The sequence below is a fragment of the Kitasatospora sp. NPDC058218 genome, assembly GCF_042882445.1.
GTDB lineage: Bacteria > Actinomycetota > Actinomycetes > Streptomycetales > Streptomycetaceae > Kitasatospora.
This window is the reverse complement of record NZ_JBHVWC010000065.1, coordinates 1-55,357: the sequence shown is the minus strand read 5'-3', so window position 1 is coordinate 55,357 and position 55,357 is coordinate 1. Positions and strand designations below refer to the sequence as shown.

Here is a 55,357-nt window from a genome sequence, read left to right as displayed (position 1 = left end):
GCGGCTCTCAGCCGGTGCGGTGGGCGGCGAGCAGCCCGAGGGCGCCCCGGACGGCCTGGTCGAAGGGCTCGGCCCGCCCGGCCGCGCGGGCGAGCACGTAGCCGCCCTGGACGACGGCGACCACGGCGGCGGCGGTGTCGGCCGGGTCGGCGGCGGGGGCGAGTTCACCCGCGGCCTGCCCCTCGGCGATCACCTCGGCGAGCCGGCCGCGCAGCCACTCGAAGGTGTCCTCGACCGGGGCGCGCAGCTGCGGGTCGGCGACGACGTCCGGATCCTGCGCCATCCGGCCGATCCGGCAGCCGCGCAGCACGTCGCGCTCGCGGCCGAGGTAGCCGGCGATCCGCTCGTAGGCGGTGCCGGGGGCGGTCAGATCCGCCTCGGCGACGGCGCGCAGCTGCTCGGCGCTGCGGCGCAGGGCGGCGGCGGCGAGGTCGGGCTTGCCGGCGAAGTGGTGGTACATGCTGCCCTGGCCGACGCCGGCGCGCTGCTGGATGGCCTTGGGGCTGGTGCCGACGTAGCCGCGTTCCCAGAGGAGGTCCTGGGTGCTCTCGATGAGGCGGTCCTGGGTTGCCATGCCGCCACTGTACCTACTGGTATGTACAGCTGTACATACCAGTAGGTACAGAATGTCGGCGGGGCCCGCGGACGCGAGTGGGCCGTGGGCCGCCCCCCGGCGGTCCGCGGCCCCGCGTGATCACCGTCCCCCGACGGGCCGCGCCGCACCCACCGGGCGGCGGTGGTGCGCGTCACGCGCGGTGCAGGGTGGTGCAGTGCGGTGCGGTGCTGAGCGGTGCGGCGTCGACGGTCAGGGCAGCTCGCGCCGGATCACCGGGGCGACCTCGGCGGCGAACAGCTCCAGCTGCTCGTGCTGGACGGACTCGGTGAGCGCGTCCACGCCGATGCCGACCACCTCGTTGCCGAACGCCTCGTGGTACCGGTGGATCTTCTCGATCACCTGCTGCGGGCTGCCGACCAGCGCCGAGCCGCGCTCCAGCGCGTCCTCCAGCGACTCGAACGGCGAGTTGTTGTGCTTGCCGGCCGCCGAGGCGAACAGCGCGTCCCAGTACGGACGGAAGCCCTCGACGGCGTCCTGCGAGCGCCGGGCGAGGAACAGGCCGCCGAAGCTCGTGCCGACCCGGGCGTCCTTCGGGTCGCGGCCGTAGTGCTCCCAGCGCTCGCGGTAGTGGTCGACCAGCGCCTTGTACTTGGCCAGCGGATGGAAGGAGTTGGCGGAGAACAGCGGGTCGCCGAAGCGGGCGGCGAGGTCGGTGGACTGTTCGCTGGTCGCACTGCCGTGCCAGACCGGGATCGGATCCTGGAACGGGCGCGGCGAGGTGGTGACCTCCCTGAGCGGCGGTCGGGTACTCCCCTCCCAGCTGACCTTCTCCTCCCGCCAGAGCCGGTGCAGCAACGCGTAGTTCTCGGCCAGCGCGTCCCACTGGCGCTCCTCCGGCAGCCCGAACAGGTCGAAGTGGCGCGGGTCGTTGCCCTTGCCGATGATCAGTTCGAGGCGTCCGCCGGAGAGCTGGTCGAGCACCGCGTAGTCCTCGGCGACCCGGACCGGGTCCAGGATGCTGAGCACCGTGACGGTGGTGAACAGCCGGATCGTGGCGGTGCGGGCGGCGATGGCGCCGAGCAGCACCGGCGGCGCCGGGGAGAGGAACGGTTCGCCGTGCCGCTCCCCCACCCCGTAGCCGTCGTAGCCGAGCCGTTCGGCGGTGACGGCCTGGTCGATGACGTTGTGCAGCTTCTCGTACGGGGTGCGCCGCACACCGGTGACGGGGTCGGGTGCGTTGGAGACGAGGGACGAGACGGTGAACCGCATGGCGGTCTCCTTGTGGGGCGTTCGGTGCTCGCTCGGCGAGGTGCGCCGGCGGCGGGAATCAACGGGAATCAACGAGGATCGACAGAAAGCCGCGGGGATCGGCAGGCAGCCGCGGGACGGCGCGGGACCACCCGGGGAGTCCGGACGCGGCCGGCGGATTCCGGCGCGCGCCGCCGCGGCCGGGCGCTCTCACACGCGCGGACGGGTACCGCGCGTCCCGACCGGCCCGGCCGCGCTCGCACGGGAGCGGCGGTGGGGCGGGAACGCCCGCGGCCGGCGCGAAGGCGGTGTCAGCGCGAGGTGCCGGCGGGGCGACAACAGCGCAGGAGGGCGGCGCGGATGGTCATGTCGGCTCCCCTTCGCCTCGCACACACACGATCCACCGCGAGCTTATGCAGCGGTCAGGGGCGGGGCAAGAGCTTGATCGGGGCCGCGGTCCTGGCAGGATGTCCGGCATGACGTACCTCGCCGCGGATGACCGCTACGCCTCGATGACCTTCCGCCGGGCCGGCCGCAGTGGCGTCCAGCTGCCCGCCGTCTCGCTCGGCCTGTGGCACAACTTCGGTGACGCCCAACCGCTGGAGGTGCAGCGGGCGGTGCTGCGCCGCGCCTTCGACCGGGGCATCACCCACTTCGACCTGGCGAACAACTACGGCCCGCCGTACGGCAGCGCCGAGCGCAACTTCGGCTACCTCTTCGCGCAGGACTTCCGCCCGTACCGGGACGAGCTGTTCATCGCGAGCAAGGCGGGCTGGGACATGTGGCCCGGCCCGTACGGCAACGGCGGCAGCCGCAAGTACCTGCTGGCCAGCCTGGACCAGTCGCTGGGCCGGATGGGCCTGGACTACGTGGACGTCTTCTACTCGCACCGCTACGACCCGGACACTCCGCTGGAGGAGACGATGGGCGCGCTGGACGCGGCGGTGCGCTCGGGGAAGGCCCTGTACGCGGGGATCTCCAACTACCCGGCGGAGCAGCACCGGGAGGCCGTGGCGATCCTGCGCGAGCTGGGCACCCCGGTGCTGCTGAACCAGTCCGCCTACTCGATCCTCAACCGCTCCGTGGAGGAGGGGGTGCTGGACGCGGTGGGCGACACCCGGACCAGCCTGATCGCCTACTCCCCGCTCGCCCAGGGGCTGCTGACGGACCGCTACCTGTCCGGTGACGTGCCGGCCGGGTCGCGGATGTCGGTCGGGCGGTTCCTGAAGGAGGAGGCGCTGACCGGTCCGAAGCTGGAGCAGCTGCGCTCGCTCGCCAAGGTGGCGGAGCGGCGCGGGCAGACCCTCGCCCAGCTGGCCCTGTCCTGGGTGCTGCGCGACGACCGGGTGGTTTCGGTGATCATCGGCGCGAGCAGCGTTGCCCAGCTCGACCAGAACATCGACGCGCTGAACGGCGGCCCGCTGACCGCCGAGGAGCTGGCGGAGATCGACGCGCTCAGCCGCTGAACCGCCCCGCCCCGGCAGCTCGCACGGTGCGTCCCGAGCCTTCTCGGGCCGTACCGCGTGACCTGCCGGGGCTTCGGGCGTTGTACCGTCCGCACACGTCCTTCGAGACCCGGGAGTCCCCGTGCGGACGATCCTCCTGCGCGCCCTGGCGCGCTTCGCCCGGCAGCTGGCGCTGACCTCGCCCGTGCCGTTCCCCTTCCTGCCGGGGACCTTCCCCCACCCGCTAGCGGCGGCCGACGCCGAGCGCGGGTAGCACCGTCTCGGCGACCCGGTGGGCCTCTTCGAGCAGCGGGTTGCCGGAGAGGATGAAGGTGTCCACACCGAGCGACTCGAACTCCTGGAGGCGCTCGACGACCTGGGCGGTCGAGCCGACCACCGCCGTGCCGGGGCCGGGGCGGAACAGGCTCATCCCGGGCCAGAGGTTCGGATAGCTCTCCAACTCCCGCGCGCGCGCCGGCACTTTGCCGCCGTGCTGGCGGAACTGGCGCTGCCAGCCGACGCCGTCCTCGCCGGCGGCCCCGCCGAGCTGGCGGGCGTAGGTGGCCTCACCGGTGACGTCGAGCAGCCGGTCCGCGGCGGCCCAGGCCTCGTCCTCGGTGTCGCGGACGATCAGGTGCAGCCGCAGGCCGATCCGTAGGGTGCGCCCGTGGGCGGCGGCGCGCTCGCGGACCAGGTCCAGCTTCTCCTTGAGCTGGTTCGGCGGTTCACCCCAGGTGAGGTAGACGTCCACGTGCTCGGCGGCCATCTCGATGCCGGCCGCCGAACTGCCGCCGAACCAGAGCGGGATGCCGCCCGGCTGGACGGGGGTGAGTTCGCGCAGACTCGCGCCGGCGTTCTTCAGGTCGTAGAACTCGCCCTTGTGGTCGAAGACTTCACCCGAGGTGAGCCGCCTGACGATCGACCAGTACTCGGCGCTGAGCCGGTACCGGTCGTCGTGCTCGACGTCCAGGCCGTACTCGCGCAGCTGCGCCGTGGAGCCGTTCACCACGTTGAACCGCAGCCGGCCGCCGTGCAGGTGGTCGAAGCTGAGGGCCATCTTCGCCAGCAGGGTGGGCGAGATGAGACCGGGGTGGACGGCCAGCAGGGGCTTGAACGCCGGGGTGGTGGCGGCGGCCAGCGCGTTGCCGAGGTCCCACACGTCGTAGAGGTCGGTCGCCAGCAGGGCGCCGGTGTAGCCCAACCGCTCCACGCTGCCCGCGAGTTGCTGGAGGTAGCGGAGGTCGACCGGGCGTCGGCCGGCGGGCTCCCAGGGGTAGTGGCCCTCGCGCGGGATGATGTACCAGAGGACTTCGGAGGCCATCGGGTCAGACCGCCTTGGCGAGTGCGGCGGCCACCGGGGCCTCCAGCGCGGGCAGATGGGCGTCGGCCACGGTCAGCGCGCGGTCGATGAAACCGACGCCGTGGAAGATGTCCGCGGCCTCCTGCTGCTCGGCGACGAACTCCGCGGTGGCGGGCTCCAGTCGCCACGGCAGGGCGGCCAGCGCCTGCTGCCAGTCCTCGACGGCGCCGCCCAGGTCGGCGGCGGCGATCGCGGCCGCCTCGGCCGGGTTGGCGGCCACCCAGGCGTCCGCCCGGCGCAGCGCGGCGCTGATCGCGGCGACCGCCTCGGGCCGCTCGGTGGCGAAGTCCCGGCGGGTGAAGAACACCGAGCGGTCGGTGATGACGTCACCGGTGCGGATCAGCTCGCGGAACCGCCCGCTCCGGCGGGCGGCCGCCAGTTCGGCGCCCTGGGCGATCCAGCCGAGGATCTCGCCGTCGCGCAGCCGCTGCGCCTGGTCCTCGTCGACGGCCGGGCGGACCGGGGTGACGTCGCTCGCGTAGGAGAGGCCCTCGGCGTGCAGCGCCTTGGCCAGCAGGTGGGTCTGCCAGGACCCGACGCCCAGCACGACGGTGCCGCCCTTGAGATCGGCGACGGAGGCCACCGGCCCGTCGGCGAGCACCAGCAGCGCGCCGTGGTCGGGGCGGGGCGCGGAGACCGCCGCGTACACCAGGTCGTGCCCGGCGGCCTGGGCGGTGACCGGCGGGGTGGAGCCGGTGCCGCCGAAGTCGATCGTGCCGTCGGCGAGCAGGGCGCCCGTCCGGGTGCCGTCGGCGTAGTGGTGGAAGGCGCCGGTCTCACCGAGCGGGGCCAGCTCCTCGTCCAGGTAGGTCAGGCGGGAGAGGTAGTAGAGCGAGGGGTTGCTGGCGTGGACGCCGAGGGTGATGGCCATGGGGATCTCCGTTGGGCTTGCGGGGGCTGGGCGGGCGGTGGGGGCAGACGGGGGCGGCGGGCAGCGGGGTCAGTGGACACCGAGGTCGGCGAGCAGGCGGCGGCGCAGCTCGGCGAAGGCCGGGTCGGCCGGGTCCCGGGGGCGGTCGACGGCGACCCGTTCGTCGCGGACGAGCCTGCCGTCGCGCAGGACGGCGACGCGGTCGGCGAGCCGGACGGCCTCCTCCACGTCGTGGGTGACCAGCAGGACGGCCGGGCGGTGGCGGCGCACGAGGTCGCCGACCAGGTCCTGCATGCGCAGTCGGGTGAGTGCGTCCAGCGCGGCGAACGGCTCGTCCAGGAGGAGGAGCTGGGGCTCCCGGACGAGAGCCCGGGCGAGTGCCGCCCGCTGCGCCTCGCCGCCGGAGAGGGTGGCCGGCCAGGCGTCGGCGTGCTTCTCCAGCCCGACCTCGGCGAGCGCCCGCAGTGCGGTCTCCCGGGTCGCGGCGCCACGCGGCAGGCCGACGGTGACGTTGGCGAGCACCCGCTTGGACGGGACCAGCCGCGGCTCCTGGAAGACCACGGTGCGGACCGGCGGGACGAGCACCGTGCCCGCGTCGGCCTTGTCCAGGGCGCCGAGGATCCGCAGCAGGGTGGTCTTGCCGGTGCCGCTGGCGCCCAGCAGGGCGACGAACTCGCCGCGGGCGATGGAGAGATCGACGCCGTCGAGGACGGCCCGGGTGCCGAAGACCCGGCGCAGGCCGCGCAGGTGGACGGCGGGGGTGGCGGGGTCGGCCCCGGCGGGGGCCTCAGGGGCGATGGTGGTCGGGGTGCTCATCGGCCCGCTCCTTGGGTGGCCTTGCGCCAGGGCATCAGGAAGCGCTCCAGGAGGCGGACGACGCCGTCCGCGGTGAGGCCGAGCAACCCGTAGATCAGGATGCAGACGGCGAGGATGTCGGTGCGCGAGAAGTTCTGTGCCTGGGCCATCAGATAGCCGATGCCCTCGGTGGAGTTGATCTCCTCGGCGGCGATCAGCGCGATCACGCTGAGCGTCATGGACAGCCGCAGCCCGGAGAGCAGCGAGGGCAGCGCGCCGGGCAGCACGACGGTCCGGACGATCGCCCAGCGGCCGAGGCCGAAGCTGCGCATCGCCTCGATCAGCTTGCGGTCGGTGTTGCGCACGCCCCCGGAGGTGGAGACGTACATCGGGAAGCTGGTCGCGACGCCGATCAGGGCGATCTTCGCCGTCTCGGTGATGCCGAACCAGACCATGAAGAGCGGCACCAGGGCGAGGAACGGCACCGTGCGCAGGACCTGCACCGCGGAGTCCAGCAACTCCTCGCCCAGCCGGAAGAACCCGGTGACGACACCGAGCACCAGCCCGACGCCGGCCCCGAAGAGGAGGCCGAGGCCGGCCCGGGTGAGCGAGACGGTGAGCGCGTCGGCCAGCTGGCCGTTGCCCCAGAGCTCGCCGACCGCGTCGGCCACCTGGGCGGGCGAGGCGAGCACGTCCTGGGTGAGCGCGCCGGTGGCGGAGGCCAGCGCCCAGCCGCCGAGCAGGGCGAGCGGGCCGATCGTGCGCAGGATCACCGCGACCGCGCGCGGGCGGGGTGCGGGCAGCCGGGTCCGCGGGGCGACCAGGCCGGCTTCGAGCGCGGCCGCGGTACCGTCGTCGGCCGTGGTGGCGGGCGTGTCGGGCGCCGCGGAGCGCCTGCCCGTCGCGGCGGCGGGAGCGTTGGTCACGGTGCTCACTTGGCACTGTCCGCGAGGGTGGTGATGTCGATCAGGTACGGCTTGACGTCGACCAGCTGCTTGGTGACCTTCTGGTCGGCGAAGAACCGGGCCACCGTGCCGAAGCGGGCGGTGTCGGCCTCGGAGATGACGTCGGCGGTGGCGCCCTGCCGGGTGACGGCGATCGCGATCTCCTTCTCCGCCGGCGTGACGGCGGTCGGACCGGAGTCGGTGAACACGTTGAGGTAGGCGGCCGGGTCGGCCTTCTCCTTCAGGCCGCCCTCGTGCAGGTAGCCGTAGAAGGCCTTGACCACCTCGGGGTGCTTCTCGGCGAAGCCGTTGCGCACCGCCCAGACCGCGTAGTTGTCGGAGCCGACCTCCTTGCCGTTGACCAGGAAGTGCGCGCCCGAGTTGGCGATCGACGGGGTGGAGAAGGTGTTCCACGTCGCCCAGGCGTCCACCTGACCGGAGTTGAAGACGCCCGAGGTCTGGTCGGCGCGCAGGTAGACGCGTTCGACCTTGTCGGCCGGGACACCGTTCTTCTCCAGTGCCTTGAGCAGCAGGTACTCGCTGGTGCCGCCCTGGCTCACCGCGACCTTCCGGCCGACCAGGTCCTGGACGGTCTTCACGGGCGAGTCGTTCTTCACCAGGATGCCCTCGCCCACGGCGTCCGGCGCCGTCTGCGCGAACAGCTTGAAGCCGGGCTTCTGGGCCAGCGCGGCGACGGCCGAGGTGATCGACCCCAGGGCGACGTCGAGCTGGTCGGCGGAGAGCGCCTGGGCGGCGGGCGCGAACGGGCCTGCGCTGCCCGTCCAGGCGACCTTGGCGTGCACGGTGGCGAGGGCCCTGTCCAGCGAACCGTCCTTCTTGCCCAGGGCGAGGAAGCCGGTGTTGCCCGGGTCGGGCAGACGCAGCACCACCTCGGCCTTGCCTCCCCCGTCGGCGGAGGCCCCGGCCCCGCCGGCGGACGAGCCGCAGGCGGCCAGGACGGTGGTGGCGAGCAACGCGGTGGCGGCGAGGGCGGGACGAGGGGTCTTCACGGTCGAACTCCTGGGGGGATCGGCAGGTGGTCGGGGCGGCGGAGGAACAACGGGTCGGGGCGGCGGCGTCAGGCCGGCCCGGCCGCGCGGCGGCGGTCGGCGAGCAGGGCGCGGGCGGCGCGCAGCGGCTCGGGATCCGCCCAGGCCCGGACGTCGACGGGGGCGGCGAGGAAGCCGTGGCGGTGCAGGAACCGCTCCTGCTGCTCCAGCAGGCCGAGCCGCTCCTCGGAGAGGTCGAGGTGCAGGGTGCGGTGGCTGCCCGCCGCGTACGCCCCGGCAACGCCCTCGGCACCGGCGCCGGTCTCGGCCCGCAGGATCCGGGCCACCTCGGCGGGATTCCCGGCGGCCCAGTCGGCGGCCTCCAGCAGCACGGCCAGGAAGCGGACGACCAGGTCGGGGTGGTCGTCCAGCAGCCGCTGGTGGACGGTGACCGGGCGCGGCGTGCCGTTGTTGACCCGGGTGCGGCGGTCCGGCGCGGTGTCCAGCTCGATCGCGACCTCGGCGCCGAACCGGCGGGCCGCCTCGACGGCCAGCGCTCCCTTGACGTAGACCGCGTCCACCGCGCCCTCGCGCAGCGCGGCCAGTTCGGCGGCCCACTGCCCACCCCCCGGGGCGGCCGGGACGTCGGCCAACTCGGCGTCGTCCAGGGTGAGTCCGGCCGGGGCGAGGGCTCCGTGCAGACCGGCCAGGGCCATCGCCCGCCAGAAGTCGATGCCGATCCCATGGCGTGGGACGGCCAGTCGCAGGCCGCGCAGCTGCGCCGCCGAGGTGATGCCGCTGCCGGCCCGGACCAGGACGACCTGACGCTCCTCGATCCAGGTGAGGCCGATCAGCCGGGTCCGCTCGCCGCGCGAACGGGCCCAGAGCGCCGGCACGTTGCCGCCCTCGCGGAACAGGCCGGTGAGGGCGTGGGTGTAGTGGTGGTCGGCGGCCACCTCCGACGGGGCGTCCTGGAGCGAGCGGACGGTGATGCCGTCGGCGGCGAACTCCCGGGCGAAACGGCCCTGGTCGGCGGCGATGCCGGTGGCGGTGGGGACGGGGCAGCGGGTGAACCAGAGGGTGTCCGGGGCGTCGGGTGCCGCGTCGACGGCGGCGGAGCGGGTGTGGCTGGGCACGGTGGCTGGTCCTCTGCGGCTGGGTGTGCGCGGGCGCGGCGGAGCGCGGCACCGGGCGTGGGTTCGTCAGGGGGCGTGGGCTGCGGCGCAGCCGTCCGGTCGGCCCGCGACGGTGCGGGGCGATGCCGGGAACTGCGGGGACGTGTGGAGAGGTGCGGCGTTCCGGCGGGCGCGGGGGCCTCGACGGGTCAGCGACAACAGGCGCAGGGGGCGGGGCACCGGTGGGTCGTCACGGCGCTGCTCCTTCCTGCCGGTCGGGTGGTGCGGTGGTCAACTCGGGCGCCGGACGGGGCCGTCCGGTGCGATGTGCCGAGCGTTCCACGGCAGGGGAGCGCGAAGCAAGCTTTTGCCACATGGTGGGATCACTTGTTCATCAATGCCATCCCATTGCAATGCCACCGACACAATCCGGCAGCACCCGCTGCCATAGTCTGGAACCGACTCCGGTGGACCCGCCGGGGCGCCGGACCGAACGCGAGGTGTCATGGCCGAGGCCGCCACCGCCGTCCAGAGCCCGCCGGCCGGTGCGCAGGCCGTCCAGCGGGCCCTCGGGCTCCTGCACTGCTTCCACGACAACGGCCCCGACCTGAGCGCCTCGGACCTGGCCCGCCGGATGGACCTCTCGGTCTCCACCGCGCACCGCCTGGCCCGCACCCTGGTCAGCGCCGGCTTCCTGGAGCAGGACGAGCAGACCGCCCGGTACCGGCTCGGCCCCGCCGTCGCCGAACTCGGCCAACTCAGCTTCCACCAGCGGGGGCTGCACCTGGCCGCGCCCGAACTCGACCTGCTCGCCAAACGCACCGGCGCCACCGCGGACCTCGCGATCCGCAGCGGCCCGCACGCGGTCATCCTGGTCGGCGCCTCCGTCCGCCCGGACAGCGGGCTCGGGCTGCGCCGGCCGCTGCACTCGACGGCCCTGGGCAAGGTCCTGCTGGGCTGGCCGCGCACCGGCGAGTCGCAGCCGGTGTCGATCGGCCCGATGCTGCCGTTCACCGACCGGACCATCACCGAACCTGAGCGGCTGGCCGCGGAGTTGGCGAAGGTACGGGCCGCCGGCTACGCGCTCAACGACGGCGAGTCGGCCGCCGGGGTCCGCACGGTGGCCGTCCCGGTCCTGGACGGTGCCGAACAGGCCCGGTTCGCCCTGGCCGTCCGCTCGACGCCGGCGCATCTGACCGACGACCGTCTGGACTGGTTCCTCGGGCACGCGCGGACCTGCGCGGCCGCACTCGCCGTCCTGCTGCTGCCGCCCGACCAGCGGGCCTGACGAAGCGTCAATACGCGTGTGCGGGCCGGGCGTTCGAAAGAACGCCCGGCCCGCACCGCGGGACTCACCGGCGGATCACGCCACCGGGGTGTACTTGTAGCCCACCCGGCGGACCGTCACGATGCTGTCCCGGTAGGCCGCGCCGAGCTTGCGGCGCAGGCGCGCCACGTGCACGTCCACCGTGCGGCCGTCACCGACGTGGCCGTAGCCCCAGACGGCGGAGACCAGGTGGTCACGGGTGTGCACGCGCTGCGGGTGCTCGGTCAGGTGCGCCAGCAGCTCGAACTCCAGGTAGGTGAGGTCGAGCAGTCGCCCGTCGACGTAGGCGTTGCGGCGCTCGACGTCGACGGCGATGCCGTGACCGGCGGGCCGGACCGGACGGACGACGGCCGGCGCCGCCACCTGCGCCTCGGAACGGCCCTGGAACCGGTCCTGGGCCCGGCCCTGACTCTGGGCGGCGTGCACCTGCGCGGCCGCGGCCGGGCCGTTCTGGACGGGAGCCGCGGGAACGGCCCCACCGAACGGCGCGCCGCCCTCGGCGGGCACGAGCACCAGGTAGCCGACCATCGGGTGGCCGGCCGCACCGCCGAACTGCGCGCCGTACTGGGCGAGCAGGGCCTGCGGCAGCGAGCCCTGCGGGAGCGCGGCCACGACGGTGGCCCCCTCCGGCAGTGCCGCGAGCAGCGCCTGCGGCGGCTGTACGACCTGGCCGGTCTGCGGCGCCGGGGCCGGCGTCGGGGCGTGCGTCAGGAAGTGCGACGGGGCCTGGCCGGCGCCCGGGTGCTGCGGGGCGGCGGAGTGCTGAGGGATCGTCGCGCCGTGCCATCGTTCGGCGTTCGAGGGGACGGAGCGGACCGCGCGCAGGTGCGGGGTCGCGGCGGGCAGGGGAAGGGTGGCCGTGGAGGAAGAAGACATGGTGCCGCTCATTTCGCGCGTGACGGACGGGGTGGAGTCGTCTGCGCGTCGACCGGGCGTACTGCCGGAGGCTGAACCGAGGTCAGCGGGCGGAGAGCCGGGACGCGCTGGGCGAACCCGGACACGTCTGGTCGAACAGGTGCGGCTGCCGGGACGGCCAGAACGGCTCGAGGTCGAGGTGACCTCGGCTGCTGTCCACGACGTTGCTCATGCGCCTATTGAACCATGTGAACGGACCGTTGCACCGCGCTCGGTGCGGCGCTCCCGGCACGCCGACGGACTCGGCGGCAGCGGGGGTGGAGGTGGGGCAGGCGAGGTTCACTGGTGCTCTCCGCGAAGCGGGTCCGGGCAACGGGAACACGCCGGACAGGGCGTCCGGTGCGACCGGGTCGACGAGGTGGCGGATCGTCAGGACTTGGCGCCGACAGCCATGGGAGGCCGGTCGGGCCGGGAGATCCGTCGGACTACTGGGGGACGGGCCGATCCGTCACCGACAGCAGGCGCTGCAGATCAGCGCCTGGTCGATGTACCGGCGGACCGTCAGGGCCGGCGTGACCGGGGCGGGCGCGGCGGCGGCGCGGCGATGGTCGACGGTCACGGTACTGCCCTCCCCCTGGTCCCTGAACACGGCTGCGCGCAGCCGCGCCCGGTGGTGCGCCGCGGCGGTTCCTGCGGCGTTCCGGTGTGCTCCGAGGCATCCCGACGGCAGGGCCGGGCGGCCTTCGTCGACAGAGCCTTCCACGCCGGACCGGCTCAAGGCAACCTTCCGTCCGCCGGTCGTCCGGCATGCGGACGCCCGAATGAGACGTCGGTTGCCGAAGCCGCGCCGGTCAGGCCCGTGCCGGGGTGCCCCGGCGCCGCGCGCCGGCGTGCTCGACCAGGGCGACCAGGACGTCCTTGCCGTCCTCGCGCCGGCGGGCGTCACAGAGCAGCACCGGAATCCCCGGGTCCAGGTCGAGTGCGTCCCGGACCTCCTCCGTGGCGAACAGCTCGGTGCCGTCGAAGCAGTTCACGGCCACCACGAAGGGGATGCCGCGCTGCTCGAAGAAGTCCACCGAGGGGAAGCAGTCCGCCAGTCGGCGGGTGTCGGCGAGCACCACCGCACCGAGCGCGCCACGCGCCAGCTCGTCCCAGACGAACCAGAACCGGTCCTGACCCGGGGTGCCGAACAGGTAGAGCGCGAGCCCGGCACGCAGGTCGATCCGGCCGAAGTCCATCGCCACGGTGGTGGTCCGTTTGGCCTCCACCCCCGCCGTGTCGTCCACCGGGCGGCCGAGTTCGCTCAGCTCCTCCTCGGTGCGCAGCGGGCGGATCTCGCTGACCGCGCCGACCAGCGTGGTCTTGCCCGCGCCGAAGCCGCCCGCGACCAGGATCTTCACCGCGGCCGCCGGACCACCGCGCCAGCGCGGGTCGTTGGCCGTGGCACCGGCGGCGGCGTTCTCGTGGTGGTCAGAGCGCACGGAGTCCATTGATCACGTCTCGCAGCAGGCGCTCGTCCGGCAGCTCGGCGAGCGGAACGGGTCGGGTGACGCTGATCAGCTCGGCGTCGTACAGATCGCCGAGCAGCACGCGGACCACACTGACCGGCAGGTCGGTGTAGGAGCCGAGCTCGGCGACGGACAGCGGCTCACGGCGGCACCAGGCCAGGATGGTCTGGTGCTCCGGGTCGAGCACGAGCGCGGGCACGGCCCCGGCCTGCGGCGCGGGTTCGGCGGCGGTGATCAGTGAGATCAGGTCGAACAGGCCGTCCTCGACCGGACGGGTGCGACCCCGGGTCATCGAGTACAGCCGCACCACCGGGCCGGCGTCGTCGTCGAACCACCGGTCGTCGACCGGGGTGCGCGGCTGGAACAGGTCGACCTCGGACTCGTCCCCGACCGGGTCCTCCTGTTCCAGCTCCGACTCCTCCTCCGCCATCGAGCCGCTCATCTCCCCGGCGGGGCGACTTCGGTGCGCGGCTCGGCGGCCATGTGCTCGCCGACCCGCTTGACCAGCAGGGCCATCTCGTACGCGATCTGGCCGATGTCGGCCTCGGCCTCGCTCAGCACCGCCAGGCAGCTGCCGTCGCCGGCCGCGGTGATGAAGAGGAAGGCCTCGTCCAGCTCGACCATGGTCTGGCGGACGCCGCCGACCTTGAAGTGCCCGCCGGCGCCCTTGGCCAGGCTGTGGAAGCCGGCCGCGACGGCGGCCAGGTGCTCGGCGTCCTCGCGGTCGAGGTCGCGGGAGGCCCCGGTGGCCAGTCCGTCGCTGGACAGGATCACCGCGTGCCGCAGGGCCGCGACGCGCCCCACGAGATCGTCGAGAAGCCAGTTGAGGTCCCCGGACGACTGCGTCGAAGTGGTCATGAATCTCTTCCTTCCGCTGGAGCGGGTGGTGCGGGTGGTGCCTGTACTGCGGGTGTTGAGGGTGGTGTCTGTGCGGCGCGCGGGGCGAGCGGCCCGCCCGGCACCCGGCGCGCTAGCGGGGCCCGGTCGCCGGGCGGCGGGGCGGGCAGGGCCGCGGGAGCCGGTGCCGGGGTGATCGCGCGACGGGTCGGGTCCGACGGCTGCCAGCCGGGCACGGCGGCGGGCCGGGCGGGCGGGACCGGCGCCGCGGCGGCGGATCCGCGCCCCCGGGTGAAGCCGCGCTGGAAGGAGGCGAACGTCGCCCGCGCCTCCTCGGGCGAGCGTTCCCGGAGGGTCTCGGCGGCGGTCCGCGCGGGCTCCTGGACGGCGCGCTCCCGGAGCTGGGGGGCGAGGCTGGCCTGCCGGACGCGGCGCGGCAGCGGGCCGGGCCCGGCCGACACCTGCGCGGCCGGCTGCGGCTCGGCAGTCCGCGGCGCGGCGGTCCGCGCGGCCGACTGCGGCTGCTCGACCGGCGTACGGCCCGCGGTGCCGGCGGCAGCGCCGTCCGGACGGCGGGCGCCGACGTCCTGCGGACCGGCCTCGGCGCCCTCCGGCGCGGCCAGGCCCTCCCGGCGGTGGCGGCCGGAGCCCCGGCCGGCCTCGTCGGGCGACGCCGTCACCAGCGTGGGCCCGCTCCTGTTCCGGGCCCGGCGCGGCAGACCGCCCGGGGTACGGGCCGTTTCGGGTGCCGACGGACGCGGGCCGCCGCTCCCCCGGTGCCGTCCGCCCTGGTCGGGCGCGGTCCCACCGGCCCGGCGGCCCTCCACTCCGGCCCCGCCGTCGGCCGCGCCGCTCGCAGCGGCCCCGCCCCCGCCGCCCGCGCCGCCCGGCGCGGGCACCACGACCAGGTCGCGCTCGCCGTGCCGGGCCGGCACCGCACGCCGACCGGGCGCCGTCCCGGCGGCCGCCGCCGGCCCGTCCGACGCGTCCGCCAGCAGCTCGCGCGGGATCAGCACCACCGCGGTCGTCCCCCCGTACGGCGACGGCCGCAGGTGGACCCGGATGCCGTGCCGCCGGGCCAGCCGGCTGACCACGAACAGGCCCAGACGGTCGGTGTCCGCGAGGTCGAACTCCTGCTCCACCGCGAGGCGTTCGTTGATCTCGGCGAGCGCCTGCTCGCTCAGCCCGAGCCCCCGGTCGTCGATCTCCAACGCGAAGCCGTGCGCCACCACCTCGCCCTGGACGGTCACCTGGGTGCTCGGCGGGGAGTACACGGCGGCGTTCTCGACCAGCTCGGCGACCAGGTGGGTGACGTCCGCGACCGCGCTGCCGAGCAGCCCGGTGCCGGGGAACGGCCGGACGATCACCCGGGCGTAGTCCTCCACCTCGCCGACGGCGGCGCGGACCACGTCCACCATCCGCACCGGCTTGCGCCAGGCCCGCCCCGGGGAACCCCCCGCCAGAATGATCAGGCCCTCGGCGTGACGGCGCATGCGGGTGGTGAGGTGGTCGACCTTGAAGAGGTCCTCCAGCTCCGCCGGGTCCTCGGTGCGGCGCTCCATCGTGTCCAGCAGGGTCAGCTGGCGGTGCAGCAGCACCTGGCTGCGGCGGGCCAGGTTGACGAAGACGGCCGAGACCCCGCGCCGCAGGTCGGCCTGTTCGACGGCCGCCTCGACGGCGGCCCGCTGGACGGCGTTGATCGCCCGCCCGACCTGACCGATCTCGGCCGGGCCGAACTGCAGCTCCGGCGCCTCGGTCGCGACGTCCACCGCCTCGCCCCGGCGCAGCCTCAGCATCACCGAGGGCAGCCGGGTGCCGGCCAGCTCGTTGGCGGCGTTGCGCAGGCCGATCAGCTCGCGGGCCAGGCCCCGGCCTATTCGGTAGGAGATCATCACCGACAGCACCACGGCGACCAGGCCGATCGCACCGGCGATGCCGCCGCGCCAGAGCAGCCCGATCGCGTACGAGCGCTCGCGGTCGCCGATCGCGCCCGCCAGCCGGGTGTTGATCGCGGCGAGGTCGCCCAGCGCCCGGTCGGCGGTCTCCCGCCAGGAGTCGCCGTTGATCGCCTGGACCACCCGCTCCGGCCCGCCCGCGCCCACGAAGTCGGCCTCGGCCCGGGCCAGCGCCGCCCAGGCCTCACCGCCGCGCAGCGCGATGTAGTCGCTCTGGTCGACCGGGTCGAGCTCGGCGATGTAGACGGTGAACAGCGCCTGCTGGTTGTGCAGGGCGTCCAGGGCGATCTGGTACTGCTCGGCGGTGGGCCGGCCGAGGGCGGTGCGCAGGCCCTCCATCGCCGCGTCCTCCTGGGAGAGGTACTCGCGGGCCCGGGCCAGCTCGATCAGGATCGTCCCCTGACGGGGCAGCTGGCCGCTCTGGCGGGCGACGAAGGCGGACCGGAAGCCGAAGGTGGGCTTGACCAGGTCGCCGTACTGGCCGAGCGCGAACTCCCAGTTGAGCGCGGAGCGGCTGATCTGGCTGCGGAGCGGGGCCAGCTGGTCGGCGGCCGCGAGGATCTGCAGGTACCGGCCGCGCTGCGCCGCGTCGAGCTTGCCGCCGTCCCCGGTCTTCTTCTCCCGCAGCACCGTGAGGTCCCGGTCGGTGACGGCCTGGGCCCGCTCGAAGGCGTCCCGGGCGGCCTGCGAGGACGGATCGGCCAGCCGCTGGACGGCGGCACGGCGCTCGTTCTGCAGGTCGTAGGCGTACTGGTCGACCGGCTTGCCGAACTCCTTGTACGTACTGCTGACCGCCAACTGGCTCCAGACGTCTCCGGTGGTGGCGAGGGTCGCGTACACCCACAGGGCGGTGAGCGCGACGATGGGCACCAGGAGCAGCGCGATGATCTTCGCGCGGATCGAGCTGCTGCGCAGACGCATGGAGTCCTCGGTCGGGAAGTGCCAGGCGCGGACGGGGAGCGGTTCGAAGGGACGGTCGGCAGGGGCGGGCGGTGGCGGTTCGGCGGCGGTGCGGGGGTCCTGCGGGATGGTGCGAGGGTCTTCGTGGTGCTCTTGCGGGGCGTTCCCCCGGGGTGTTCCCGCGGGGTTTCGTTCGGGGTTTTCGGCGGTCGGAGCAGGCCCGGCCGGAAGGCCCCGGTCGCGGGTCTGCGAGAGCCTACTACGCCCTGACCACTCGTTCGAGGGTCGAACCCGCCCTCTCCGCACCCCCACCCCGATCATGTCCGAATCATCCCGGACCTCCCGGATTCACCCCTCGGACACCCGTCCCAGCCATCCCCCACTACGGCACTTTCCACACGGGCCGGTGCCGATCTCGTCGCGTCACGGTCACAACCCTGGGCAGTGACAGAGCAATCCGATAGTTTCGCTCCACCTGCCCGACCGTTCAGCGCGCCGCCGATCCGGACGCCCGTACGGGCCCGGCAGGCAGGGGCCGCAACGGGATCGGGGGCAATGTGCGCGAGTTCACCTCCCCCGCACCGGCCGGGCCCCCGGCCACCGGCGGGCTGGCCGACTCGCTCTACGACACCGCCGAACGCACCTCCGGCCTGATCCAGTTGGCCCGCCGCGCGGAGGGCGACCCGCAGTGGCACGAGGTCACCGCGACCGCCTTCCGGGACGAGGTGCTGGCGCTGGCCAAGGGCCTGCTGACCCGGGGCATCCGGTACGGCGACCGGGTCGCACTGATGTCCCGCACCCGCTACGAGTGGACGCTGTTCGACTACGCACTCTGGTCGATCGGCGCGATCACCGTCCCGATCTACCCCACCGCGGCGCCCGAGCAGGTCCGCTGGATCCTTGCCGAGACCCAGGCGGTGGCCTGCCTGGTCGAGGACGAGGACCACGCCATGACGGTCGGCGCGGTCTGCGACGCGCTGCCCGACCTCACCGGCATCTGGCAGCTGGACCGGGGCTGCGTCGCCTCGATCACGGAGGACGGGCGGGGGGTGCCCGACTCGCTCGTGCACCGTCAGCGGCTCGGTGTCTCGGCCGAGAACGTCGCCACCGTCGTCTACACCTCCGGCACCACCGGCCGGCCCAAGGGCTGCCTGCTCACCCACGCCAATCTGGCCTCGGCGGCCGACGCCCTGCTCGACGGCTGGGCCGAGGTCTTCGCGGACACCGGCGGCGGCCAGCCGTCCACGCTGCTCTTCCTCCCGCTGGCGCACGTCTACGGCCGGACGGTGCAGATCGCGGCGATCCGCGGCGGCTTCCGGATCGGGCACATCCCCGAGGTCTCCACCGAGGCCCTGCTGCCCGCGCTCGCCTCCTACCGGCCGACCTTCCTGCACCTCGTCCCCTACGTCTTCGACAAGGTCTTCCAGCAGGCCCGGCGGGCCGCCGAGGAGGCCGGGCGCGGCGAACTCTTCGAGCAGGCCCGGCAGGTGGCCGTCGAGTGGGCCACCGCCCGCGAGCAGCGGGCACTGGGCGACGGCCCCGGCCCGGGCCCCCGGCTGCGACTGCGGCACCTGGCGTACGAGCGGACCGTCTACCAGCGGCTGCGGGCCGTGCTCGGCGGCCGGGTGCGCGGCGTGATGTGCGGCGGCTCGACCCTCAACCGGGACCTCGCGCTGTTCTTCAGCGGCATCGGCCTCAGCCTGTACGAGGGCTACGGCCTGACCGAGACCTCCGCCGCGATCACCGCCAACCCGGCCGGCCGGCAGAAGCTGGGCACGGTCGGCCGGCCGGTGCCGGGCGCCTCGGTGGCGGTCGCCGACGACGGCGAGGTGTGGGTCCGCGGCGCCGGCGTCTTCGGCGGCTACCTCAACCACCCGGAGTGCACCGAGGAGTCGCTGTACGACGGCTGGTTCGGCACCGGGGACCTCGGCCGGCTGGACGAGGACGGTTACCTCACCCTCACCGGGCGCAAGAAGGACCTGATCGTCACCAGCAGCGGCAAGAACCTCGCCCCGGCCACGCTGGAGGAACGGGTGCAGTCGCACCCGCTGGTCTCGCAGTGCCTGGTGGTCGGCGACGACCGCCCGTACGTGGCCGCGCTGATCACGCTCGACCCGCCGGCGCTGGCGCACTGGCTGAAGTCGCACGGACGGGAGCAGCTGGACCCGTGGGCGGTGCTCTCCGACGAACAGCTGCACGCGGAGATCCAGCGGGCGGTGGCCGCGGCGAACACCGCCGTCTCGCGAGCCGAGTCGATCCGCGCGTTCCGCCTGCTGCCCCGGGAGTTCGGCATCGACCAGGGCCTGATGACACCCTCGCTGAAACTGCGGCGATCGGCGATCACCGAGTACTACCGGCCGGACATCGAGGAGCTCTACACCCCCTGACGGTGCGTCTTGTCCCTTTTGTGGCACGGTGTACGACCCGTCCGCGGCTCGCCGCTCCCTTGACGATCCGAGTGGTCCAGTCCATTGTTTTGCCTCGGTCCGAGTGCGGCACGCCGACGGCTCCCACCCCTCGGGGAGCGCTCCACCCCGTTCCACACGCCCTCCCCACGGGTGTGTTCCCACTGCCCCCACGCAGGAGTCCTCACGTGTCCATGTCCTCGCGCCTGTCGGCGCTGGCCGCCTGCACGCTGCTCGCCGTCTGCGGCCTCGCGGCCCCCGCGTCCGCCTCCGCCGAGTCCGAGTCCGCGCCCTCGGCTCCCACCGTCAACCTGGCCACCAACCCGGGCTTCGAGATCCCCGCCTCCTCGCTCGCCGACTGGGGCAGCGTCCCCGGCTGGCGCTGCGCCGGCGGCCCCGCCGAAGCGGGCGTCACCACCACCGCCCCGCACTCCGGCGGCTCCGCCCTCGCCGTCACCCCGGCGGGCGACGACTCCAACGGCGAGTGCGCGCAGACCGTCTCGGTCCAGCCCAACACCACGTACACCGCCTCGGCCTGGGTGCGCGGCGCGTTCGTCTACCTCGGCGCCACCGGCACCGGCCGCGACGTCGCCCCCGCCTGGACGGAGAACACCAACGGCGGCTGGCAGAAGCTCACCACCCGGTTCACCACCGGGCCCACCGCGCGCACCGCGCGGCTGTACGTCCACGGCTGGTACCAGCAGGGCCCGTTCGCCGTCGATGACGTCCGCGTGGACGGCCCGGCCGCCGCCCCCGCGACCGCCGCCGGCTCGGTGCCGACCAGCGACCGGGTCGTCTTCTTCACCGTGGACGACGGCTGGCAGCGCACCCCCGAGGCGGAGCGGTTCATCGCCGACCACAAGCTGCCGATCACCGCCTTCCCGCTGCCGATGCCGGCCGCCACCGACCCGGACTTCTTCCGGCGCGTCACCGCCGTTCCCGGCTCCTCCGTCCAGGACCACAGCGTCTCCCACCCTGACCTGACCACGCTCTCCCCCGCCGAGCAGCAGGTCGAGATCTGCGACGCCCGCGACGCCCTGACCCGGACCTTCGGCACCGCCCCCACCGTCTTCCGCCCGCCGTACTTCACCTGGAACGCCGACACCCTGCAGGCCGCCGCCAACTGCGGCATCCGCACCGTGCTGACCGCCGACGCCGACTTCAGCTGGGGCGCCTCCAACATCTGGCACGAAGGCACCCTGTCGCCCGGCGACGTCGTGCTGATGCACTGGACCGACACCCTCGCCGGGGACCTCCAGCGGGCCCTCGCCGCCGCCGAAGCGGCCGGCCTGACCCCGGCCGGCCTGACCTCCTACCTGCGGTAGCCAGCACGCCGCGCCGCCGCTCCGGGGGAGCGGCGGCGCGACTCACACCATCGGCCGGTCCCCGGCCAACCGGTGCGCGCGCCACCGCCGGGCGGCCGGCCCCAGCACCGGGTCGTCCTCCCAACGCCGGACGCCCGCCAGCGCGAAGGCGTCCAGAACCTCGGAGTCGGCCTCCTCCCAGGCGGGAATCCCACACGCCCAGCCCTCCGCGTACGCCGCTGGCTGACCGCCCTCGGCGATCAGCCGGAGCACCCAGAGCGCGGGGTCGATCCACACCGCCCCCCCGCATGGCCGAGGCCCAGCCCACCAGCCGCGTGCGCCCGCCCCGGATCAGCACGTTCTCGCGCGCGAGGTCCGTGTGCAGCAGCGCGTCCTCCGCGAACCGGGCGAGCACGGAAGGGTCGTCAACACAGGCGGCCCACCGCTCCTCCGCGCGCGGCAACAGCACTTCCGGAGGGACCGGCCGGGCCAGCCTCCGTAGCAGCCCGGCCATCTGCCGCAGATCCCGCGACCCGCGCCCGTACGCGGGAGGGCGTCCCTCGACGCACTCGAATCCGAGCAGCCGCCAACCGTCCACCTCCACCCGCCAGAGCAGCCTCGGCGCCACCCGGGTGACGTAGGGATTCACCTCCGCCTCGCGCCACAGGCCCTCCGCACGCGGATGCTCGATATGTCTCGCCTTGAGGAACACGCTCCCCGTGGGTGCCACGAGCTTCGCCGCGATCTCGGAGCCGAACTCGCCGGAGAGCAACCTCATCAGGCGGACCGGGCCGCGAAGCTCGGCTTCTACCGCCTCGCGGACGAACGCGGGAAGGTCAGCCCGCTGGACACGGCGAGTCATATCGGCAGCTCCCAAGCAGTCGTCCTGACTCGGCACCCACCCTCACATACCGCTAAGGGAGGGTTACCATCCAGGCGGTCAAACCCCCTTTGGTAAGGGGGGATTAACACCAGGCAAGCAGGCCGTTGGCCAGAGTGTCAAGTCCCCCTTACCATGTGCCCATGGGATCAGCAGCTCAGGTCGGCCGGAAGGCACCGCGCCGTGATCGATGAAGTGCAGCGCCTCGCAGCAATCAAGGATCACCGCCTGCGCGTCAAAGCGTCGGTCGAGCTGATGGAGCAACTCCAGGCGGCAGTGATCGAGACCTCCCGCATGCGGAAGGAGAGCATCGCATGGCTGCGCAGCAACGGACTGTCCATGGCCGAGGTCGCGAAGCTCATGGGCATCAGTCGCGCGAGGGTTGCCCAGCTCAAGGACGCCGGCCCGCCCGCCGAGCGCTCATTCCTCGGCATGCACCGGCTGCTGGTCGCCGTTCCCCGACGCGCGGGCGACCGGGACTACGTGGCCATGGAGGACAGTGCCGCCGGGCAGCAACTGATCAATGTCGGACACCGGCTCCAGCTCGACGGCGACCTGGAGTACATCCCGGCATCCGGCGCGGTTGACCTCAACCGCGCCGGCCTGGTGGTCATCTGCGGTCCGAAGAGCTCCCCCGTCATCGCACAAGCCCTCGATGCCGACCCGCGCCTGTCGTTCAAGACTCTGGACGACGGACGCTGGGCACTGATCGATCGAGAACGCGACCAGGCACACATCTCCCCTACCGATGATCCGGACGAACCCCGGCCCGCCGACGTGGCCTATCTCGGACGCCTCCCCCGCCCCGATGGTCAGGGCACCTTCCTGCTGATCGCCGGTGTGCACGCGGCCGGCTCCATGGGAGCCGCGCACTATCTGTCCGAGCACATCGCCGACCTCTACGAGGAGGCGGGAGCCGACCCCTTCTCCATGGTCATCGGGTGCGAGTACGAGGCGGGAACAAACCGCATCCTGGCAAGCCACTCCGTGACGGGCGTGTTGCTGCACGGGGGAGCCTGACATGCTCGTCTCGCTCGCAACGGCGGCACGTCCCGGCGGAGTCAACGAGGACTTCGCTCTGGCCGGCCCGGACGCCGTCGTCGTGCTCGATGGCGCCGGCCTCCCCGATGTCCTGGACACCGGCTGCGTCCACGGCGTGCCCTGGTTCGTCCGAACGCTCGGAGCCTTGCTTCACAGTCGGGCCGCCGACCCGCGAGCGAGCCTGACGGAATGCCTGGCCGACTCGATACTCGGAACCTCACAGGCACACTCCACCATGTGCGATCTGGGGAACCCGTTCACCCCCTCCGCCACCGTCGCTGTCGCAAGGGTTCACGGGGAATTCCTGGAGTGGCTTGTTCTCGCTGACACCACAGTGGCGGTCAGGCTTCCCACCACCGTCGAGATCATCGCCGACCATCGCGTCTCACAGATCACCGGGGCACAGCATGCGGCCTTGGCGGCCGACTTGAGGTCGCTTCGTCCGAGCGGGCGCACAATAGCCCTGGCCAGGGCCCAACGTGAGGTGATGAACACGGTCGACGGCTACTGGGTCGCTGCGGCGGATCCCAAAGCGGCCGAAGAGTCGCTGACCGGCGCGGCCCGTCTCTCGGACGTCCGGTCTGCGGCGATCCTCACCGACGGTGCCGCCAGAGCGGTCGACGACTTCGGCACCCTGACCTGGCCGGACCTCCTCGAAGACCTCGAAGAGTACGGGCCCCGTCGGATCATCAACCGCACGCGGGAGCTTGAGCGGTCCGATCCGACCTGCCTGCGGTGGCCACGCAGCAAGTGCCATGACGACGCGACGGCTGTGCTTCTCCAGTGGGAGCATGCGCGTCCGCAGACATGATCTTGCCCGTTGACACGGGGTGGACCCGATGGTTTCAATGAGGGCGTGCAGCGTGGTGTCGGCCAAAGAGAACTGGGCCGGCCGGCAACCGAGCGAGCACCTTTCACCGAGGGACGATGCGCGATGAGTTCTCACTCCGCTCCCCTGATCTGACCCGAGCGGCCGCGGCGGTGCCCGCGCGCGCTCGCTTCGCCCTGTTGCCTGCCGCGCCGCAACCGTGCGCCGCCGTGGCCTTCACTCCCCATGTTTCGGAGAATCCACAGGCGTATGCCCATGTCTTTCAATCAAACGATCATCGAGGAATTCCGTGCCAACGCCGGTCGGGTCGGCGGACCTTTCGAGGGCGGTGACCTGCTGCTGCTGACCACCACCGGCGCGCGGACCGGGCAGCAGCACACGGTGCCGCTCGGCTACGTCCGCGCGGACGGCCTGCTGCTGGTGGTCGCGTCGGCCGCCGGGGCACCGGATCACCCGCAGTGGTACCGCAATCTGCTGGCCCACCCCGTGGTACGGGTGGAACTCGGCGCCGAGACCTTCGAGGCGATCGCGGTGCCGGCCGAGGGCGACCGGCGTGACGAGCTGTTCGAGGCGGTGGTCCGCGCCGCACCGGGGTACGGCGACTACCAGGCGCACACCGGGCGGGTGCTGCCGGTGGTCGTGCTGGAGCGGGACGCGACCGAGCCGCGCGAGGTGACCAGCCTCGCGGACAAGCTGCTGGAGGTCCACACCTGGCTGCGCGGCCAGCTGCGGCACGTGCGGACGGAGGTGGACGCGTACTTCGCCGACGGGCCGCCGGGGGGCGGCCGTCCGCCCGGTCTCGGGCTGCAGATCCGGCAGCACTGCCTCGCGTTCTGCGAGGGGCTGACCCACCATCACACCGGCGAGGACGCCGCGATCTTCCCCGCCCTGGCCCGGAGCCACCCGCACCTGCGCCCGACGCTGGACCGGCTGGGCGAGGAGCACCGGGTGGTCGGCCGGATCAAGGACGAGCTGGTGGCCCTGCTGTCCGGGATCGGGGTGGCCGATCCCGAGGGGTTCCGGGCGGAGCTGACGCGGATGTCGGCCGAGCTGGAGGCGCATCTGGCCCACGAGGAGGACACGTTGCTGCCGGTGCTCGCCGACATCCCGTTCCCGCCTGGGCGGTGAGCCGGGACGGCGAGCCGAAGCGGTGAGCTGTAGCGCTGGGACCACTGCGCCGGCCGGCCCCGCCACGGAGGTGGACGGGACCGGCCGGCACCCGGGTACCGCGCCGGCTACACCTGCGCGGAGAACACCGGGAGGTAGCCGCCCGAGTGGCCGGAGGCCTTCGGGTGGTAGCTCTCATCCACGGGCAGGGTGGTGCTGTTCAGCCAGGTGGTGCTGGAACCACAGATCTCGTGCTCGGTGAAGGCGCTCCGGACGTCGCCGAACGCGAAGCCGGCGTTGGCGGCCCGCTTGGCGATGACACCGTCGAGCGTGTCGGCCGCGCCGTTGATCGCGGCACGCTTGGTGTCACCGATGCCGAAGATGCAGCTGCCGCCGATCTTGTAGAGGTGGGGGTAGCCCAGCACCACCACGCGGGCGTTGGGAGCCTTGGCGTGGATGGCCGCGTAGACCTGGTCGAGCTGGCCGGGCAGGGTGTTGGTGGCGTAGGCCTTCGCCGTGGCGACGGCGTTGAGGCAGGCGCTCTCCGAGTCCAGCACACAGGTCTGCATGGTGCTGGCGAAGCCCGCGTCGTTGCCGCCGACGCTGATGCTGACGAGCGTGGTGCCGGAGTTCAGCGCCGAGAGCTGGCCGTTGAGCACATCACCGGTTCTGGCGCCGGAGCAGGCGACGAAGGAGAAGGAGGACGGCGCGTGCGCGTTCTTCCAGAGGTACGGGTAGGCGTTGGTGCTGCGCTTGCAGCTGCCGCTGTCGGCCGTGTAGCTGCCGGCGCCGACACCGGAGGCGTAGGAGTCCCCCAGGGCGACGTAGTTGGTGCCGGCGGCACTGGCGGACGTGGCGGTGAAGAGGGTGGTCAGCGTGAGGAGGGCCGCGAGGGCGGCCAGGGACATGGCACGGGTGGGGCGTAGCATGACACCTCCAGGAAGTGACGTGAGTCACACCTGTGATACCAGGCGGTAGCTAACCCGGGAAGTGGTCATGCCAAGGCAATTGACGGTCAGTCTGACAACGATGGAGTGAACTTCCCGGCGAGATACGGGAAGTGCGCTGGTCAGGCCCCGGCGGCGCCGCCGACGGGGCCGGTCGCCGATACCCGTTCGGGGGACGGTCGCGCGGCCCGACGGGCCGTCACTCGCGCGCGCCGGAGCCGGGATCCGGGGTCGGATCCGGGGTGGGAGCGACGGCCGGAGCCGGCCCGGGCGTGGCGGCCGGAGGCGGCGACTGAGCAGCGGGTGTCGCCGGAGCGTTCTGATCTCGCGTGCAGACGATCTCCAGCTCGAAGCCCTGACCGTCGATCAGGTGCACCGCCTCGCCGGTGTCCACCCGGACCGCCCACCCGGCCGCGAGCGCGGCGGCCACCGCCGCGCGCGACCCGTGCACGGCGAGGTGGTTGAGCCCGGCACGCAGCCGCTGATGGCCGCCCGGCAACAGCGCGGACGACTGCTCGATCACCAGATAGGCCGTCCCCAGGCGCCAGCTACGACCCCGGGGCCAGTGCTGGAACGGCTCGCAGCCGAGCGCGAGCAGCACCGGGGACCACTGCGCCTCGGCGGCGGCGAGGTCGTCCACCCAGAGCTCGACGTGGTGGAAGAGCCCCACCTGGTCCGGCACCGTCACCCGTTCACTCCCCACCCGCCCGGGCCCCGCCGCCGGGACCCGGAAGAACCGCACCCGGACCCGGGTGAACCGCGCCGGGAAAGACCTCGCAGCCCTCGACCGGCAGCTCCTCGATCGCCTCGTTGGCGGCCGAGGGCACCCCGAGCCACCGGGCGCCGGCCGCGACCGCCGCCCGTGCCTGGCGCAGGCCGGGACCGCCCCAGCCGAGCAGCTCGACCGCGAGGCCGGGAGCGACCAGCAGCCGTCGGTAGTGCCGGCCCGAGGCCGGATCCGCCGCACTGGGGCCGACGGCCCGCAGCGCCGCGGCCATCCGGACCCGGGCGCACTCGTGCCCGCCGTTCGCCGAACCGACCCGGTCGTAGAGGTAGCCGAGGTAGTACGGCGTGCCGATCACCGCCTGGGCCTCCTCGGCCGCCTCACGGGCCAGGGCGGAGCCCGGGTCGCCGTCGTCCTCGGGCTCCAGCGAGCCGCCGGGGAGCGAGACGATGCCGTCCTTGGGGTTGATCAGGGTCAGCACCCGGCCGTCGGGTGCGAACAGCCAGCCCCACGACTGCTTCACCGGCAGCCCGACCGGGACCCGCTCGCCCGGCCGCCACGGCCAGCCCGCCGTGGGACGCCGCCGCACCTTGCCCAGCAGCTCGGCGATCTCCGCGCTGTACTCGATCCGGCTCATGCGTCCCCCTTTCGGTGTCGGGCTCGCCGGACCGGCGGTGCGCGGGGAGGACCTGCGTGCGCGGTACAGGGCGGAGCGGTGGGAGGCGACGGCATGGGGCACCGCACGCTTCTCCTGTTGATCTTCCCCGAAATCTTCCCCGAACAGGCGGTCGATGAACAGTCCCCAGCGCCGCTTGGTGGACACGGAGACCTCACCCGGGTGGTCAGCGCAGCGGCTCACCGCCCTCCGGACCCAGGTCGCCGCCGTCGGACGAGGCCCCGCCGGGCCACGGGTCCGCGTCGGACGACGACGGCATCCCGGGCGGCGGCGCGGGCAGCGGGAAGCCCGGCAGCGGAACGGCCCCGGACGGGAAGGGCACGCCCAGGGCCGCGTCGTCGGCGAGCGCGTCGACCACCTCCCGGACGGCCATCGGCCGCAGCCGGCCGGCCGCCAGGGCCCAGCCGCGCACCACCTGGCCGCCGGGTGTCGTGGGGGCCCCGTGCAGCAGGAGCGCGCCCGCGCCGCCGAGGGCCACCCCGGCCGCCAGGGTCGCGCAGAACGCCTCGGCGTCCCGGCCGCCGACGAAGAGCTGCCCGCCGTCGGTGCGCACGTCCGCCGCCGCGGTGAGGTGCTCGCCGTCCTCCGGGCCGTGGCAGCGCAGGGTCAGCAGGTGGCCGCCCTCCCCGGCGCCCTCGGCGAGGGCCAGGTAGACCGAGGTGACGTGGTGCATCACGGCCACCAGACGCGCGTGCCCGGACGGGCCGTCGCCGACCGCGTCCACCAGCACGGCGCAGGCGATCGAGATCCGCACCCGGGCCAGGTGGTCGTCGGCCAGCACCGGCAGCAGCTCGGTCAGCCGCTCGCCGCCGTAGACGAAGGGCTCGCCGGCCAGCTCCGGATCGGCCGCGTACGCGACGCGCGCGCCCGCCGAGCCGGGGTCGAGGCCGAACGCCTCGCAGTAGTCCGCGTAGTCGGCCGGTTCGAAGACCCGCAGGTGCACCTCGACGCCCTGCCCCCGCAGCGCCCGGAGCCCGGCCTCCGCCCGCCGCAGGTACTCCCGGAAGGCGAGGGAGCCGAACAGGCCGTGCCGGGCCAGCTCGGCGAAGTCGGCGGCGTGGACGGCCAGCGCGACTGCCACCGGCTGCGGCGGCGGCACACCGCGCGAGCCACCCCGCCGCCGGGACCGGGCTCCGGCGCCGCCTCCACCGCCGGCTGCCCTGCCACCGGCCCGACCACCCGGAGTCCGACCGCCGGACGGCGGGCCACCCGGAGGTCCGCCCGGCGGGCCACCGGGCGGACCTCCCGCGGTGGGCCCGCCCGGACCCGGCCGCTGCCCCGCCCGGGCGTGCGCCGTGCGCCGGGCGCACCCACCGGGCGCCGGGCACCCGACCTGCCCGGCGGGCGCGGAGACACCGGACGCGCGCACGCCGGACTCGCGGACACCGGCCTCGCGGACACCGCGGCCGTCGAGGAACGGGAACCGGACGGACATGTTTCCTCCCAGGGGCTCGTGCCGCGCCGCCCCGGGGCCCGAAGCGGCCGGCGATCGAGAACATACACACCGTCACTGACAATCCACCCTGAGCGACCGCCCGAGGGGTTCCCGCGGACGGGTGGGAATCCCGGTCACGCCCGCGTTGTCGGTGCCGGACGTTATGGTCGGGGACCATGCGACTGCTGCATACCTCCGACTGGCATCTCGGCCGCTCCTTCCACCGGGAGAGCCTGCACGACGCCCAGCGCGCCTTCCTGGACCACCTCGTGGCGGTGGTCCGGGCCGAGCGCGTGGACGCCGTGCTCGTCGCCGGCGACGTGTACGACCGGGCACTGCCCGGTCTGGAGGCGGTCGCCCTGTTCGACGACGTGCTGCACCGGCTGGCCGACCTGGGCGTGCCGACGGTGTTCATCAGCGGCAACCACGACTCGGCCCGCCGCCTGGGGGTGGGCGCGGGCCTGATCGGCCGGGCCGGCGTCCACCTGCGGACGGACCCGGGCGAGTGCGCGGTGCCCGTCCTGCTGTCCGACGAGCACGGGCCGGTCGCCGTCTACGGGCTGCCCTACCTGGAGCCGACGCTGGTCCGCGAGCGCTTCGGGCTGGCGCGCGGCGGCCACGCTGCGGTGCTCGGCGCGGCCATGGACGCCGTCCGGGCCGACCTCGCGGCCCGTCCCGGGGGCACCCGGTCGGTGGTGCTGGCGCACGCCTTCGTCACCGGCGGCGCACCCAGCGACAGCGAGCGGGACATCGCGGTCGGCGGCGTCGCGGCCGTCCCCGCGTCCGTCTTCGACGGCGTGCACTACGCCGCGCTGGGTCACCTGCACGGCTGTCAGACGCTCGCCCCGCACCTGCGCTACAGCGGCTCGCCGCTCGCCTACTCCTTCTCCGAGACCACCCACCGCAAGACCATGTGGCTGGTCGACCTCGCGGCGGACGGCTCGATCGCCGCCGAGCGGATCGACTGCCCGCAGCCGCGCCCGCTGGCCCGTCTGCGCGGCCGCCTGGACGAGCTGCTGTCCGACCCGCGGCACGCCGAGCACGAGCAGTCCTGGGTCCAGGCCACCCTGACGGACCCGGGCCGCCCGAGCGAGCCGATGGAGCAGCTGCGCCGCCGCTTCCCGCACACCCTGCAGCTGCTCTTCGACCCCCAGGAGAGCGGGGCGGCCGCCTCCCCCTCCTACGCGGCCCGGGTCAGCGGTCGGGCGGACCTGGAGATCGCCGAGGGGTTCCTGCGGCACGTGCGCCCAGGCGCCGAACCGGACGCGGACGAGCTGGGCTGGCTGCGCGAGGGCTTCGAGACCGTCCGGGAGTCGGACGACCGGAAGGCGGAGCTGCCCCGATGAGACTGCACGGGCTGACCATCACCGCCTTCGGGCCGTTCGCCGGCACCGAGACGGTGGACTTCGACGCGCTCGCCGCCGGCGGCCTCTTCCTGCTGCGCGGGGCCACCGGTGCGGGCAAGAGCAGTGTGCTGGACGCCGTCTGCTTCGCCCTCTACGGCGAGGTGCCCGGCGCCCGGCGGGCCGGCCGGCTGCGCAGCGACCACGCCGATCCGCTGCGGCTCACCCAGGTCCGGCTGGAGCTGACGCTCGGCGGGCGGCGGCTGGAGATCACCCGTCTGCCGGAGCAGCTGCGCCCCAAGAAGGTCGGCAAGGGCACGACCGTCGAGCGCGCCCAGACACTGCTGCGCGAGTGGGTCGCCGACAGCGGCGACGGTACGCCGGGCTGGCGGGCGGTCAGCAAGTCGCACCAGGAGGCCGGGGAGGAGATCCACCGGCTGATCGGGATGAGCCGGGAGCAGTTCTGCCAGGTGGTGCTGCTTCCGCAGGGGGACTTCGCCCGGTTCCTGCGCGGCGACTCCGAGGAACGCGGCAAGCTGCTCAGGCGGTTGTTCGACACCGAGCGGTTCCAGCACGTCGAGGCCTGGCTGGCCGAGCAGCGCCGGTCGCACGAGGCCGCCGTCCAGACCGGCCGCCGGCGTCTGCGGGACTTGGCCAGCAAGGCCGAGCAGGCGGCCGGCCCGCAGGCCGAACCCGCCGCCGGCTGGGTGCCCGCCGAGGAGGAGGCGCACCCCGCCGTCGACCTGACCTCCGGCGTGCTCGGCTGGGCCGCGATCCTGCGCAGCGGCGCCGCCGAGCAACTCGCCGTGGCCGGAGCCGCGCTGGCCGGCGCCGAGGCCGGCCACCGCCGGGCCGAGGCGGCCCGGGGCGCCGCCGACGAGCTGGCCGGGCGCCAGCGCCGCCACCGGGAGGCCGCCCGGGAGGCGGCCCGCCTCGCCGAGGGCGCGCCGGCGATGGAGCGTGACGTCGACCGGCTGGCCGCGGCCCGGGCGGCCGTCGGGGTGGAGTCGGTGCTGCACCTGCGCGAGGCCGCCGGGGCGACGCACCGGGCGGCCCGCGAGGAGGAGCGCCGCCACCGCGCCGCGCTGGCCGACTCGCCGGTCGCCGAGGGCCGGGCGCTGTCCCGCGCCGAGGCCGAGGAGCTCGCCGCGGCCGAACACCGGCTGCGGGCCGAGGTGGTCCGGCTGGAGGCGGCCCGGGCCGACGAGCGGCGGTGCGAGGAGCTCCGCCGGGAGCAGGCGTCGCTGGACGCCGACCGACGGCGCGCCGAGGAGCTCGCCGAGGAGGCGGCCGACTGGCTGGCCGACTTCGACGGCAGGCTCGCCGCGCTCCAGGAGGAGCAGTCCGCCGCCCGGGCCGCCGGCGCCCGGGTCGAGCAGCTGGACGTCCGGCACGGCGAGCTGACCGAGCGCCTGGCCGCCGCCCGCCTCCGGGACGAGCTGCGGGCGGCGATCGCCCTGGCCGAGCCCCGGGCACTCGCCCGGCGCACCGAGGCACTCGATGCCCGCGAGCACAGCCAGGACCTCCGGGAGCGCCGGCTGACCGGCATGGCCGCCGAGCTGGCGGCGCAGCTGCGGGCGGGCGAGGCCTGCCGGGTCTGCGGTTCGCCCGAGCACCCGGAGCCGGCCCGGCCGGCGAGCGGCCAGGTCGGTGCGCAGGACGAGGAGCGCGCCCGGGCCGCCCAGGCGCAGGCCGAGCAGGTGGCCGACACCGCCGAGCGGGAGCTGGCGGGCCTGCGGGTGCGCGAGGCGACCGCCGCCGGGGCGGCCGGACCGGAGAGCGTCGCGGCGCTCGCCGAGGCGCTGGGCACGCTCGGGCGCGAGCACCGCGAGGCACTGCGGGCGGCCGAGGGGCTGGGCCCGGTCACCCGGGAGCTGGAGCGTCTGGCGCAGGACCAGGCCCGTCAGCTGGGCGCGCTGCGCGACGCCGGTGAGCGCACCGCCGCGCTGACCGCCCGCGTCCAGACGCTCGGCGGCGAGCAGGAGGAGCTGGCCCGCCGGGTGGCCGCGGCCCGCGGCGACGCCGCCTCGGTGTCCGGCCGGGCCTCGGCGCTGGCCCGCCTGGCCGGGGGCGTGGCGGCGGTCGCCGGCGCGGCCCGGGTCTGCGCGGACGCGGCGCTGCGGCTGAAGGAGGCCGACGACGAGCTGGCCAGGGCCGCCGCGGCGGCCGGGTTCCCGGGCCCGGAGGAGGCGACGGCCGTCCTGCTGCCCCGGGAGGAACGTGATCGGCTGGAGGCCCGGCTGACCGGGCACCGCTCGGCGCTGGCCGCGGCGGAGCAGCAGCTGGCCCTGCCCGAGCTGGCCGAGGCGGCCGCCCGCCCGCCGGCCGACCTGCCCGGCACGCAGGCCGCGCTCCTGGCGGCCACCGGCCGGCTGCGCCGGGCGCACGCCGCGCACGAGGCGGCCGGCGAGCGCTGCGCGGCGCTGGCCGGGATCGGGCGGCAGCTGGCGGAGCTGGCCTCCTCGCTGGCCCCGGCCCTGGACCGGTACGCCCGGATCAACCGGCTGGCCTCCGTCGCCGCCGGCACCTCCACCGAGAACCGGCTGCGGATGCGACTGGAGTCGTACGTGCTGGCGGCACGGCTGGAGCAGGTGGCGGCGGCGGCGAGCGCCCGCCTGGTCCGGATGTCGGGCGGCCGCTACACCCTGGTCCACAGCGACGGCCGGGGCACCGGCAACAAGCGCTCGGGCCTCGCCCTGCGGGTGGTGGACGCCTGGACCGGCACCGAGCGGGACACCTCGACGCTCTCCGGCGGCGAGAGCTTCTTCGCCTCGCTCGCCCTGGCTCTCGGTCTCGCCGACGTGGTCACCGACGAGGCGGGCGGCATGCCGCTGGACACGCTCTTCATCGACGAGGGCTTCGGCACGCTGGACGAGCAGGCCCTGGAGGAGGTGATGGACGTCCTCGACGGCCTGCGCGAGCGGGACCGCGCGGTCGGCATCGTCAGTCACGTCGCCGATCTGAAGAGCCGCATCCCGGCCCAGCTGATGGTTCGCAAGGGCCGTCGGGGCTCCACCCTGGCGCTGGCCGGGCGGGAGGACAGCTAGCGGGCCCCCGGAGACACCCGAGGCACCGGGGCCGCCGAACTCGGGGCTCGGAGGCTCCTCCGTCAGCCGGAACAGGCGATCCGCTGCGCCTGCTGCCAGGTGCAGACGGGGCAGAGCGTGCTGCCGGGGTGGTCGGCGGGCAGTTCGGTCGGCTCCCCGCACAGCACGCAGTCCGCGCGCGGCCCGGTCAGCTCCGGGTCGTGCGCCAGGGCCGCCTCCGGCCCCGCTCCGCCGGGGGCGAGTTCACAGACCGGGCCGTCGTCGTTCTTCACCGCTTCGCTCATGCCGCCTTGATACTCCGCGTCCCCACCCTGCGGCAAGGCCGGGCCCGGCGACTGCACCGGGCGGCCCGCAGGGCAGCGGCCGGGAAGGCGCCGAGCCCGGCGGGGCAGCGGCCGGGAGGAGGAGGCGCGGGGACCCCGCTGCCGGAACCTCGCCCCGCTCGCCCACCCGCCCCGGGCCCGGCCGCCGGCCCCGGTTACGGTGGGCCCGTGCCCGAAGCGCCCACCGCCCTCCACCGGCGTCTGCTCGCCGCCCGCGCCGCCTCCCCCACCTATCCGGAGGTGGGCGCCACCCGCCACGCCCGGCTGCCCGCGGGCTACGCGCAGCTGCGGCGGCGGATCCACCTCGGACACGGGCCCGACGTCCTGGAGCGGGCCGGGCGGTACGTGCTCGGCTGGGGCAGCCAGCTGGGCAGCGGCTTCGCCGTCCACCCGTACGCGCCGGCCGAGGAGGGCGCGACCGTCCTGCTGCGACTGAGCCTGCCCGGACTGCGGCGGCCCCGGCTGGTGATCCCCTGCCGGGTGGTGTGGACGGTGGACGAGCCGGACCGGATCGGTTTCGCGTACGGGACGCTGCCCGGGCACCCGGAGTGCGGGGAGGAGGCGTTCCTGGTGAGCATGGACGCCTCGGGTGAGGTCTGGTTCGAGGTCACCGCGTTCGCCCGGCTCGCCTCCTGGTACGCGCGGCTCGGCCGTCCGGTGTCGGTGCTCTGCCAGTACCTGGCGATCGAGCGCTACCTCGCAGCCGTGGCCACGGCTGCCGTCTCCGCGGCGGCCGTCCCTCCGGCGGCCGCGGCGCAGGCCCCCGGGAGGGCGGCCGAGGTGGGGACGGCCCAGGAGTTCCCCGGGCCCGGCACACCCGAGACCCCCGGCACACCCGAGACGCCCGTCGCACCCGAGACCTCGGGCCTGTCCGACGGCCGGGGCGCCACGCGGTAGCCGGTCGGCCCGGGCGCCGCCGGTCAGCCCAGGAAGGAGAGCCGGACCGTCCGGCGCAGGTTGTCACCGTTGGTGTCGATCAGGACGACGGACTGCCAGACGCCCAGCGCGAGTTGGCCGCCGATCACCGGCAGGGTGGCGTGCGGGGCGACCAGGCCGGGGACGACGTGGTCGCGGCCGTGGCCGGGGCTGCCGTGCCGGTGGCGCCAGCGGTCGTCCGCGGGGATCAGGTCGCGCAGCGTCGCGAGGAAGTCGTCGTCGCTGCCCGAACCGGTCTCCAGGACGGCGATTCCGGCCGTGGCGTGCGGCACGAAGACGTTGAGCAGACCGTCGCGGCCGGCGGCCCGGTCGTTGAGGAACTCGGCGCAGCGGTCGGTGATGTCGAGGGCGACCTCGCGACTGCCGGTCGTGATCTCGAAGGTGGTGGAGTGGAAGGGCGTGGAGTTGATGTTGTCCGCCATGACCATCATCCTCACCCACGGCCGGGGGCACCGGGGACCGCCTCGCCGACTCTCCGTGCCACCGGGGCACGGTGCCGTACGGTGGACGGTTCGGGCGGCTGCCGGTCGGTCATGCGCCCGATGCCCTCGCCGGGGCACCCTGTACGGGGTACGGGGGACCCGGACACGCCAAAGACCCGACGGTCCCTGAGGTCCGTCGGGCCGGATGCCGGTGGGCGCGAGGGCTGAAAGCCCTAGCCGCGACCGCCGAACAGGCTTCGCCGCAGCCGACGCAGTGGCGCCAGCAACGACACCCGCACGTGGCGGCGCGGCGCGGTCGGGGTACCGGCGCCGCGCGGCGTCAGCTCCCTTATCAACCCGAGCGCCTCGGCGGTGTCCACCGCCGGGAGTGCGGGCGCGCCGAGCACAGCCAGGTGACGCTCGATCCGACGGCCGGTCGCGCCGACTCCGCACTGGATCGCCGGCACGCGGGGCCGAGACCGCACTTGCATGTGTTCCATCAGTATTCCCACCCCTACGAGGCGCCAGGGCCGTGAGGCGAAGACTATCCGTGACAGACGGCCTTCGCGCAACCGTCCTGGTGTACTTCCACCGTATCGTGCGGCGTCAACTGACGCCGCACCAGGGGCCACCCGGGGCGATCACGACTAGGCATCAATGATGGTGCACGACCGGCCACACGTCACCGGTGCCGCGGGGTCACGCGCCCGGCGCTTGCCTGAGAGGCACGCGCCGGGCGCGCAGGGTCACCGGCGATCACGACCGGTGGTGCCCGGCCGCGACCGGCGGCCGCCCCGCACGCCTGCGGAAGCAGCTCCGAGCATTCGGAGCGAACAGTTCAGAAAGTGAACACAATCGAGGGATTGACGCGAAGGAAACCTCCAAGCAATATCTTCATCGACCGCGCAAGCGCGAGCCCTGCTCAGGCACTGCTCAACCGTGCGTTCGACTGATGAAGAACTCCGGCTCCCCCGAGCCACTGCCCGGCCGCCTCGACGCTGCGGTGGCCAGGCTCGGGAGGCGCTCGGACCGGCGGCCGGCCGTAGAGGGTCGGCCGGGCCGCCACCAGGCTGCCGGTGCCGCCCCGCACGGGGCCCGGCACCGGCGGCTCCGGCGGCAGCGGCGGACCCGGCGCCGCGCAGAGCCCGGCACCCCGCCCCCCAGCGGCCCCCGCGGCCCACCCCGTACCGCGCGAATCCGCTGCCCGATCGCGCTCGGTAGACTCGGCCAGCGTGCCAGTCCTCCTCAGCATCGTGCTCCCGGTCCACGGAGTCGAGCGCTACCTGCCCCGCTGCCTCGACTCGATCCTGGAAGCCACTCCCGCCGGGGAGTCGCGCTTCGAGGTGATCGCGGTCGACGACCTCTCCCCCGATCGCTGCGGCGCGATCCTGGACGAGTACGCGGCCCGCGACCCCCGGTTGCGCGTGCTGCACCTCACCGAGAACCAGGGCCTCGGCGGCGCCCGGACCGCCGCCCTCCCCGAGGTGCGCGGCGAGTACGTCTGGTTCGTCGACAGCGACGACTGGCTCCCCGGCGGCACCGTCTCCGCGCTCATCGACGAGCTCGCGCAGGACCGCGCCCGCGAGACGCCCGCCGACGTGCTGCTCACCGACTTCACCCACGCCTACCCGGACGGCGGGACCGAGCCCAACCCCTGGCGCCACCTGCTGGTCGGCTCGCCGCTGGCCGACGGCTGCACCCTCGCGGAGTACCCCGCGCTGTTCCGGACGGTGATGTCGGTGTGGAACAAGGTGTTCCGCCGCGACTTCCTGCTCGGCCTCGGCGTCTCCTTCGGGCGCGGCTTCTACGAGGACATCTCGGTCACCTACCCGGCCCTGCTGGCCGCCGGACGGCTGCGCTACCTCGACCGCGTCTGCTACTTCTACCGGCGCGGCCGCCCCGGCGCGATCACCAGCACCGCCTCCCCCAAGCACGCCGACGTCTTCGCCCAGTACGACGCGATCTTCGACTTCCTGGACCGCCCGGACCGGCCCGGCCGCCCGGTGCCGGACACGCTGCGCACCCTCGTCTTCGACCGGACCGTCCAGCAGGCACTGACCGTCCACGACACTCCGGGCCTGGTCCCGACCGAGCTGCGCAAGGACTTCTTCCGGCGGATCGCCGAGCACTTCGCCCGTCACCGCCCGGCCGCCTACCACTACCCCGGCGGCCTGCGCGGCGTGCAGTACCGGCTGGCGGCGCGCGGCGCCCGGCTCGCCTACGCGGAGCTGCGCCGCACCGGGCGGCTGCCCCGCGAACTCAAGCGGGGGGCGCGCTCGGTCGCCCCGGCGGTGAAGAAGGGGGTGCGCAGCAGCGCCCGGTTCACCGCGTACAACGCGTTCCGCCGGCTCCCGCTGGACGAGCACCTGGCGGTCTACGCGGCGTACTGGCACCGGGGTTACGCGTGCAGCCCGGCGGCGATCTACGAGAAGGCGAAGGAACTGGCCCCGGGCGTACGGGGCGTCTGGGTGGTGGAGAACCGCGGGCAGGCGGCCGCGCTGCCGGCCGGGGTGCCGTACGTGATCGTCAACACGCCCGCCTACCTCAAGGCGATGGCGACCGCCAAGTACTTCGTCAACAACGTCAACTTCCCGCGCACCATGGTGAAGCGGCCGGGGACGGTGCACGTCCAGACGCAGCACGGCACGCCGCTGAAGGCGATGGGGATGGACCTCAGGGACCACCCGGTGGCCGCCGACGGGATGGACTTCGACCGGCTGCTGGAGGCCGTCGACCGCTGGGACTTCCTGGTCTCCTCCAACCCGCACACCAGTGAGCACTTCGCCCGGGCCTTCCCCGGCCGCTACGAGATGCTGGACACCGGCTACCCGCGCAACGACCGGCTGGCCGTCACCACGCCGGCCGAAGTGTCGGCGATGCGCGCGCGGTTCGGGCTGACGCCGGGCCGCACGGCGGTGCTGTACGCGCCGACGCACCGCGAGGGCCGGGGCGGGTACGTGCCGCTGCTGGACGTGCGCGAGCTGGCCCGGCGGCTCGGCCCGGGCTTCACGCTGCTGGTGCGCACCCACTACTTCCACACCGGCGGCCCCGGCGACCTGGCGGCGGGCGAGGACGCGGCCGAGATCGTGGACGTCTCGGCGCACCCGACCGTGGAGGACCTCTACCTGGCGGCGGACGTCCTGGTCACGGACTACTCGTCGATGATGTTCGACTACGCCGTGCTGGACCGGCCGGTCGTGATCTTCGCGCCGGACTGGGAGGAGTACCGGCGGGTGCGCGGGGTCTACTTCGACCTGTTCGCGGAGCCGCCGGGCGCGGTGACGGTGGACGCCGACGGGCTGGCGGCGGCGCTGCTGGCGGGCGACCCCGAGCCGGCGGCGCGGGCGAAGTTCCGGGAGCGGTTCTGCCCGTGGGACGACGGCGGGGCGGCCGAGCGGGTGGTCCGCCGGGTGTTCCCGGTCGGGGCCTGAGCGGACCGCCCGCGACCGACCGGCCGGGACACGACCGGCCGAGAGTGAACGGCCCGGAAACGCGGCAGCGGGGCCCCGGGAGTCCCGGAGCCCCGCCCGAAGCGGACTCAGCCCTGGCGCGCGGCCAGGAACTCCTCGAAGGTCAGCTCACCGTCGTGGTTGGTGTCCATCTGGTTGATGATGGTCTCGGCCATCGAGATCGACGTGGTCAGGTCGCCGAGCTCGCGAGCGACCTTCGCGTACTCGGCGGCGGTGATCCGGCCGTTGCCGTTCACGTCGTACTTGTCGAACGCCGCGCGGATGGTGTCGACGTCTGCCATGGGTGGCCCCTCCTGAATGAACTGCATGACTGCGATGATCTGCATGACTGCTGATGTGCGTTTCCGACGGCCGTACCCTACCCGCCGTGGCGAGCGCCACGGTTTCCGGGAGTGGACGGGCTCGGGGGTGGGTGTCGTAGTCTGCGGGTCTGATCCCGGCCCGGCCGGGGAACGACCACCGATCGTCGTCTGTTCAGGCCCGGGCACCTCTCGGGCGTGCTCGTCCTGGGAGGGACCCATGCTCGATCTCGTCACCAAGCTGGTGCTGAAACCGCTCGCGCGGGGGATCTGGCGGCCGACCATCGAGGGCCTGGAGAACGTGCCGCGCAAGGGCGGCGTGATCCTGGCCAGCAATCACCTCTCGTTCATCGACAGCGTGGTGATCCCGCTGACCGCGCCGCGCCGGGTGCACTTCCTGGCCAAGGCCGAGTACTTCACCGGCACCGGGATGAAGGGCGCGCTGTCCAAGGGCTTCTTCGAGGCGATCGGCGCCGTGCCGGTCGAGCGCGGCACCTACCGCTCCGCCCAGGCCTCGCTGGAGTCGGCCCTGGAGATCCTGGAGGACGGCAAGGCCTTCGGCATCTACCCCGAGGGCACCCGCTCGCTGGACGGCCGCCTCTACCGGGGCAAGACCGGTGTGGCCTGGCTGGCCCTGACCGCCGGCGTCCCGGTGGTGCCGGTGGCACTGGAGGGGCCGGACCAGATCCTCCCGATCGGCAAGCGCGTCCCGCGGGTGCGCAAGGTGACGGTCCGCTTCGGCGAGCCGCTGCACTTCGACGAGCTGCACGGCCAGGCCCGTTCGCTCAAGGCCCGCCGGCAGGTCACCGACGAGGTGATGCGGGCGATCCAGCAGCTCTCCGGCCAGGAGGTCGCGGAGACCTACAACGAGATCCCCAAGGCCGCCTGAGCCCCGGACACCCCCGTCGACCCGCGCCCGTCGGCCCACCCCCGTAGGCCCGGGCCCGGTCCGCGCCGCCGGCGACTAGCGCTGCCCGAGCACGGCGGCCGGCGCCTCCCGGCGCAGCAGCGCCGCGTACCGGCCGTCGGCCTCGACCAGCTCGTCGTGGCTGCCCAGTTCGACGACCTCACCGCGGTCCAGCACGACGATCTGGTCGGCGGCGCGGACGGTGGAGAGCCGGTGGGCGATGGTGATGGTGGTCCGGCCGGCCGCGAGGGTGTCGATGGCCTGCTGGACGGCGTGCTCGGTGCGGTTGTCCAGCGCGCTGGTGGCCTCGTCCAGGATCAGCACGGGCGGGTTGCGCAGGATGGTCCGGGCCAGCGCGAGGCGCTGCTTCTCACCTCCCGAGAAGCGGTAGCCGCGCTCGCCGACCAGGGTCGCGTAGCCGTCCGGGAGCCCGGCGATGGTGTCGTGGACCTGCGCGGCCCGGGCGGCGGTGACGAGTTCCTCGTCGGTGGCGTCCGGCTTGGCGAAGCGCAGGTTGTCGGCGACCGAGGCGTGGAAGAGGTACGTCTCCTGGGAGACCACGCCGACCGCCCGGGACAGCGAGTCGAAGGAGAGCTCGCGGACGTCCACCCCGTCGATCGTGACCCGGCCGCCGGTCACGTCGTAGAGGCGGGGGACGAGGTAGCTGAGCGTGGTCTTGCCGGAGCCGGTCTCGCCGACCACGGCGAGTGAGCTGCCGGCCGGGACCTTGAGCTCGACCCCGGCGAGCGTGGGCCGCTCCTGCTCCGGGTCGTAGCGGAACTCGACGCCCTCGAAGCGGACCTCGCCGCGGACCTCCTCCAGGACGGCCGGCCGCTCGGGCTCGGCGATCTCCACCGGGAGGTCGAGGTACTCGAAGATCCGCTGGAACAGGGCCAGCGAGGTCTGCACCTGGACGCCGGTGGAGAGCAGGCCGATGGTCGGGCGGAACAGGCCCTGCTGCAGCGAGACGAAGGCGACCAGGGTGCCGACCGAGACGATCGGCGAGCCGCCGGCCGAGGCCAGACCGGCCGCCCAGTAGATCACCGCGGGCATCGCGGCCATCACGATCTGGATGGTGTTCATCCGCCAGCGCCCGGCCATGCTGGAGCGCACCTCCAGCTCCGCGAGCTGGTCGGACTGCCCGGTGAACTCCCGGGCGAGCGAGTCGGAGCGGCCCATGGTACGGCCGAGCAGGATGCCGCTGACCGAGAGGGACTCCTGCACGGCCGAGCTCATCGCGGCGAGCTGCTTCTGCCGCTCGCCGGTGATCTTCTTGCGCTCGTTGCCGACCCGGCGGCTGATCCAGACGAAGACCGGCAGGAGCAGCAGCGAGACGACGGTGAGCCGCCAGTCCAGCGCGACCATGGCCACCACGGAGGCGATCACGCTGGTGAAGTTGGAGACCAGCGAGGTGGCGGTGGAGGTCACGGTGGACTGCATGCCGCCGATGTCGTTGGCGATCCGGGACTGCACCTCGCCGGTGCGGGTGCGGGTGAAGAACGCCAGCGACATCCGCTGGAGGTGACTGTAGACGGCGGTGCGCAGGTCGTGCATGACGCGCTGGCCGACGGTGGTGGAGATCAGCGTCTGCAGCACGTTGAAGATGCTGTTGATCACGGCGGCCGCGATCATGCCGAGCGCGAGCAGGCTGAGCAGGCCGGTGCGGCCCTGCGGGATGGCGGTGTCCAGGACGGCCTTCAGCAGGAACGGCGACACCACCGAGACGACCGCGGAGGCCGCCACCAGCGCGCCGACCACGGTGAGCCGGCCGGAGTACGGTCGGAACAGCGCGAGGATGCGGCGCCACTGGGCCGGCGGGCGGGGCTCGCCCTCGGCCTGGGCGGGTGGGGTCCATCGGATGCCGTCGGGCCTCAAGGGCGGACCTCCCTGGATCGGGCGCGCGGACGCGCGGCGGGCACGGCGCCGCACGGGGGTGCGGCGGGCACGGCGGTCGGGCGGCCGCCAGCATAGCGAGGATAGCTCATAGTTAGCCAAGCTAATAGTGAGGCTCTCTCTATTCCCGCGACCGCCACCAGCCCCGCCCCGGCCCCGGGCACCCCCGCCGCCCGGCCCCCGGCGCCGCCCGTCAGTCGGTCCGGTACGTCCGCGCCGCCTTGGAGGAGACCCCGCCGAGCTTGCCGGACGGCAGCAGGCGGGCGATCGTGACCGCGATCTTGTAGCGCTTGCTCGGGACGGACAGCGAACGACCGCGCGCCAGGTCGCGCATGGCCTCGTCGACGACCCGCTCGGCGGACAGCCAGCCCCAGGACGGGATGTTGCCCGTCCCCATGCCGGCCCGCTGGTGGAACTCGGTGTGGGTGAAGCCCGGGCAGAGCGCCATCAGCCGCACGCCGCTGCCGCCGAGGTCGCGCATCACGCCCTGGGTGAAGCTCACCACCCACGCCTTGCTGGCGCCGTACGTGCCGCGCGGCAGGAAGGCCGCCACCGAGGCGACGTTGACGATCGCGCCGCGCCCGCGCTCGCGCATGCCGGGCAGGGCCGCCGTGGTGAGCCGCAGGACCGCCTCCACGTGCACCTTCAGCATGTCCAGCTCGTCCTGGAGCGGAACGGTCAGGAAGGCGCCCTTGTTGCCGAAGCCGGCGTTGTTCACGAGCAGGTCCACCGGATGGGCGGCGTCACCCAGCCGGGTCTCGACGGCCGCGATGCCGGCCTCGGTGGCGAGGTCGGCGGTCAGCACCTCGGTGTCGATGCCGAACTTCGCCCGGAGGTCGTCGGCGGCGCGCTCCAGCCGCTCGGTGTCCCGGGCCACCAGGACGAGCCGGTAGCCGCTTCGGGCGAGCCTGCGCGCGAACGCGGCTCCGATGCCGGCGGTCGCGCCGGTGATCAAGGCAGTGGTGGTCATGCAGCGACCGTATCTACTCACGAGTATCCGCGACAGCCCCGGCGGCTCCGCTGCGCGGCGGCGACATACCTCTCGGTGACGACCGTCACGGAGAGTACAGCGGTGGCGCCAGATGGTTCGTGCTCCTATCGTCGGTGAAGGGGGCATCGCCGGACCAGGCGATGAAACTTCGATGAGGAGGCATCCAGATGCTTACTCAGACCACCCGGACCACGCGGTCGACGCTCGCCACCCAGGCGGAGCTCGACGCACTCGGCATGTTGATCACGGAGGACGAGGCGACCGTCAGCGACGCGCCCACGTACCGTCCGGAAGCCGCCGCCCTGCTGCTGCTGGCAGGTGCCCTGCTGTTGTCGCCGAAGCCGCCGAAGGAGAAGACCCGGTAACTCGGGACCGACGGTACCCGGCACCGCGCGGAGTCCGCGGACGCACTGCCGCCCGTGACACCGCGAAGCCCTCTTCAAGGAGACGCACGCACCATGCCAACCGCCGATCTCTCGCTCCGTGACGAATACGCCGCGGCGGTGGAGCGGCTGGCAGGCCGCACCCTCGACGCCCTCCGGGGAGTCGGGGGTGCGGTCGCGCCCGCCGCACCCGACACCGGGCCCGCGCCGCGCCCGGTCCTCGCCGCCGCCCGGGTGCTCGGGCCGGACGTGCTCGCACCCCAGGCGCTGGGCGCGGCCGGGGCCGACGAACAGGCCGTCCTGCTGCTGACCGACGCCCACCGGGCCTTCCCGCTCGCCGCCTTCCCGGCACCCGCCGACCCGGGATCCCCCGCCTCCGCCGGGGCCGCCCGGTCCGCCGACGAGGACCGGGCCGCCGCTGCCGTCCTCGTCGCCGCGTGGCGGGACTGGGCCACCACGGTGCTGCTCTCCCGGACACCCGGCCCCGTCGCCGGCCCCCCGTTCCCCGAACCGGCCGGCGACCCGGCGCAGGACCGGGGCACGCCACACCCCGGCCACGCCCCTCGGCCGGAGCCCTACGCCTGGCAGGCCTGGTCGGTCCGGATGGCCCAGCTGTCGGCCCTCGCCCTCCCCGGCCTGGACGGGCCCCTGCACGACGCGGCCCGCGAGCACACCCTCGACCTGGCCCGCGGCGCCGTCCGTTCGCTGCTGCGCTGCGACTACCGGGTCGCCGCCCGGCTGACCCGATGGCTCGCCTGGCTCGCCGCCGACGGACGGCCGCTGCCCCTGGAGGTCGAGCCCATGCTGGACCGGATCCGGGCCGTGGGTGACGGCAGCGCCCGCACCGCCCTCGAACTCGCCGTCGCCGACCACCTGCTGAGCGGAGCAGCCTCATGACCGACCATCAGCTCCTCTCCGCCGCACAGCAGTTGGGCTCCCGCGCGATGGCCTGGCTGCACAGTTGCCACGAGCGCGGCTTCGGCCGGCTCCCCGACGACGTCACCATCGACCTGGCCGATCCGAACAACGCCTACAAGCCGCTCGCCGAGTCCGCCCTGGCCGCGTCACTCGTCCTGCGGGACGGCGTCACCGGCCCGCACGACGCCCGCATCGCCCGCGAACTCCTGGACTTCGGCTGGTCCCAGCTGCGGGAGGGCAACCTCCTGTACGAGCGGCTGCTGCGCTACCCGGTGATGACCGACCCGCTGGAGACGTACGTCCACTTCGCCCGGGCCGGCTACCGGCACGCCCCGCTGGAGGAGTTGCTGGAATCCCTGACGAAGGTCCGCGGGATCCAGGCCATCGAGATGATGCCCAACCGGCGGCTCGCCCTCGCCAACGCGCGCCGGGTGATCGGACTGCGCAACCAGCCCGACGACTGGGACGCCCTCACCGCCCGGACCTGGCTCGGCGCCACGCCGGAGCCCTGGGCGATCGACTGGCTGACCGGCTACCACATCACCCACGCCGTGTTCCACCTCACCGACTGGGGCGCCCGGCCCGAGGGCATGCCCGAACCGATGCGCGACTACGTCCGCGACTGGCTGCCGGTCTGGGTCGACACCTGGCTGGAGGTCGGCCAGTGGGACCTCGTCGGCGAGCTGCTGGTGGTCGACTCGTGCGTCGGGGAGCCCGTCACCGGCACGCAGGGCTGGGAGGCGCTGGCCGCGATCCAGCGCGAGGACGGGCTGATCCCGCGCGAGAGCGCCGAACCGGTCTCGGACGACCCCGAGCAGGCCTTCCGCGACCACGAGCACACCGCCGTCGTCGCGGTGGTGGCCGGCACCGTCACCCTGTCCCGGGCGCTCGGCGGCGCCGCGGTCGCGGCCTGAACGCGATGGCCGAACCGGACACGGTGACCGGCCCGGACCGCACCTCCCGGCGGGCCGTGGCGCCGGGAGGCGGGGCGGTCTTCAGCGGTCCGGGCGCGGACCACGTCCCCGCCCTGGTCCGGGCCGCCGCACCGTACGCCACCGCCGTCACGCTGGCCGTGGCCCAGGGCGACCGGACCGCCGTCCACTGCCACGGACGGACCGCCCGCGACGGGGAACCCTGCACACCCGACACCGTCTACGAACTCGGCTCCGTCACCAAGACGTTCACCGCGCTGCTGCTCGCTGTCATGGCCGCCCGGGGCGAACTCGCCCTGGACGACCCGCTGGAGCGCCACCTCCCGCCGGACTGGCGCCCGCCGGACCTCCGACACGGCGGCCCGATCCGGCTGCTGCACCTGGCCACCCACACCTCCGGCCTGCCCAAGCTCCCGCCCGGACTGCTCACGACCGCCCTCCCCACCTGGACCAGCAACCCGTACGTCGACTTCGACGACCGGCGGTTGCGCGCCGGCGTGGCCCGAACCACCGTGCGCCACGCGCCCGGTGCGCGGTACGGGTACTCCAACTACGGAGTCGGCCTGCTCGGCCGGCTGCTCGCCGAGACGGGCCGCACCGGCTACGCCGAGCTGCTCGCCGACCGCCTGCACCGCCCGCTCGGCCTGCGCACCGCCACCTGCTCCCCCGACGCCCCGCACCGCGCCACCGGCCACCGGCGCGGCCGGCCGCTCCCGCCCTGGCTCATCCCCGGGCTGCCGGGCGCGGGCGCCATCCGGGCCGGCGGCGCCGATGTGCTGCGCTTCCTACGCGCCCATCTATCGCCGGGCGAAGGCGAGTTGGGGCGCGCGCTGCGCGACGTCCAGCGCCCGCGGCTTCGGCCGGCACGTTCGACGGACCGACTCGGGCTGGTCTGGAACCTGCGCGGCACCGCGGACGGCCGCGACCTCTACTTCCACTCCGGCGCCACCCGCGGGTTCACCGTCGTGGTCGGCTTCTGCCCGCAGACCGCGACGGCGGTCGCCGCCCTCACCAACACCGGCCCGGCCCTCGACGGACGCTTCGTGCAGTCGGCGTACGACATTCTGAAAGAGCTCGCGAAGCCGACGGACTGAGCGGCACCGAACGGGGCGGCAGGCGGGTGCGGGCCGGCGGCAGGCGGGTGCGGGCCACTGCGCGCCGAGGCCCGGCCGCCCCCGTCGCGCGGGGCCGGCCGGGCCTGGGCGGTCAGCGCTTCTCGGGGTGCGCGGCGCTGTCGGCGGCGCCGCCGGCGCCCACCGGGCGGAGCCGGGAGGCGGCGGTGGCGGCCAGTTGCGGGGCGAGCCTGGCCATGTCGCGGGAGCCGACGGCGGCGATCAGCGAGGGCAGGATCCAGCGGACCGGCTGCATGCCGCGCAGCCAGGGCTGGGCGTAGACGTGGGCGGAGCGGCGGGCGATGCCGGCGACCAGACGGTCCACGGCCGGGCCCAGCGGGTACGTCCTGTTGGCCGGCCAGGGCAGGCGGTCGCGCATCTGCTTGAGGACGGCGTCCTGGTCGGCGCCGCGGACCATGTCGGTGTCGGTCCAACTCAGGTAACCGACACCGACCTTGACGCCCTGGTAGGCGACCTCGGCGCGGATCGAGTGGGCGAAGGCCTCCACGCCGGACTTGCTGGCGCAGTACGCGCTCATCAGCGGGGCGGGCGTGAGCGCGGCGAGCGAGGCGATCTGGAGCAGGTAGCCGCGGCTCTCGGCGAGGGCCGGGAGGAACGCGCGCGCGGTGGCCACGCTGCCGAGCAGGTTCACCTCGATCACCCGGCTGAACGCCCGGTGGTCGCTGTCCAGCAGCGGCCCGCCGATGGCGATGCCCGCGTTGGCGACCACCACGTCGATCCGGCCGTAGTGCTCCTTGATCTGCCGGGCGGTCTCGGTGAGCGCCTCGATGTCGGTGACGTCGGCCTCCCAGGCGGTGGCGCCCGGGCCGCAGAGCGCGGCGACGTCCTTGAGCTCGGCCGGCTCCAGGCCGAGCAGGGCGACCTTGGCGCCCTGCAGGGTGAGCTTGCGGGCCAGGGCGGCGCCGACACCGCGCGCGGCACCCGTGACGACGACGACCTGTGCGGACAGCGGCAAGGTGGCGCTCATGCGGTCACGCTCCTCTGGGGGGAAGGACGGTGGGCGGCGGCCGGGCGGGCGACTGCGGGCAGATGGGCGGCCGCGAGCCGGTCGATCTCGGCGGCGACCTCGGCGGGCCGCTCGATCGGTGCCATGTGGCCGACCCCGGGCAGCAGGAGCAGGCCCTGCGGATCGGGCAGCGCGGCGACGATCCGGTGCGCGTGCACCGGCGGGGTCAGCCGGTCGTCGGTGCCGACCACGACTGCGGTCGGCACCGTGAGCCGCGCCAGCCCGGCGCGGACGTCCAGCACGTCCAGGACGCCGGCCCAGCGGGCCCTGACGACGGTCGGGCAGGCGTGCACGATCCGGGCCGTCGCCTCGACCCGGTCGGCGGCCGAAGCCGGGCCCATGGTGCCGTACTTGAGGGCGGCCCGGCTGAGCGGGCCGACCGGCCCGAGCGGCAGCCGCGAGCGCAGCCCCTGCCGGTGCAGGAAGCGGCGCAGCCGTGGGGAGCGCACCGCCTCCGGCAGCACGCGCAGCTCGGCCACCAGGTCGGCCGCGCCGGTGGAGACCAGCACCGCGGCGGCGGTGCGCTCGGTGACCTCGGGGCGGCCGGCGGCGGCCATCACGGTCATGCCGCCCATGCTGTGGCCAACCAGGACGGCCCGCTCCCCCGCCGGGACGGTCCGGGTGAGCACGGCGCAGAGGTCCTCGGCGAGCGCCCGGGTGGAGTAGCGGATCCGGCTGGGCGGGACTTCGCTGCGGCCGTGGCCGCGCTGGTCGTAGGCCACCACCCGGTAGCGGTCGGCGAGTCGGTTGATCACCGGCGCCCAGAAGGCGGTCGAGCAGGTCCAGCCGTGGGCGAGCACGACGGTCGGGGCACCGGGCTGCCCGTGGATCTCGGCGTGCAGCCGGCTCCCGTCCGCCGAGCGGATCTCCAACTCCTCGGCGGGAGCGGGCAGGACGCAGTCGGCGGGGATCGCGGGGCTCATGCGAGGGCCTCCTCGGGCGCGGCGGCCGCCCGGGAGGCCGGCACGGTCCGCATGATCAGCTCGTACTCGGCGAGGTCGACCTTGCGGGTGGCGCGGCGGAACGAGGTGGTGGAACCGGGCCAGAGCACGGTGTTCTTGCCGCTGCTGTCCAGGTACCAGCTGCGGCAGCCGCCGGTGGTCCAGACGGTGCGGTCCATCCGGTGCTGGAGTTCGAGGTTCCAGTGCCGCTGGGCGCGTGCGGTCGGCTGCATCGCGGTGGCCCCGACCGAGCCGAGCGTGGTGAGGGCGTCGACCAGGTAGTTCAGCTGGGACTCGATCATCAGGATCATCGAGCTGTTGCCGAGACCGGTGTTGGGGCCGATCACGAAGAAGAGGTTCGGGAAGCCTCGCACGGTGGAGCCGCGCAGCGCCTCCATGCCGTCCTTCCACTCCTGCGCCAGGCTGGTGCCGTCGACCCCGAACACCCGGGCGCCGATGGGCATGTCGGTGACGTGGAAGCCGGTGCCGAAGACGATCGCGTCCACCTCGTGCTCGCTGCCGTCGGCGGCGACCAGGGTCGAGCCGCGCACCTCGCGCAGCCCGGCGGCGACCACCTCGGTGTTGGCGGCGGCGAGCGCCGGGTAGTACGTGTTGCTGAGCAGGATGCGCTTGCAGCCGATCCGGTAGTCCGGCGTCAGCTTGGCGCGCAGCGCGGGGTCGGCGACGCCCTGCGCGATGTGCCGCTCGGCGAGCTGCTGGACCACCTTCAGCAGACCGGGCCGGCGGACGAAGGCGTCCACCTGGAGCTCCCGGAGCGCGAACAGGGTGCCCCGGCGCAGCTTGGTGGTGACGGGCAGCCGGTTGTGCAGCCACTTCTCGGCCTCGGTGATCGCGCGGTCCCGGCGCGGCAGGACCCAGGCCGGGGTGCGCTGGAAGACCGTCAGCCGGCCGACCCGCGGCTGGATGTTCGGGATGATCTGGGCGGCGGAGGCGCCGGTGCCGACCATCGCGACCCGCTTGCCGGCGAGGTCGTAGTCGTGGTCCCAGCGGGAGGAGTGGAACACCTTGCCGGTGAAGGAGTCCAGGCCCGGCAGGTCGGGGATCTGCGGGTCGGCGAGCGGGCCGGCGGCGGAGACGACGGCGTCGGCGGTCCACTGACCGGCCGTGGTGGTGACCCGCCAGCGGGTCCGGTCGGCCTCCCAGCGCGCCTCGGTGACCTCCGCGTTGAAGCGCAGGTGCGGGCGGATGCCGAAGACGTCGGTGACCTTCTCCAGGTAGGCGCGGATGTCGGGCTGGCCGGAGAAGCTGCGCGGCCAGTCGGGGTTCGGCGCGAAGGAGAAGGAGTACAGGTGGGAGGGCACGTCGCAGGCGCAGCCGGGGTAGCTGTTGTCCCGCCAGGTGCCGCCGACCGAGTCGGCGCGCTCCAGGATGACGAAGTCGGTGATGCCGGCGCGGCGCAGCCGGACACCGGCGCCGATGCCGCCGAAGCCGGAGCCGATGACGGCCACCCGGACGTGCGGGACGTCGGGCGCGGCGGGGGCGTCCGGTTCGGCGGGGGCCGGCGTCGGGCCGACCGCCGCGGTCGCGGTGGCCTCTGTCACCGGGCCCGCGTCGGCCCGGCCGGTCGGGGCGTCGAGGGAGTCCCGGTCGGACGCGTCGGGGCGGGGGCGCTTGGTGCTGGATGCCATGCGGCGTCCTCCTGAGGGTGGGGGCCGTGAGGTGCGCACTGCCGCGACGTGCCGTCGTGCGTCCTGCCATGGTGCCGTCATGCCGTCGCGATAACCATGCCAGCAATCACTGGCACGATTGGCAGAGTAGCCCTTGCCGACAGCGGAGGGAAGAAGCCCGGCCGCGTCACTTCGGCGATCGCCGGTCCTATGCTGAGCGCCGTGGACAAGGTCAGAGCAGCAGCGGGCGACGGACGACGCGAGTACCGGGTGGAGGACCTGGCCGAGGCGGCCGGCATCACCACCCGGACGCTGCGCTTCTACCGCGAGCGCAAACTGCTCCAGCCGCCGCGCAAGGAGGGCCGGATCGCCTGGTACGGCGAGGCCCACCTGGCCCGGCTGCGGGTGATCGCCGAGCTGCTGGAGCGCGGCCACGCCCTGGGCGGGATCGCCGAGCTGATCGGCGCCGGCGAGAGCGGCCGGGACGTCGCCGAGCTGATCGGCCTGGAGGCGGCGATCGTCGCGCCCTGGTCGGACGAGACGCCGGTCCACCTGGACTGGGACGAGCTGAAGGCCACCTTCGGCGACCAGCTCACCGAGGAGAACACCGCCGAGTCCATCGCCCAGGGCTACATCACGGTGGAGGAGGACGGGATCACCCACGTCAGCCGCCGGCTGATGGACGCCACGACCGCCCTGGTCGCCGAGGGGGTGCCGCTCACGCTCGTCCTGGAGGCGAGCCGCCGCACCCAGGACCACGTGGACGCGATCGCCGAGATCTTCACCGCGCTGGTCCGCGACCAGCTCCTCGGCCCGCTCGCCGCCGACACCCCGCTGGCACCCGGCGAGGCGGCCCGCCTCACCGAGCAGATCCTGCGCGTGCGACCGCTGGCCCGGACGGTCACGGACGCCCAGTTCGCCCTGGCCATGGACCGGCGGGTGCACGCCGAGTACGACGAACTCCTGCGGCAACGGCTTGAGCAGCGCGAGGACGGCCGGGAGCTCACCGAGGACTGACCGCCGGCCGACCGGCGCGCCCCGCCCGCAGGCGTAGCCGCACCCGCCGGCGGGCAGGGATCGGGGCGCCTCGCCGCCCGCCGGATCGGAGTCGCCCGATGCTCCCTGCCCTCACCCGCCGCACCGTGCTCACCCTCGCCTCCGGACTGGCGCTCGCCGCCTGCGGCTCGCCCGGGAGCCGACCGGGGGCCGCGCCGGCCGGCGCCCGCGTCGTGCGGCACGCGCGCGGCGAGAGCACGGTCCCGGAGCGCGCCGCCCGGGTCGTCGTGCTGGACACCGACGCCCTGGACTCCGCCGTCACGCTCGGCCTCACCCCGGTCGGCGCCACCACCGTCGCCGAGGGCGCGCCGTTCTCCGGCTACCTGCCGGCCGAACGGCTGGCCGGGACCAAGGCCATCGGCACCATCGGCCAGCCCAACCTGGAGAGCATCGCCGCGCTGAAGCCGGACCTGATCCTGAGCAACCAGGTCCGTGACGACAAGCGGTACGACGAACTGTCGAAGATCGCGCCGACCGTCCTGACCGGCACCACCGGACCCGCCTGGAAGGAGAACGCCCGGCTGCACGCCGAGGCCCTGGGCCGCCTGAGCGAGGCCGCGGCCGTGGAGTCGGCGTACCGGGCCGCGGTGGCCGACGTGGTCACCGCCCTCGGCGGGCCGGCGAAGGCGGCGGCCACCAGGGTGGAGATGGCCCGCTTCCTGGCCGGCGCGCCCACCCGGCTCTACCTGAACGACACCTTCGTCGGCTCGCTCTTCAAGGACCTCGGCGCGGGCCGGCCGGCCAACCAGGACAAGCCCGGCTTCTCGATCGAGATCAGCCCCGAGCAGGTCGACCAGGCGGCCGCCGACGTCATCTTCTACTCGGTGTACGGCGACGCGGCCAAGTCGGACCGGTCCAGGATCGTCGAGGGGGCGCTCTGGAAGAACCTGGACGCGGTGCGCGCCGGGCGGGTGTACCAGGTGGACGACGGCCTCTGGATGCTCGGCATCGGTTACACGGGCGCGAGGCTGATCCTGGACCAGATCCGCACGAACCTGGCCGGCTGAGCCGAGCCGGGCGGGCGGCGGGCCGGACGCCCATCGGCCGGTGGGCGGCCCGCCGTTGGGTGGTCCTCCAAGGTGACCGAGCGCCTCGATTCGACTGCGCTGGGTGATCGTACGGTTACCCGGTTGATCATCCGGGCCGTACGGTCGGAGCTCACCCGCAGGCCGCTGCCACCAGGTCGGGCCGGTGGTGGGAGGCGGGCGCCCACTCCGGCTCCGTGTGGGGGTCGGCACGATGTCCGTGGTCACGAAGTTCCGCTCGGCGGCGCAGCTGACGGGCGGTGGGGTCCTGCTCTGGTCGCTGCTCGGCCGGCTGCCGAACGCGATGTGCCCGATCGGCACCCTGCTGCTGGTCACCCGGAACACCGACAGCGTCTGGCGCGGCTCGGTGGTGGCCGGGGCGCTGGCCGTCGGGCAGGCGGTCGGCGGGCCGCTGGTCGGCCGGCTCGCGGACCGGCGCGGACAGCGCACCGTCGGGCTGGTCACCGCGATCGTCAACACGGTCGCGATCGTCGCGCTGGTCGCCGCGTCCGAGAGCGGCCTGCCGCTCGGTCCGCAGATCGCCCCGGCCGCGCTGATCGGGCTCTCGGCCCCGCTGGTCGGACCGCTCTCGCGCAGCCGCTGGGTCCGGCTGGCGGGCGGGGACGCGGAGTTGACGTCCTCGATGCTCTCGCTGGACGGCATCGTGGACGAGATCAGCTTCACCGCCGGGCCGGCCCTGGTCGGCCTGCTCGCCACACTGGCCTCCCCCGCCGTCGGACTGCTCACGGCGGCCGCGCTGGTCGGCGTCGGCGCCACCCTGTTCGCGCTGCACCCGACCGCGCCGCCCGGGACGGGGCGCGGCTCCCGACTGCGCCCTGCCGAACGCCTGGTGAGCGCCCCGTACGTGCTGCTGCTGGCCGGAATGGCACTGCTGGGCGCCTGCTTCGGCTCGGTGCAGGTCGGGGTCACCGCCACCACGGACGCGCTCGGGCAGCCGGGCGCGGCCGGGCTGATCTACGGCTTCATGGGCTTCACCAGCGCCTTCGCGGGCATCGCCACCGCCGCCCTGCCGGCCCGCTGGGAGCTGGCGGCCCGCCTGCGGGCCGGGACGGTCCTGCTCTTCGCCACCTCCGTGCTGCTGCTCTTCTCCGGCGGTGGCGTGGCCGCCCTGGCCGCGGCCGTCGGGTGCCTGGGCGTGGCCGTCGCGCCCCAGATGATCACCATGTTCGGCCTGGTGGAACGGACCGTGCCGACGGCGCGGCTCGGCGAGGCGATGGCGGCGCTGGTCAGCGCGATCATCCTGGCCCAGTCGGCGGGGACGTTCCTCGGCGGCTGGGCGGCCGACCACCTCGCGCCCGACGCGCCGTTCCGGATCACCGTGGTCGCCGCGGCGGCCGCCCTGCTGCTCGCCGCGTCCACGGCCACCGACCGCCGCTACCCCCGCCGCGGCACGGGGGCGGCGAACGCTGCGGCGCCGGCGGGTGGCACGAGGTCGGCAGGTGACGCGAGGTCGGCGAGCGACGCGGGTCCGGCCGGCGACGCGGGCCCCGTACCGGGCGCGGCGCCGATGTCAAAGGCCGCCCCAAGCCGGGGCGCGGATTCCGCGCAGGACATGGAGCCGACGCGTACCCGCCGCGAAGAGAACGAGGAGCCGATGCGGCCCTCCCGGGCGTAACACCGGATCCCCCACCACAGGTTAGGCTCTCTCCCCGGTGTCCGCGCCGTACCGTCGCGCGGGCATCCGCGACATGTGGACTGACGGACCGGGAGACGGGGGAACGGGGAACATGAGCGACGGAGCAGCGCCGGGCGCCGGCGGCGGCGGGGACGGATACGGCGTCAGCGTGGCCGGCCTGAGCGGCGTCACGGAGCAGCTGAACAAGACGGCGACGGACATCGCCACGGCCAAGACCGCCTACGCGGGCTCGGTCTGCTACGCGCCCACCGCGTTCGGTGAGTTCGGCGTGGACAACGCGTGGTCCGCCTTCGACAGCGCCTGGTCGAAGGAGATCACCGTCACGCAGCGCGCACTCGACGAGCTGTCACAGAAGATGTCGACCACCACGGCGAACTACCGCAACGCGGAGAAGGCCATCACGGCTTCGCTGGTGCCGGCGGGTGGCGGCCGGTGAGCAAGGTCAAGGATCTGGAGAAGGCCCGGCACACCATCGAGAAGGTGAACTTCATGTTCGCCAACCTCCACCTGCTGCAGGGGATCGAGCAGGCGCTGGCCGTGCCGGAGCCGGTCGGTGACGTGAGTGCGATCCAGGCCCGGGCCAAGGACTACGGCCGGGCGGCCGCCTCGTTCGGCCAGGCCTCGCAGGACCTCGCGGGGATAGCCGTCAACCAGCTGCCCGCGGTCTGGAGCGGCTCGGTGGCGGAGCACGCCACCCAGGCGATCCACGCGATGTCGGAGGAGACCACCACCTCCCAGCAGACCCTCGCCCAGGCGGCCGTGCTGCTGGACACCTGGGCGAGCGAGCTGGACTGGGCGAAGAAGACCGACGCCCAGGGCCGTCAGCAGCTGCAGTCCGCCGACGAGCGGGCCCGGGAGGATCCGGGCGGCTTCGACCAGGACGCGATGGCGACCGCGCTGGCCGGCGTCGACGCCCGGCTCGCGGCGGCCCGGCGGGTGGAGAACACCGGCACCAGCACCGCCAGCAAGCTGAACCAGCTGGCGTCCATGGCGCGCGCCTCGCGCGCCGGGATGGGCTCGCTCGACCCGCTGGCGGCGGTGGTCCTGGCCACCGAGAAGAACCCCGGCGCGGGCGAGGACGGCGGCTACATCCTCACGCCCAACCAGCTCGACCGGGCCAACCAGACCCTCGGCGTGATGACCGGTGCCGACCAGGCGGCGTTCCGCGCCCTGCTGTCCGGGGCGAAGTCCCCCGAGGAGGCGGCCTACCTCTGGAAGGCGCTGGCCTCCGGGCACTCGGTCGCCGACATCCAGCAGTTCGACGCCCAGATCCACCCGCACGGCGACGACCCGGCCTGGCTCGCCAAGCACCTCGTGCCGGCGACCAGCACCGGCGACACCGGCCGGGAGTCCTCGGACAACATCGACGTCACCTACGGCGGCCAGAACGTCAACATCGAGGGCTACAACCTCTATTCGCAGCGCAACGTCGGCGACTGCGTGGCGGCCTCCACGGTGATCGCCCAGGCCAAGCTGGACCCGATGCTGATGCTCCAGCTGACCACCGGCGGCACGCCGGACGTCCCCGGCGCCGACTCCCCGGAGAACTTCGAGAAGCGGCTGCAGGACACGTACATCAACGAGTACAAGGACGGCCAGCGGGTCGACGGGAACAAGAAGGTCTACCCGCAGGTGGACAGCGGTCTCGGCGACAAGGCCCAGACCTACCTGGCCGACAAGGACCTCGGCAAGGCCACCGGCGCCGACTACGAGCACGTCGAGCTGGAGAGCGACGAGGACCGCCGGAAGGCGCTGGCACGGATCGAGAAGTCCGTCGACGAGGGCCTGCCCGTCCCGATCACCGTGCGGAACGACGACTCGGGCCACCAGATGATGATCATCGGGCGGGACGGTGACAAGCTGCAGGTCTACAACCCCTGGGGCTTCACCTCCTGGGTGACCGAGGAGCAGTTCGTCAACAGCCAGCTCGGCGGACTGACCCCCGGCGAACACCCCCTGAACAAGTCGACCGCGCTGGAGCTGCCGAAATGACGAACGTCCGCCCGGACGCCGAACTCGCGGACCTCGACGTCCCCGCCGCCATCACCCGTGGCCTGCTGCTCACCGGCGGCCCGCGTCAGGCCCTGTTCACCGAGGCCGCCATCGCCGCCGCCCACCGGGCCGAGGCGGCGAACATCGGCCCGTACCCGCTGGGCTTCCTCGCCCAGCACGTCCGCGCCGGCGGATTCGCGGCCGCCCTCGCGCTGCCCCAGCCCGTCATCGGCGAGCCCGGCCGGACCGTCGTCCGCGAGTGGCTGCAGGCCGCCGCCGCGAGCGGCGCCGACCTCGGGCGCGAGCACCTGTTCGCGCGCTGGCTGGCGGAGGTCGCGGCGCTGATCGAGCTGCGTCGCAACGCCCGGGAGGCGGGCGCCGAGTGACCGTCCGCTCCCTCCCCCGCCCGCTCGCCCTCGCGGCGGCCGCCCTGCTGGTGCTGGCGCCGGTGGCCGGGTGCTCGTCCTCCGGCGGGTCGTCGTCCGACAAGCAGCCGGACACCGCCCTCGCGCTGCCCGCCGACCAGGAGGCGGAGGCCGTGGGCGGCGGCACGAAGCCCGCCTTCGAGCCGGCCGACGTCCACCTGGCCGTCGGCGGCTCGGTCGGCGTCAGCCTGACCTCCGCCCCGCTCCCGCACGGCTGGCAGCTGTCCGGTGAGGGCGACCCGGCCGTGCTGCGCCGGGGCGCCGACGCCAAGCTGAGCAGCTGCCCGCCCGACTCCGCCGGCTGCGGCCACACCGTCCGCCAGACCTGGACCGCGACCGCCGCCGGCAGCACCACGCTCACCTGGCGCTACGTCGACCGCGCCTCCTGCAAGGAGCCGGGCAACGCCGCCTCCTGCAAGGCGCTGGCGGTCAAGGACGTCCGGGTCACCGTCGGCTGACCGGCGGGCCGCGGCCCGCCCCCGGGCGGCGCGGCCGCGCCCGCGGCACCCCCGGCCGCGGCCCGCTGTGGGGGACCCCGGTGTGGAGACCCGGGGCCCGGCGGCCCGGGCCGGGGTGG

52 protein-coding genes are annotated in these 55,357 nt (G+C 74.2%); 24 read left to right on the top strand and 28 right to left on the bottom strand.

The window, feature by feature from the left end; all coding sequences use genetic code 11:
- Positions 1-7 precede the first annotated feature (7 nt).
- Positions 8-574 carry a TetR/AcrR family transcriptional regulator gene (locus tag ACFVYI_RS33650; protein ID WP_387892602.1) on the bottom strand — a complete coding sequence of 189 codons (567 nt, stop codon included), beginning with the start codon at positions 572-574 and terminating at the stop codon, positions 8-10.
- A 231-nt stretch (positions 575-805) separates the two neighbouring features.
- Positions 806-1,825, bottom strand: a complete 1,020-nt coding sequence (locus ACFVYI_RS33645) for an LLM class flavin-dependent oxidoreductase (RefSeq protein WP_387892601.1) — start codon at positions 1,823-1,825, stop codon at positions 806-808.
- Between the two features lie 455 nt (positions 1,826-2,280).
- Here ACFVYI_RS33645 and ACFVYI_RS33640 point away from each other — a divergent pair, with 455 nt between their 5' ends.
- On the top strand, positions 2,281-3,270 hold the full coding sequence (locus ACFVYI_RS33640; RefSeq protein ID WP_387892599.1) for an aldo/keto reductase: 990 nt from the start codon (positions 2,281-2,283) through the stop codon (positions 3,268-3,270).
- A gap of 121 nt (positions 3,271-3,391) precedes the next feature.
- Complete coding sequence (locus ACFVYI_RS33635; RefSeq protein ID WP_387892597.1) at positions 3,392-3,523, top strand: hypothetical protein; 132 nt, start codon at positions 3,392-3,394, stop codon at positions 3,521-3,523.
- Here the strand turns inward: ACFVYI_RS33635 and ACFVYI_RS33630 are convergent.
- The 6 genes from ACFVYI_RS33630 to ACFVYI_RS33605 all read right to left on the bottom strand — a co-directional run bounded on the left by ACFVYI_RS33630 (position 3,494) and on the right by ACFVYI_RS33605 (position 9,344).
- Positions 3,494-4,570 carry an LLM class flavin-dependent oxidoreductase gene (locus ACFVYI_RS33630; RefSeq protein ID WP_387892596.1) on the bottom strand — a complete coding sequence of 359 codons (1,077 nt, stop codon included), beginning with the start codon at positions 4,568-4,570 and terminating at the stop codon, positions 3,494-3,496. The two genes, ACFVYI_RS33635 and ACFVYI_RS33630, sit on opposite strands and share 30 nt — an antisense overlap.
- A 4-nt stretch (positions 4,571-4,574) precedes the next feature.
- Positions 4,575-5,480, bottom strand: a complete 906-nt coding sequence (locus ACFVYI_RS33625) for an ABC transporter substrate-binding protein (protein WP_387892594.1) — start codon at positions 5,478-5,480, stop codon at positions 4,575-4,577.
- Between the two features lie 69 nt (positions 5,481-5,549).
- Complete coding sequence (locus tag ACFVYI_RS33620; protein WP_387892593.1) at positions 5,550-6,296, bottom strand: ABC transporter ATP-binding protein; 747 nt, start codon at positions 6,294-6,296, stop codon at positions 5,550-5,552.
- Positions 6,293-7,099: an ABC transporter permease gene (locus ACFVYI_RS33615; RefSeq protein ID WP_387892624.1), complete on the bottom strand. Its 807-nt coding sequence runs from the start codon at positions 7,097-7,099 to the stop codon at positions 6,293-6,295. Before ACFVYI_RS33615 ends, ACFVYI_RS33620 begins: the two co-directional genes overlap by 4 nt.
- Before the next feature lie 107 nt (positions 7,100-7,206).
- Entirely contained in the window at positions 7,207-8,229 is a 1,023-nt protein-coding gene (locus tag ACFVYI_RS33610) for an NrtA/SsuA/CpmA family ABC transporter substrate-binding protein (RefSeq protein ID WP_387892592.1), read from the bottom strand.
- A 68-nt stretch (positions 8,230-8,297) separates the two neighbouring features.
- Positions 8,298-9,344: an ABC transporter substrate-binding protein gene (locus tag ACFVYI_RS33605; RefSeq protein WP_387892590.1), complete on the bottom strand. Its 1,047-nt coding sequence runs from the start codon at positions 9,342-9,344 to the stop codon at positions 8,298-8,300.
- A 484-nt stretch (positions 9,345-9,828) separates the two neighbouring features.
- Between ACFVYI_RS33605 and ACFVYI_RS33600 the strand changes: the two genes are divergently transcribed.
- Positions 9,829-10,611, top strand: a complete 783-nt coding sequence (locus ACFVYI_RS33600; RefSeq protein WP_387892588.1) for an IclR family transcriptional regulator — start codon at positions 9,829-9,831, stop codon at positions 10,609-10,611.
- 75 nt (positions 10,612-10,686) lie between these two features.
- On the opposite strand, the gene ACFVYI_RS33595 is transcribed toward ACFVYI_RS33600, so the two are convergent.
- The 6 genes from ACFVYI_RS33595 to ACFVYI_RS33570 form a co-directional block, all read right to left on the bottom strand.
- Complete coding sequence (locus ACFVYI_RS33595) at positions 10,687-11,361, bottom strand: winged helix-turn-helix domain-containing protein (protein WP_387892622.1); 675 nt, start codon at positions 11,359-11,361, stop codon at positions 10,687-10,689.
- Positions 11,362-11,608: 247 nt separating this feature from the next.
- Entirely contained in the window at positions 11,609-11,737 is a 129-nt protein-coding gene (locus ACFVYI_RS33590; protein ID WP_360632088.1) for a hypothetical protein, read from the bottom strand.
- 619 nt (positions 11,738-12,356) lie between these two features.
- Entirely contained in the window at positions 12,357-12,905 is a 549-nt protein-coding gene (locus ACFVYI_RS33585; RefSeq protein ID WP_387892621.1) for an ATP/GTP-binding protein, read from the bottom strand.
- A 70-nt stretch (positions 12,906-12,975) separates the two neighbouring features.
- Complete coding sequence (locus ACFVYI_RS33580) at positions 12,976-13,443, bottom strand: DUF742 domain-containing protein (RefSeq protein WP_387892586.1); 468 nt, start codon at positions 13,441-13,443, stop codon at positions 12,976-12,978.
- Between the two features lie 8 nt (positions 13,444-13,451).
- Complete coding sequence (locus ACFVYI_RS33575; protein ID WP_387892585.1) at positions 13,452-13,871, bottom strand: roadblock/LC7 domain-containing protein; 420 nt, start codon at positions 13,869-13,871, stop codon at positions 13,452-13,454.
- Positions 13,868-16,726 (bottom strand): nitrate- and nitrite sensing domain-containing protein, encoded by a 2,859-nt coding sequence (locus ACFVYI_RS33570; RefSeq protein WP_387892584.1) that lies wholly within the window; start codon positions 16,724-16,726, stop codon positions 13,868-13,870. Before ACFVYI_RS33570 ends, ACFVYI_RS33575 begins: the two co-directional genes overlap by 4 nt.
- A 536-nt stretch (positions 16,727-17,262) precedes the next feature.
- Between ACFVYI_RS33570 and ACFVYI_RS33565 the strand changes: the two genes are divergently transcribed.
- Together ACFVYI_RS33565 and ACFVYI_RS33560 are read left to right on the top strand one after the other, a co-directional pair.
- Positions 17,263-19,092 (top strand): AMP-dependent synthetase/ligase, encoded by a 1,830-nt coding sequence (locus ACFVYI_RS33565; protein WP_387892582.1) that lies wholly within the window; start codon positions 17,263-17,265, stop codon positions 19,090-19,092.
- A gap of 212 nt (positions 19,093-19,304) precedes the next feature.
- Positions 19,305-20,435 carry a polysaccharide deacetylase family protein gene (locus tag ACFVYI_RS33560; protein WP_387892619.1) on the top strand — a complete coding sequence of 377 codons (1,131 nt, stop codon included), beginning with the start codon at positions 19,305-19,307 and terminating at the stop codon, positions 20,433-20,435.
- Positions 20,436-20,477: 42 nt separating this feature from the next.
- Here the strand turns inward: ACFVYI_RS33560 and ACFVYI_RS33555 are convergent, their stop codons facing one another.
- Entirely contained in the window at positions 20,478-20,711 is a 234-nt protein-coding gene (locus ACFVYI_RS33555) for a hypothetical protein (RefSeq protein ID WP_387892580.1), read from the bottom strand.
- Between the two features lie 766 nt (positions 20,712-21,477).
- Between ACFVYI_RS33555 and ACFVYI_RS33550 the strand changes: the two genes are divergently transcribed.
- The 3 genes from ACFVYI_RS33550 (at position 21,478) to ACFVYI_RS33540 (ending at position 24,292) form a co-directional block, all read left to right on the top strand.
- The gene (locus ACFVYI_RS33550; protein WP_387892579.1) at positions 21,478-22,314 is read left to right on the top strand and encodes a sigma-70 family RNA polymerase sigma factor; all 837 of its coding nucleotides are present in this window, start codon (positions 21,478-21,480) and stop codon (positions 22,312-22,314) included.
- A 1-nt stretch (position 22,315) separates the two neighbouring features.
- Positions 22,316-23,146 (top strand): hypothetical protein, encoded by an 831-nt coding sequence (locus ACFVYI_RS33545; RefSeq protein ID WP_387892577.1) that lies wholly within the window; start codon positions 22,316-22,318, stop codon positions 23,144-23,146.
- Between the two features lie 267 nt (positions 23,147-23,413).
- The gene (locus ACFVYI_RS33540; protein ID WP_387892575.1) at positions 23,414-24,292 is read left to right on the top strand and encodes a nitroreductase/quinone reductase family protein; all 879 of its coding nucleotides are present in this window, start codon (positions 23,414-23,416) and stop codon (positions 24,290-24,292) included.
- 107 nt (positions 24,293-24,399) lie between these two features.
- On the opposite strand, the gene ACFVYI_RS33535 is transcribed toward ACFVYI_RS33540, so the two are convergent.
- From ACFVYI_RS33535 to ACFVYI_RS33520, 4 genes are all read right to left on the bottom strand, one after another.
- Entirely contained in the window at positions 24,400-25,200 is an 801-nt protein-coding gene (locus ACFVYI_RS33535; RefSeq protein WP_387892574.1) for an SGNH/GDSL hydrolase family protein, read from the bottom strand.
- Between the two features lie 217 nt (positions 25,201-25,417).
- Positions 25,418-25,906: a glyoxalase gene (locus ACFVYI_RS33530; RefSeq protein WP_387892572.1), complete on the bottom strand. Its 489-nt coding sequence runs from the start codon at positions 25,904-25,906 to the stop codon at positions 25,418-25,420.
- A gap of 4 nt (positions 25,907-25,910) precedes the next feature.
- Positions 25,911-26,579: a hypothetical protein gene (locus ACFVYI_RS33525; protein ID WP_387892571.1), complete on the bottom strand. Its 669-nt coding sequence runs from the start codon at positions 26,577-26,579 to the stop codon at positions 25,911-25,913.
- Between the two features lie 205 nt (positions 26,580-26,784).
- Entirely contained in the window at positions 26,785-27,699 is a 915-nt protein-coding gene (locus ACFVYI_RS33520; protein WP_387892569.1) for a hypothetical protein, read from the bottom strand.
- A gap of 530 nt (positions 27,700-28,229) precedes the next feature.
- On the opposite strand from ACFVYI_RS33520, the gene ACFVYI_RS33515 reads away from it, so the two are divergent.
- Both ACFVYI_RS33515 and ACFVYI_RS33510 read left to right on the top strand, forming a co-directional pair.
- A complete protein-coding gene (locus ACFVYI_RS33515) occupies positions 28,230-29,399 on the top strand; it encodes an exonuclease SbcCD subunit D (RefSeq protein WP_387892567.1) in 1,170 nt (389 codons plus the stop codon).
- Positions 29,396-32,443, top strand: a complete 3,048-nt coding sequence (locus ACFVYI_RS33510; protein WP_387892566.1) for an AAA family ATPase — start codon at positions 29,396-29,398, stop codon at positions 32,441-32,443. Before ACFVYI_RS33515 ends, ACFVYI_RS33510 begins: the two co-directional genes overlap by 4 nt.
- 62 nt (positions 32,444-32,505) lie before the next feature.
- On the opposite strand, the gene ACFVYI_RS33505 is transcribed toward ACFVYI_RS33510, so the two are convergent.
- The gene (locus ACFVYI_RS33505; RefSeq protein ID WP_387892565.1) at positions 32,506-32,727 is read right to left on the bottom strand and encodes a hypothetical protein; all 222 of its coding nucleotides are present in this window, start codon (positions 32,725-32,727) and stop codon (positions 32,506-32,508) included.
- 207 nt (positions 32,728-32,934) lie between these two features.
- On the opposite strand from ACFVYI_RS33505, the gene ACFVYI_RS33500 reads away from it, so the two are divergent.
- Positions 32,935-33,663 (top strand): DUF1990 family protein, encoded by a 729-nt coding sequence (locus ACFVYI_RS33500; protein ID WP_387892563.1) that lies wholly within the window; start codon positions 32,935-32,937, stop codon positions 33,661-33,663.
- Positions 33,664-33,686: 23 nt separating this feature from the next.
- Here ACFVYI_RS33500 and ACFVYI_RS33495 read toward each other — a convergent pair whose 3' ends face one another.
- On the bottom strand, positions 33,687-34,124 hold the full coding sequence (locus ACFVYI_RS33495; protein ID WP_387892562.1) for a YjbQ family protein: 438 nt from the start codon (positions 34,122-34,124) through the stop codon (positions 33,687-33,689).
- Between the two features lie 233 nt (positions 34,125-34,357).
- On the bottom strand, positions 34,358-34,624 hold the full coding sequence (locus ACFVYI_RS33490) for a hypothetical protein (protein WP_380571329.1): 267 nt from the start codon (positions 34,622-34,624) through the stop codon (positions 34,358-34,360).
- A 732-nt stretch (positions 34,625-35,356) separates the two neighbouring features.
- On the opposite strand from ACFVYI_RS33490, the gene ACFVYI_RS33485 reads away from it, so the two are divergent.
- Positions 35,357-37,555, top strand: a complete 2,199-nt coding sequence (locus ACFVYI_RS33485) for a CDP-glycerol glycerophosphotransferase family protein (RefSeq protein WP_387892560.1) — start codon at positions 35,357-35,359, stop codon at positions 37,553-37,555.
- Between the two features lie 107 nt (positions 37,556-37,662).
- Here ACFVYI_RS33485 and ACFVYI_RS33480 read toward each other — a convergent pair whose 3' ends face one another.
- Positions 37,663-37,875, bottom strand: coding sequence for an EF-hand domain-containing protein (locus ACFVYI_RS33480; RefSeq protein WP_387892558.1), 213 nt, complete (start codon positions 37,873-37,875; stop codon positions 37,663-37,665).
- Between the two features lie 238 nt (positions 37,876-38,113).
- Between ACFVYI_RS33480 and ACFVYI_RS33475 the strand changes: the two genes are divergently transcribed.
- Entirely contained in the window at positions 38,114-38,782 is a 669-nt protein-coding gene (locus ACFVYI_RS33475; RefSeq protein ID WP_360632143.1) for a lysophospholipid acyltransferase family protein, read from the top strand.
- A gap of 75 nt (positions 38,783-38,857) precedes the next feature.
- Here the strand turns inward: ACFVYI_RS33475 and ACFVYI_RS33470 are convergent, their stop codons facing one another.
- Together ACFVYI_RS33470 and ACFVYI_RS33465 are read right to left on the bottom strand one after the other, a co-directional pair.
- Positions 38,858-40,675: an ABC transporter ATP-binding protein gene (locus ACFVYI_RS33470; protein WP_387892556.1), complete on the bottom strand. Its 1,818-nt coding sequence runs from the start codon at positions 40,673-40,675 to the stop codon at positions 38,858-38,860.
- 211 nt (positions 40,676-40,886) lie between these two features.
- A complete protein-coding gene (locus ACFVYI_RS33465) occupies positions 40,887-41,663 on the bottom strand; it encodes an SDR family NAD(P)-dependent oxidoreductase (protein ID WP_387892554.1) in 777 nt (258 codons plus the stop codon).
- Positions 41,664-41,851: 188 nt separating this feature from the next.
- On the opposite strand from ACFVYI_RS33465, the gene ACFVYI_RS33460 reads away from it, so the two are divergent.
- The 4 genes from ACFVYI_RS33460 to ACFVYI_RS33445 all read left to right on the top strand — a co-directional run bounded on the left by ACFVYI_RS33460 (position 41,852) and on the right by ACFVYI_RS33445 (position 45,011).
- Positions 41,852-42,049 (top strand): hypothetical protein, encoded by a 198-nt coding sequence (locus ACFVYI_RS33460; protein WP_387892552.1) that lies wholly within the window; start codon positions 41,852-41,854, stop codon positions 42,047-42,049.
- A 93-nt stretch (positions 42,050-42,142) separates the two neighbouring features.
- Positions 42,143-42,964, top strand: a complete 822-nt coding sequence (locus tag ACFVYI_RS33455; RefSeq protein WP_387892550.1) for a hypothetical protein — start codon at positions 42,143-42,145, stop codon at positions 42,962-42,964.
- Positions 42,961-43,899, top strand: a complete 939-nt coding sequence (locus ACFVYI_RS33450) for a DUF6895 family protein (RefSeq protein ID WP_387892548.1) — start codon at positions 42,961-42,963, stop codon at positions 43,897-43,899. The genes ACFVYI_RS33455 and ACFVYI_RS33450 overlap by 4 nt, the downstream gene beginning before the upstream one ends.
- A 5-nt stretch (positions 43,900-43,904) precedes the next feature.
- Entirely contained in the window at positions 43,905-45,011 is a 1,107-nt protein-coding gene (locus ACFVYI_RS33445) for a serine hydrolase domain-containing protein (protein WP_387892546.1), read from the top strand.
- Between the two features lie 112 nt (positions 45,012-45,123).
- Here the strand turns inward: ACFVYI_RS33445 and ACFVYI_RS33440 are convergent, their stop codons facing one another.
- Genes ACFVYI_RS33440 through ACFVYI_RS33430 form a run of 3 tightly spaced genes read right to left on the bottom strand, consistent with a single transcriptional unit; the run spans position 45,124 to position 48,646 of the window.
- Positions 45,124-46,017, bottom strand: coding sequence for an SDR family oxidoreductase (locus tag ACFVYI_RS33440; RefSeq protein WP_387892544.1), 894 nt, complete (start codon positions 46,015-46,017; stop codon positions 45,124-45,126).
- Entirely contained in the window at positions 46,014-46,979 is a 966-nt protein-coding gene (locus ACFVYI_RS33435; RefSeq protein ID WP_387892542.1) for an alpha/beta fold hydrolase, read from the bottom strand. Before ACFVYI_RS33435 ends, ACFVYI_RS33440 begins: the two co-directional genes overlap by 4 nt.
- A complete protein-coding gene (locus ACFVYI_RS33430) occupies positions 46,976-48,646 on the bottom strand; it encodes a flavin-containing monooxygenase (RefSeq protein WP_387892540.1) in 1,671 nt (556 codons plus the stop codon). The genes ACFVYI_RS33435 and ACFVYI_RS33430 overlap by 4 nt, the downstream gene beginning before the upstream one ends.
- A 189-nt stretch (positions 48,647-48,835) precedes the next feature.
- On the opposite strand from ACFVYI_RS33430, the gene ACFVYI_RS33425 reads away from it, so the two are divergent.
- The 7 genes from ACFVYI_RS33425 (at position 48,836) to ACFVYI_RS33395 (ending at position 55,238) form a co-directional block, all read left to right on the top strand.
- Positions 48,836-49,642, top strand: a complete 807-nt coding sequence (locus ACFVYI_RS33425) for a MerR family transcriptional regulator (protein ID WP_387892538.1) — start codon at positions 48,836-48,838, stop codon at positions 49,640-49,642.
- Between the two features lie 98 nt (positions 49,643-49,740).
- Complete coding sequence (locus ACFVYI_RS33420; protein ID WP_387892536.1) at positions 49,741-50,688, top strand: ABC transporter substrate-binding protein; 948 nt, start codon at positions 49,741-49,743, stop codon at positions 50,686-50,688.
- A gap of 232 nt (positions 50,689-50,920) precedes the next feature.
- A complete protein-coding gene (locus tag ACFVYI_RS33415; protein WP_387892534.1) occupies positions 50,921-52,342 on the top strand; it encodes an MFS transporter in 1,422 nt (473 codons plus the stop codon).
- Between the two features lie 112 nt (positions 52,343-52,454).
- Entirely contained in the window at positions 52,455-52,799 is a 345-nt protein-coding gene (locus ACFVYI_RS33410) for a type VII secretion target (RefSeq protein WP_387892532.1), read from the top strand.
- Positions 52,796-54,355 carry a hypothetical protein gene (locus ACFVYI_RS33405; protein WP_387892530.1) on the top strand — a complete coding sequence of 520 codons (1,560 nt, stop codon included), beginning with the start codon at positions 52,796-52,798 and terminating at the stop codon, positions 54,353-54,355. Before ACFVYI_RS33410 ends, ACFVYI_RS33405 begins: the two co-directional genes overlap by 4 nt.
- Positions 54,352-54,741: a hypothetical protein gene (locus ACFVYI_RS33400; RefSeq protein ID WP_387892528.1), complete on the top strand. Its 390-nt coding sequence runs from the start codon at positions 54,352-54,354 to the stop codon at positions 54,739-54,741. The genes ACFVYI_RS33405 and ACFVYI_RS33400 overlap by 4 nt, the downstream gene beginning before the upstream one ends.
- The gene (locus ACFVYI_RS33395; protein ID WP_387892526.1) at positions 54,738-55,238 is read left to right on the top strand and encodes a hypothetical protein; all 501 of its coding nucleotides are present in this window, start codon (positions 54,738-54,740) and stop codon (positions 55,236-55,238) included. Before ACFVYI_RS33400 ends, ACFVYI_RS33395 begins: the two co-directional genes overlap by 4 nt.
- Positions 55,239-55,357 lie beyond the last annotated feature (119 nt).

Coding starts and splice junctions, on each gene's coding strand:
- ACFVYI_RS33650 (WP_387892602.1), bottom strand. CDS start 574: ATGGCAACCCAGGACCGCCTCATCGAGAGCACCCAGGACCTCCTCTGG.
- ACFVYI_RS33645 (WP_387892601.1), bottom strand. CDS start 1,825: ATGCGGTTCACCGTCTCGTCCCTCGTCTCCAACGCACCCGACCCCGTC.
- ACFVYI_RS33640 (WP_387892599.1), top strand. CDS start 2,281: ATGACGTACCTCGCCGCGGATGACCGCTACGCCTCGATGACCTTCCGC.
- ACFVYI_RS33630 (WP_387892596.1), bottom strand. CDS start 4,570: ATGGCCTCCGAAGTCCTCTGGTACATCATCCCGCGCGAGGGCCACTAC.
- ACFVYI_RS33625 (WP_387892594.1), bottom strand. CDS start 5,480: ATGGCCATCACCCTCGGCGTCCACGCCAGCAACCCCTCGCTCTACTAC.
- ACFVYI_RS33620 (WP_387892593.1), bottom strand. CDS start 6,296: ATGAGCACCCCGACCACCATCGCCCCTGAGGCCCCCGCCGGGGCCGAC.
- ACFVYI_RS33600 (WP_387892588.1), top strand. CDS start 9,829: ATGGCCGAGGCCGCCACCGCCGTCCAGAGCCCGCCGGCCGGTGCGCAG.
- ACFVYI_RS33590 (WP_360632088.1), bottom strand. CDS start 11,737: ATGAGCAACGTCGTGGACAGCAGCCGAGGTCACCTCGACCTCGAGCCG.
- ACFVYI_RS33580 (WP_387892586.1), bottom strand. CDS start 13,443: ATGGCGGAGGAGGAGTCGGAGCTGGAACAGGAGGACCCGGTCGGGGAC.
- ACFVYI_RS33575 (WP_387892585.1), bottom strand. CDS start 13,871: ATGACCACTTCGACGCAGTCGTCCGGGGACCTCAACTGGCTTCTCGAC.
- ACFVYI_RS33570 (WP_387892584.1), bottom strand. CDS start 16,726: ATGCGTCTGCGCAGCAGCTCGATCCGCGCGAAGATCATCGCGCTGCTC.
- ACFVYI_RS33560 (WP_387892619.1), top strand. CDS start 19,305: ATGTCCTCGCGCCTGTCGGCGCTGGCCGCCTGCACGCTGCTCGCCGTC.
- ACFVYI_RS33545 (WP_387892577.1), top strand. CDS start 22,316: ATGCTCGTCTCGCTCGCAACGGCGGCACGTCCCGGCGGAGTCAACGAG.
- ACFVYI_RS33540 (WP_387892575.1), top strand. CDS start 23,414: ATGCCCATGTCTTTCAATCAAACGATCATCGAGGAATTCCGTGCCAAC.
- ACFVYI_RS33535 (WP_387892574.1), bottom strand. CDS start 25,200: ATGCTACGCCCCACCCGTGCCATGTCCCTGGCCGCCCTCGCGGCCCTC.
- ACFVYI_RS33525 (WP_387892571.1), bottom strand. CDS start 26,579: ATGAGCCGGATCGAGTACAGCGCGGAGATCGCCGAGCTGCTGGGCAAG.
- ACFVYI_RS33515 (WP_387892567.1), top strand. CDS start 28,230: ATGCGACTGCTGCATACCTCCGACTGGCATCTCGGCCGCTCCTTCCAC.
- ACFVYI_RS33510 (WP_387892566.1), top strand. CDS start 29,396: ATGAGACTGCACGGGCTGACCATCACCGCCTTCGGGCCGTTCGCCGGC.
- ACFVYI_RS33505 (WP_387892565.1), bottom strand. CDS start 32,727: ATGAGCGAAGCGGTGAAGAACGACGACGGCCCGGTCTGTGAACTCGCC.
- ACFVYI_RS33495 (WP_387892562.1), bottom strand. CDS start 34,124: ATGGCGGACAACATCAACTCCACGCCCTTCCACTCCACCACCTTCGAG.
- ACFVYI_RS33490 (WP_380571329.1), bottom strand. CDS start 34,624: ATGGAACACATGCAAGTGCGGTCTCGGCCCCGCGTGCCGGCGATCCAG.
- ACFVYI_RS33480 (WP_387892558.1), bottom strand. CDS start 37,875: ATGGCAGACGTCGACACCATCCGCGCGGCGTTCGACAAGTACGACGTG.
- ACFVYI_RS33475 (WP_360632143.1), top strand. CDS start 38,114: ATGCTCGATCTCGTCACCAAGCTGGTGCTGAAACCGCTCGCGCGGGGG.
- ACFVYI_RS33465 (WP_387892554.1), bottom strand. CDS start 41,663: ATGACCACCACTGCCTTGATCACCGGCGCGACCGCCGGCATCGGAGCC.
- ACFVYI_RS33460 (WP_387892552.1), top strand. CDS start 41,852: ATGCTTACTCAGACCACCCGGACCACGCGGTCGACGCTCGCCACCCAG.
- ACFVYI_RS33455 (WP_387892550.1), top strand. CDS start 42,143: ATGCCAACCGCCGATCTCTCGCTCCGTGACGAATACGCCGCGGCGGTG.
- ACFVYI_RS33450 (WP_387892548.1), top strand. CDS start 42,961: ATGACCGACCATCAGCTCCTCTCCGCCGCACAGCAGTTGGGCTCCCGC.
- ACFVYI_RS33445 (WP_387892546.1), top strand. CDS start 43,905: ATGGCCGAACCGGACACGGTGACCGGCCCGGACCGCACCTCCCGGCGG.
- ACFVYI_RS33440 (WP_387892544.1), bottom strand. CDS start 46,017: ATGAGCGCCACCTTGCCGCTGTCCGCACAGGTCGTCGTCGTCACGGGT.
- ACFVYI_RS33435 (WP_387892542.1), bottom strand. CDS start 46,979: ATGAGCCCCGCGATCCCCGCCGACTGCGTCCTGCCCGCTCCCGCCGAG.
- ACFVYI_RS33430 (WP_387892540.1), bottom strand. CDS start 48,646: ATGGCATCCAGCACCAAGCGCCCCCGCCCCGACGCGTCCGACCGGGAC.
- ACFVYI_RS33425 (WP_387892538.1), top strand. CDS start 48,836: ATGCTGAGCGCCGTGGACAAGGTCAGAGCAGCAGCGGGCGACGGACGA.
- ACFVYI_RS33420 (WP_387892536.1), top strand. CDS start 49,741: ATGCTCCCTGCCCTCACCCGCCGCACCGTGCTCACCCTCGCCTCCGGA.
- ACFVYI_RS33415 (WP_387892534.1), top strand. CDS start 50,921: ATGTCCGTGGTCACGAAGTTCCGCTCGGCGGCGCAGCTGACGGGCGGT.
- ACFVYI_RS33410 (WP_387892532.1), top strand. CDS start 52,455: ATGAGCGACGGAGCAGCGCCGGGCGCCGGCGGCGGCGGGGACGGATAC.
- ACFVYI_RS33400 (WP_387892528.1), top strand. CDS start 54,352: ATGACGAACGTCCGCCCGGACGCCGAACTCGCGGACCTCGACGTCCCC.